This window comes from Spirosoma knui (genome assembly GCF_054780635.1).
This window is the reverse complement of sequence record NZ_BAAGVY010000016.1, coordinates 57,672-115,342: the sequence shown is the minus strand read 5'-3', so window position 1 is coordinate 115,342 and position 57,671 is coordinate 57,672. Positions and strand designations below refer to the sequence as shown.

Annotated in this window: 44 protein-coding genes (2 of these 44 cut by a window edge); 10 read left to right on the top strand and 34 right to left on the bottom strand. The window is 42.8% G+C overall.

Annotated elements, in window-relative coordinates:
* The 7 genes from ACYVIY_RS25520 to ACYVIY_RS25490 form a co-directional block, all read right to left on the bottom strand.
* Window positions 1–318: the 5' portion of an L-lactate permease gene (locus tag ACYVIY_RS25520; RefSeq protein ID WP_460979365.1), read on the bottom strand. Its footprint begins 1,452 nt before the window's first position; only the first 318 of its 1,770 coding nucleotides appear in the window; its start codon is at window positions 316–318; the stop codon falls past the left edge of the window.
* Window positions 319–395: 77 nt separating this feature from the next.
* Window positions 396–2,699 carry a GH92 family glycosyl hydrolase gene (locus ACYVIY_RS25515; protein ID WP_460979364.1) on the bottom strand — a complete coding sequence of 768 codons (2,304 nt, stop codon included), beginning with the start codon at window positions 2,697–2,699 and terminating at the stop codon, window positions 396–398.
* Window positions 2,700–2,831: 132 nt separating this feature from the next.
* Window positions 2,832–5,144, bottom strand: a complete 2,313-nt coding sequence (locus ACYVIY_RS25510) for a GH92 family glycosyl hydrolase (RefSeq protein WP_460979363.1) — start codon at window positions 5,142–5,144, stop codon at window positions 2,832–2,834.
* Between the two features lie 61 nt (window positions 5,145–5,205).
* Entirely contained in the window at window positions 5,206–6,645 is a 1,440-nt protein-coding gene (locus ACYVIY_RS25505; RefSeq protein WP_460979362.1) for a RagB/SusD family nutrient uptake outer membrane protein, read from the bottom strand.
* 28 nt (window positions 6,646–6,673) lie between these two features.
* On the bottom strand, window positions 6,674–10,159 hold the full coding sequence (locus tag ACYVIY_RS25500; RefSeq protein ID WP_460979361.1) for a SusC/RagA family TonB-linked outer membrane protein: 3,486 nt from the start codon (window positions 10,157–10,159) through the stop codon (window positions 6,674–6,676).
* Between the two features lie 27 nt (window positions 10,160–10,186).
* Entirely contained in the window at window positions 10,187–11,200 is a 1,014-nt protein-coding gene (locus ACYVIY_RS25495) for a FecR family protein (RefSeq protein ID WP_460979360.1), read from the bottom strand.
* A gap of 37 nt (window positions 11,201–11,237) precedes the next feature.
* The gene (locus ACYVIY_RS25490; protein ID WP_460979359.1) at window positions 11,238–11,885 is read right to left on the bottom strand and encodes an RNA polymerase sigma-70 factor; all 648 of its coding nucleotides are present in this window, start codon (window positions 11,883–11,885) and stop codon (window positions 11,238–11,240) included.
* A gap of 572 nt (window positions 11,886–12,457) precedes the next feature.
* Between ACYVIY_RS25490 and ACYVIY_RS25485 the strand changes: the two genes are divergently transcribed.
* Window positions 12,458–12,796: a transporter associated domain-containing protein gene (locus ACYVIY_RS25485; protein ID WP_460979358.1), complete on the top strand. Its 339-nt coding sequence runs from the start codon at window positions 12,458–12,460 to the stop codon at window positions 12,794–12,796.
* Between the two features lie 538 nt (window positions 12,797–13,334).
* Here the strand turns inward: ACYVIY_RS25485 and ACYVIY_RS25480 are convergent.
* The 12 genes from ACYVIY_RS25480 to ACYVIY_RS25425 all read right to left on the bottom strand — a co-directional run bounded on the left by ACYVIY_RS25480 (window position 13,335) and on the right by ACYVIY_RS25425 (window position 28,081).
* Entirely contained in the window at window positions 13,335–13,877 is a 543-nt protein-coding gene (locus tag ACYVIY_RS25480; protein WP_460979357.1) for a hypothetical protein, read from the bottom strand.
* Window positions 13,878–13,936: 59 nt separating this feature from the next.
* On the bottom strand, window positions 13,937–16,951 hold the full coding sequence (locus ACYVIY_RS25475) for a DEAD/DEAH box helicase (RefSeq protein ID WP_460979356.1): 3,015 nt from the start codon (window positions 16,949–16,951) through the stop codon (window positions 13,937–13,939).
* Between the two features lie 71 nt (window positions 16,952–17,022).
* The gene (locus ACYVIY_RS25470) at window positions 17,023–18,066 is read right to left on the bottom strand and encodes a PDDEXK nuclease domain-containing protein (RefSeq protein WP_460979355.1); all 1,044 of its coding nucleotides are present in this window, start codon (window positions 18,064–18,066) and stop codon (window positions 17,023–17,025) included.
* 108 nt (window positions 18,067–18,174) lie between these two features.
* Window positions 18,175–19,965, bottom strand: a complete 1,791-nt coding sequence (locus ACYVIY_RS25465; RefSeq protein WP_460979353.1) for an SAVED domain-containing protein — start codon at window positions 19,963–19,965, stop codon at window positions 18,175–18,177.
* A gap of 7 nt (window positions 19,966–19,972) precedes the next feature.
* The gene (locus ACYVIY_RS25460; RefSeq protein WP_460979352.1) at window positions 19,973–20,464 is read right to left on the bottom strand and encodes a Mov34/MPN/PAD-1 family protein; all 492 of its coding nucleotides are present in this window, start codon (window positions 20,462–20,464) and stop codon (window positions 19,973–19,975) included.
* The gene (locus ACYVIY_RS25455; protein WP_460979351.1) at window positions 20,451–22,208 is read right to left on the bottom strand and encodes a ThiF family adenylyltransferase; all 1,758 of its coding nucleotides are present in this window, start codon (window positions 22,206–22,208) and stop codon (window positions 20,451–20,453) included. The genes ACYVIY_RS25460 and ACYVIY_RS25455 overlap by 14 nt, the downstream gene beginning before the upstream one ends.
* 3 nt (window positions 22,209–22,211) lie before the next feature.
* The gene (locus ACYVIY_RS25450) at window positions 22,212–23,267 is read right to left on the bottom strand and encodes a nucleotidyltransferase domain-containing protein (RefSeq protein WP_460979350.1); all 1,056 of its coding nucleotides are present in this window, start codon (window positions 23,265–23,267) and stop codon (window positions 22,212–22,214) included.
* A 457-nt stretch (window positions 23,268–23,724) separates the two neighbouring features.
* Window positions 23,725–24,909: a cyclic GMP-AMP synthase DncV-like nucleotidyltransferase gene (locus ACYVIY_RS25445; protein WP_460979349.1), complete on the bottom strand. Its 1,185-nt coding sequence runs from the start codon at window positions 24,907–24,909 to the stop codon at window positions 23,725–23,727.
* A 13-nt stretch (window positions 24,910–24,922) separates the two neighbouring features.
* Window positions 24,923–26,062, bottom strand: coding sequence for an SAVED domain-containing protein (locus ACYVIY_RS25440; RefSeq protein ID WP_460979348.1), 1,140 nt, complete (start codon window positions 26,060–26,062; stop codon window positions 24,923–24,925).
* 394 nt (window positions 26,063–26,456) lie between these two features.
* A complete protein-coding gene (locus ACYVIY_RS25435) occupies window positions 26,457–26,948 on the bottom strand; it encodes a hypothetical protein (RefSeq protein ID WP_460979347.1) in 492 nt (163 codons plus the stop codon).
* Between the two features lie 22 nt (window positions 26,949–26,970).
* On the bottom strand, window positions 26,971–27,726 hold the full coding sequence (locus tag ACYVIY_RS25430; protein WP_460979345.1) for an ImmA/IrrE family metallo-endopeptidase: 756 nt from the start codon (window positions 27,724–27,726) through the stop codon (window positions 26,971–26,973).
* A gap of 4 nt (window positions 27,727–27,730) precedes the next feature.
* Window positions 27,731–28,081 (bottom strand): helix-turn-helix domain-containing protein, encoded by a 351-nt coding sequence (locus ACYVIY_RS25425; protein ID WP_460979344.1) that lies wholly within the window; start codon window positions 28,079–28,081, stop codon window positions 27,731–27,733.
* A 260-nt stretch (window positions 28,082–28,341) separates the two neighbouring features.
* Between ACYVIY_RS25425 and ACYVIY_RS25420 the strand changes: the two genes are divergently transcribed.
* Window positions 28,342–29,226: a hypothetical protein gene (locus ACYVIY_RS25420; protein WP_460979343.1), complete on the top strand. Its 885-nt coding sequence runs from the start codon at window positions 28,342–28,344 to the stop codon at window positions 29,224–29,226.
* Window positions 29,227–29,298: 72 nt separating this feature from the next.
* Here ACYVIY_RS25420 and ACYVIY_RS25415 read toward each other — a convergent pair whose 3' ends face one another.
* The 3 genes from ACYVIY_RS25415 to ACYVIY_RS25405 form a co-directional block, all read right to left on the bottom strand.
* Window positions 29,299–30,264: a hypothetical protein gene (locus ACYVIY_RS25415; RefSeq protein WP_460979342.1), complete on the bottom strand. Its 966-nt coding sequence runs from the start codon at window positions 30,262–30,264 to the stop codon at window positions 29,299–29,301.
* Window positions 30,251–32,248: an AAA family ATPase gene (locus ACYVIY_RS25410; RefSeq protein WP_460979340.1), complete on the bottom strand. Its 1,998-nt coding sequence runs from the start codon at window positions 32,246–32,248 to the stop codon at window positions 30,251–30,253. The genes ACYVIY_RS25415 and ACYVIY_RS25410 overlap by 14 nt, the downstream gene beginning before the upstream one ends.
* Before the next feature lie 84 nt (window positions 32,249–32,332).
* The gene (locus ACYVIY_RS25405; RefSeq protein WP_460979339.1) at window positions 32,333–33,202 is read right to left on the bottom strand and encodes a DUF2726 domain-containing protein; all 870 of its coding nucleotides are present in this window, start codon (window positions 33,200–33,202) and stop codon (window positions 32,333–32,335) included.
* A 110-nt stretch (window positions 33,203–33,312) separates the two neighbouring features.
* On the opposite strand from ACYVIY_RS25405, the gene ACYVIY_RS25400 reads away from it, so the two are divergent.
* From ACYVIY_RS25400 to ACYVIY_RS25385, 4 genes are all read left to right on the top strand, one after another.
* Window positions 33,313–34,905, top strand: coding sequence for a DUF6035 family protein (locus tag ACYVIY_RS25400; protein WP_460979338.1), 1,593 nt, complete (start codon window positions 33,313–33,315; stop codon window positions 34,903–34,905).
* A gap of 588 nt (window positions 34,906–35,493) precedes the next feature.
* Window positions 35,494–36,027 (top strand): GrpB family protein, encoded by a 534-nt coding sequence (locus tag ACYVIY_RS25395; RefSeq protein ID WP_460979337.1) that lies wholly within the window; start codon window positions 35,494–35,496, stop codon window positions 36,025–36,027.
* A gap of 240 nt (window positions 36,028–36,267) precedes the next feature.
* On the top strand, window positions 36,268–36,603 hold the full coding sequence (locus ACYVIY_RS25390) for a PadR family transcriptional regulator (protein ID WP_460979336.1): 336 nt from the start codon (window positions 36,268–36,270) through the stop codon (window positions 36,601–36,603).
* A gap of 3 nt (window positions 36,604–36,606) precedes the next feature.
* The gene (locus ACYVIY_RS25385; protein WP_460979335.1) at window positions 36,607–39,294 is read left to right on the top strand and encodes a permease prefix domain 2-containing transporter; all 2,688 of its coding nucleotides are present in this window, start codon (window positions 36,607–36,609) and stop codon (window positions 39,292–39,294) included.
* A 662-nt stretch (window positions 39,295–39,956) separates the two neighbouring features.
* On the opposite strand, the gene ACYVIY_RS25380 is transcribed toward ACYVIY_RS25385, so the two are convergent.
* Window positions 39,957–40,322 (bottom strand): winged helix-turn-helix transcriptional regulator, encoded by a 366-nt coding sequence (locus ACYVIY_RS25380; RefSeq protein WP_460979334.1) that lies wholly within the window; start codon window positions 40,320–40,322, stop codon window positions 39,957–39,959.
* Between the two features lie 112 nt (window positions 40,323–40,434).
* Between ACYVIY_RS25380 and ACYVIY_RS25375 the strand changes: the two genes are divergently transcribed.
* Entirely contained in the window at window positions 40,435–41,067 is a 633-nt protein-coding gene (locus tag ACYVIY_RS25375; protein ID WP_460979333.1) for an NAD(P)-dependent oxidoreductase, read from the top strand.
* Between the two features lie 66 nt (window positions 41,068–41,133).
* On the opposite strand, the gene ACYVIY_RS25370 is transcribed toward ACYVIY_RS25375, so the two are convergent.
* From ACYVIY_RS25370 to ACYVIY_RS25340, 7 genes are all read right to left on the bottom strand, one after another.
* The gene (locus tag ACYVIY_RS25370; RefSeq protein ID WP_460979332.1) at window positions 41,134–42,099 is read right to left on the bottom strand and encodes an SDR family oxidoreductase; all 966 of its coding nucleotides are present in this window, start codon (window positions 42,097–42,099) and stop codon (window positions 41,134–41,136) included.
* Window positions 42,100–42,113: 14 nt separating this feature from the next.
* The gene (locus ACYVIY_RS25365; protein WP_460979331.1) at window positions 42,114–43,025 is read right to left on the bottom strand and encodes an oxidoreductase; all 912 of its coding nucleotides are present in this window, start codon (window positions 43,023–43,025) and stop codon (window positions 42,114–42,116) included.
* Window positions 43,026–43,298: 273 nt separating this feature from the next.
* The gene (locus tag ACYVIY_RS25360; RefSeq protein ID WP_460979330.1) at window positions 43,299–43,715 is read right to left on the bottom strand and encodes a hypothetical protein; all 417 of its coding nucleotides are present in this window, start codon (window positions 43,713–43,715) and stop codon (window positions 43,299–43,301) included.
* Window positions 43,716–43,966: 251 nt separating this feature from the next.
* The gene (locus tag ACYVIY_RS25355; RefSeq protein ID WP_460979329.1) at window positions 43,967–44,638 is read right to left on the bottom strand and encodes a succinate dehydrogenase cytochrome b subunit; all 672 of its coding nucleotides are present in this window, start codon (window positions 44,636–44,638) and stop codon (window positions 43,967–43,969) included.
* Between the two features lie 81 nt (window positions 44,639–44,719).
* Window positions 44,720–46,048, bottom strand: a complete 1,329-nt coding sequence (locus ACYVIY_RS25350) for an NAD(P)/FAD-dependent oxidoreductase (RefSeq protein ID WP_460979328.1) — start codon at window positions 46,046–46,048, stop codon at window positions 44,720–44,722.
* Window positions 46,049–46,146: 98 nt separating this feature from the next.
* The gene (locus ACYVIY_RS25345) at window positions 46,147–47,154 is read right to left on the bottom strand and encodes a hypothetical protein (RefSeq protein WP_460979327.1); all 1,008 of its coding nucleotides are present in this window, start codon (window positions 47,152–47,154) and stop codon (window positions 46,147–46,149) included.
* Between the two features lie 111 nt (window positions 47,155–47,265).
* Entirely contained in the window at window positions 47,266–47,454 is a 189-nt protein-coding gene (locus tag ACYVIY_RS25340; RefSeq protein WP_460979326.1) for a hypothetical protein, read from the bottom strand.
* Between the two features lie 614 nt (window positions 47,455–48,068).
* Between ACYVIY_RS25340 and ACYVIY_RS25335 the strand changes: the two genes are divergently transcribed.
* Entirely contained in the window at window positions 48,069–50,270 is a 2,202-nt protein-coding gene (locus ACYVIY_RS25335) for a tetratricopeptide repeat-containing sensor histidine kinase (RefSeq protein ID WP_460979325.1), read from the top strand.
* A 191-nt stretch (window positions 50,271–50,461) separates the two neighbouring features.
* Here the strand turns inward: ACYVIY_RS25335 and ACYVIY_RS25330 are convergent, their stop codons facing one another.
* The 4 genes from ACYVIY_RS25330 to ACYVIY_RS25315 all read right to left on the bottom strand — a co-directional run bounded on the left by ACYVIY_RS25330 (window position 50,462) and on the right by ACYVIY_RS25315 (window position 54,368).
* A complete protein-coding gene (locus ACYVIY_RS25330; protein WP_460979324.1) occupies window positions 50,462–51,235 on the bottom strand; it encodes an SDR family oxidoreductase in 774 nt (257 codons plus the stop codon).
* A 29-nt stretch (window positions 51,236–51,264) separates the two neighbouring features.
* On the bottom strand, window positions 51,265–52,005 hold the full coding sequence (locus tag ACYVIY_RS25325) for an SDR family oxidoreductase (protein WP_460979323.1): 741 nt from the start codon (window positions 52,003–52,005) through the stop codon (window positions 51,265–51,267).
* 484 nt (window positions 52,006–52,489) lie between these two features.
* Window positions 52,490–53,488 (bottom strand): alpha/beta hydrolase, encoded by a 999-nt coding sequence (locus ACYVIY_RS25320; protein WP_460979322.1) that lies wholly within the window; start codon window positions 53,486–53,488, stop codon window positions 52,490–52,492.
* Between the two features lie 349 nt (window positions 53,489–53,837).
* Window positions 53,838–54,368 carry a DsbA family protein gene (locus ACYVIY_RS25315; RefSeq protein WP_460979321.1) on the bottom strand — a complete coding sequence of 177 codons (531 nt, stop codon included), beginning with the start codon at window positions 54,366–54,368 and terminating at the stop codon, window positions 53,838–53,840.
* A 533-nt stretch (window positions 54,369–54,901) separates the two neighbouring features.
* Between ACYVIY_RS25315 and ACYVIY_RS25310 the strand changes: the two genes are divergently transcribed.
* Together ACYVIY_RS25310 and ACYVIY_RS25305 are read left to right on the top strand one after the other, a co-directional pair.
* Window positions 54,902–57,148 carry a histidine kinase dimerization/phosphoacceptor domain -containing protein gene (locus tag ACYVIY_RS25310; protein WP_460979320.1) on the top strand — a complete coding sequence of 749 codons (2,247 nt, stop codon included), beginning with the start codon at window positions 54,902–54,904 and terminating at the stop codon, window positions 57,146–57,148.
* Window positions 57,149–57,210: 62 nt separating this feature from the next.
* Window positions 57,211–57,671, top strand: partial view of a response regulator gene (locus tag ACYVIY_RS25305; protein WP_460979319.1) — the 5' end (the start) only. The gene runs 556 nt beyond the window's last position; the window shows 461 of its 1,017 coding nt (coding positions 1–461); its start codon is at window positions 57,211–57,213; its stop codon lies off the right edge, out of view.

Below are 57,671 nucleotides of genomic sequence, written 5' to 3'. Positions count from 1 at the left end.
CATATAATGCTTAATGATTTCGAACTGGCCGCTTTTGACAGTTAGGTTGAAAAGAAACACCGACATAACCACCAGCCAGCAGATTGGAAAAAGGCCATATAAAGCGCCATGTCCGATTGATAGAACCGCTAATTTCACTGGCATTCCATACACCAGAATGGCAATAATTGTGGCAATGACAATTGCAATCAGGCTGGCTTGGTAGCCCTTCATTTTTTTGATAATCAGGGCCCAGAAAATGAAGATAATGGGCACAGCCGCGACCAGGACGGACAAAATCATATTGTTAAGTGGATCAATAACCTGTATCCATTTCATAGAGTTGACTGCATTAACGTGTATATTAAAACTGATAATCGATAGTCGTATTCACTATGTGTCCTATACGTTATCAATCAATTCTGCACTTCCCATTTTTTGTCGGTTTTCTCGCCCATGTCCAGCACCAGCGTGCCGCCATTCATCAACTCATCGTGCGTAAACGAAAGGGATGTTAAGGGCTTGCCGTTCAAGGTAGCCGACTGGATGTATTTGTTGCGACGCGATGACTTAGGAGCCAGCAAGGTGAATTTCTTCCCCGTAGGCAAGTCGATACTCACTTTAGTGAATAGTGGGCTGGTGATGCTGTAGCGGGGAAGGCCGGGCGTGGTGGGATAAAAACCCATGGCCGAGAAGACCACAAACGAGGACATGGACCCCCCATCTTCATCACCCGGAACCCCGAAGATCGTATCCTGGAACCAGGTGTCCAGCAGGAGCCGGGTGTATTTCTGGGTTTTCCAAGGGGCGTTGGTGTAATTGAAGAGATAGGGAATGAAGAAGGTCACCTGATTGCCCATCGCAAACTGACCGATCATACCCGTTTGGTTTGGCCATTTTTCCCAGAATACCGGCTTGCTGCGGTCGAGGCCTTCCCGAAAAAGCTGGTCGAGTTTCTCTTCCAGTTTCTCAGGCCCACCCATCAATTCAGTGAGTCCTTTGATATCCTGCTGAACATTCCAGCGGTAGCTCCAGCCGTTGTTCTCGTTGTAATAGTCATTACCAGCATGCCCGCCATCGAATTTCGGGTCAATTTCTATGAAGTTTCCCTGCGCATCTTTAGGTAGAAAAAAACCGGTCTTAGCGTGCCATACATTCTTGTAGTTCTGGGCTCGGGGCGCATATTTCTTATATACATCCTGATTGCCCAGTTCCTTACCCAGTTCACTCAACGCCCAGCTATCATACGAATCGCCCAGCGTTATAGCTACCGCCGACCGTTTCTGACCTGACTTCTGGGATGCAATAGCATCCGTTTCTGCCTGGCCGGGGTGGAGTGCTGGATAATAGCCTTTTGTGTAATAAAATTCTTCAAGATCACCCTTTGGACCATTTCTGAAGGGAAGCATGGTTGCCTGCTCGGCATTTTTGAGTATGCCTTCAAAAGCCGTTTTAACATCGAAATTCCGGATGCCTTTCCGATACGCATCCAAAAACATCACCGACGATTTGAAGCCAAACATGCCGGGACGGTCGCCAAAGGGCCTTGGGTACTCAGGCATCCAGCCGTTCTGCTGGTACATGGTCACGTACGATTGCAACATATCGGCTTCCCGTTTGGGATCGAGGATGGCTCGCAAAGGGTGAAGGGCCAGGTAGTTACCCCAGGTATAATCGTCATTGTAAAACGGCCGGGTAGTTTCATGCACTTTCTTGTCGGAACCGCTGAAATAGCTTCCGTTCTCAGACATGTCAATCATACGGACATAGCAACGGTAGAGCGCTGTATAGAAACTGCGCTTCTGGGCGTCAGTGCCTCCTTCTACGTTTACCTGCCCGATAACTTTTTCCCAGGCTGCTTTGCCTTTGTTTTTTAGTTGATCGAATGTGATACCTGTCAGTTCTTTCTCAAAGTTTTTCCTGGCCTGTTCGGGGCTGACAAATGAAACGGCGTAGCGGAATTCAACGACAGACCCATCATTTTCACCGTAACTCGCAAAGGCCCGTTCGCCTGGCATTTTCTTAGGTTTTTCGGGCACTCCACTGACGGTGTATTTTCCCCAGTCTTTTTCGCCATCCTTTTTACCCGTTTGCGGCTTTCCAGTAAAAACGCCGTATAAATAGGCCGTTCCTTTCTGTTCATGGATCGCATCGACAACGAACTCCGTACCAATTAGTTTATTCCCGTCCTGCAGCTCGTATTTTCCGTTTGCGTAGTAATGTGACAGCAGTAGGTTTTTCTTGACACCTGCCGGAAACGTAAATCTGTAGACCCCCGTTTTTTCACCCGCTGTATATTCAGTCAGGATATCACTATCGGTCAGTTTAACAGAATAGTACCAGGGTTGTGTCACTTCCAGATCATGGTCGTAGGTCAATCGGCTATACCAAGCGGTGTCCGCTACGTTTCCAGTAGATGGTTTTATACCAAAAATCATCTGGGGCGTAATGATATTCTGACACAGCATCGGGAAGTCTGTAATCTGCATATCCAGATGATCCTGCCGATGGGGAAAGACACGTACCATCTGATTGGGCAGGTGGACAATAGGCCGATTAGTGTTCAGCAAGGGCGCTACGTTCCCAATAGTCGGATCAATATAATTTATACCTGACTCTGCTGCTTTCTTTGTTTGCGCCAGACTAATCTGGCTCAAGCTGGTGCTGATAACTATACCTGCAAAAACGGCTTTGAGTAGATTATGGTGTAAAAAGGACATACTTCGCTGAGGGTTAAAGGTGTTTATGTACCCACGGCTCGAACCGTGTTCAGCTTTGGGCCGTACTTATACTGGAATAGACCACGGGCTAAAGCCGAACGCGGTTCGGGCCGTGGCGTGGGTACGAACTAACTAATACGTTATTTCCCATTTTTTGTCGGTTTTCTCGCCCATGTCCAGCACCAGCGTGCCGCCATTCATCAACTCATCGTGCGTAAACGAAAGGGATGTTAAGGGCTTGCCGTTCAAGGTAGCCGACTGGATGTATTTGTTGCGACGCGATGACTTAGGAGCCAGCAAGGTGAATTTCTTCCCCGTAGGCAAGTCGATACTCACTTTAGTGAATAGTGGGCTGGTGATGCTGTAGCGGGGAAGGCCGGGCGTGGTGGGATAAAAACCCATGGCCGAGAAGACCACAAACGAGGACATGGACCCCCCATCTTCATCACCCGGAACCCCGAAGATCGTATCCTGGAACCAGGTGTCCAGCAGGAGCCGGGTGTATTTCTGGGTTTTCCAAGGGGCGTTGGTGTAATTGAAGAGATAGGGAATGAAGAAGGTCACCTGATTGCCCATCGCAAACTGACCGATCATACCCGTTTGGTCAGGAAATTTTTCCCAGAATACCGGCTTGCTGCGGTCGAGGCCTTCCCGAAAAAGCTGGTCGAGATTCTCTTCCAGTTTCTCAGGCCCACCCATCAATTCAGTGAGTCCTTTGATATCCTGCTGAACATTCCAGCGGTAGCTCCAGCCGTTGTTCTCGTTGTAATAGTCATTACCAGCATGCCCACCATCGAATTTCGGGTCAATTTCTATGAAGTTTCCCTGCGCATCTTTAGGTAGAAAAAAACCGGTCTTAGCGTGCCATACATTCTTGTAGTTCTGGGCTCGGGGCGCATATTTCTTATATACATCCTGATTGCCCAGTTCCTTACCCAGTTCACTCAACGCCCAACTATCGTAGCTGTTTCCCAACGTAATGGCAACAGCCGATCGACGTTGGCCATTGCCATGTAGTTTAGCAACAGAATCGGTTTCAACTTCGCCGGGACGGAGTGCTGGATAATAGCCTTTTGCGTAGTAAAAATCGTCCAGCGTGCCTTTCGGGTCATTACGGTGCGGGAGCATGGTTCGTTTATCGGCACTTTTTACCATGCCTTCAAGGGCTGTTTTCGCATCGAAATCCCGGATTCCTTTACGGTACGCATCCAGAAATACCACCATTGATTTAAATCCGAACATGCCTGCCCGATCACCAAAGAATTTAGGATATTCTGGTATCCAACCACTTTCCTTGTACATCCGCACATACGATTGCAGCATATCAGCTTCGCCTTTTGGATCAAGAATTGAACGTAAAGGGTGCAGAGCCAGGTAGTTACCCCAAGTATAATCGTCGGTGTAAAACGAGCGGGTATCCTCGTGCACCTTCTTATCGTATCCACTGAAATACTTCCCATCCTCCGACATGTCTACCATACGGGCATAACAGCGGTAAAGGGCCGTGTAAAAACTGCGTTTCTGAGCGTCGGTGCCGCCCTCTACCTTCACCTGTCCAATGGTTTTTGCCCAGGCCGCTTTCCCTTTCTCTTTAAGTTGATCGAACGTAACGTTGGTCAGTTCTTTCTCAAAGTTTTTCCTGGCCTGTTCGGGGCTGATAAACGAAATGGCGTAGCGAAATTCCTGCACAGGTGCATCGGATTCCGCATAACTGAAATAAGCCCGCTCACCATCTACTTTTTTATGCTTTTGAGGAGGCCCCAAAACTGTGTATCGACCCCAATCTTTTTCGCCCTGTTTCTTGCCACTTTCGGGTTTGCCCGACACCTTTCCATACAAATAGGCTATTCCTTTCTGCTGGTGATTGGCATCGTCCACGAACTCTACGCCTGTCAGGGTATTTCCATCCGTTAGGTCATATTTCCCCTTTGTATAGTAGTGCGAAAGCAGTAGGTTTTTTTTAGCCCCAGCTGGAAATGTAAAGCGGTAAATACCCGTTTTTTCGCCAGCGGTGTATTCCGTCAGTACGTCATCATCGGTCAGTTTAACGGAATAGTACCAGGGTTGTGTCACTTCCAGATCATGATCGTAGGTCAATCGTCTGTACCAACCCGTATCTGCCAAAACACCTGCATAAGGCTTGATAGCGAAAATAACCTGTGGCGTAATTATATTCAGGGACGACATTGGAAAGTCGGTGATCTGCATATCCAGATGATCCTGACGTTTCGGAAACATCCGCACCATTTGATTAGGTACCTGAACAATAGGCCGATTGGTGTTATAGAACGGAGCCACATTCCCAATTGTCGGATCAATGTAGTTCAGTCCAGTTGCCGACGTAGTGGGGGAGGAATTCTTTTTTTGCTGACCAAAACCAATTTTTATTCCAGTTAGAGAAAGAAGAAAAGGCAGGACGAATAAGGTATTGATTCGTAGGCTCATAGTAGAATTCTTTTTTACCCATCTCCTGTTTCTAAGAGATGGGAGAGAATGGTGATCAATGTCAATTATACCCTGGATTTTGCGGCAATACGGATGGATTATTGATTATTTGTATCTCGACCAGCGGAATCGGGAAAAGCGCATTAAACGCCTTGTAGCCAAGCGGCCCCAGTACGCTCGCCAACCGATCTGTACGGGCGAGATCAAACCACCGTACGCCTTCCATTGATAACTCGTATATCCGTTCGTCGTAGATTTTAGTACGTAGCTGGTCTTTTGTCAGGCCACTGAACGTGGGCATTTTGGCTCGGGTACGCACTTGATTCAGAAAGGTCAGTGCGAGATCTGTTTTGCCATTTTCGTTCAGGGCTTCGGCATACATCAACAAGACATCGGCATAGCGAATCACCTTCCAGTTCACTTTACTATCGTTCAGCGAATTAGTAATAGCCAGATACTTTTTGCTGAATGTCGCAATCTGTAAAAAGCCCTGGAAAACACCGTTGTTATCCGTATAACCCTTAGCTACTGTAACATCTCGTCGTGGATCGGTTGGATCAAACGAGTCGAACAGCGCGAGAGTTGGCGTATTTTGCTCGCCAGCTCCCCCCTTAATGCCGTAGAAGGTTTCGGCTAACGAATTGGCCGATTTTGGCAAAAACTTATTCGAGAAACCGCTGCCTGCACCAAGGTTACCATCCTGATACTCAATATCAAAGATGTACTCGCTATGGTGTTCATCTTTAGTGTAGTCGAACAGGTCTTTGTAATTAGGGAGCAATAAGTAGCCCAGTGTTGTCACTTCCTGAAATTTGGCCTCCGCTTTTACAAAATCCTTCCGGGTCATATACACCCGTCCTAAAATCGCTTTAGCGGCTCCTTTTGTGGCTCGGCCTACATCTACTCCCGTATATTTTGCGGGTAGCTTTGCTTCGGCTTCCAGTAAATCCTTGATAATGAGCTCATCGTAAATCTTATCCACCTTTTCCCGCACTTTGGTATAGCCTTCCTCAATGGTTGTCGGCTTGAGGTTTAAGGGAACATCTCCATAAATACGTACTAGGTCGAAATACGCCAAAGCCCGCAAAAATTTCGCTTCACCTACATGACGATCTTTATTAGTAACAACGGCAGGATCGGCGACGTCAATTTTCGACAGGATAAGATTCGCACGGTTAATGACGCTGTAATAATTCCGCCAGGTGGAGATCATTAACGCGGCATCGCTATTCATATTGAATTTATCCACCGAAATCAAAAAGGCATCATTCCCAAGGGCGTGCCACGAATCATCGGCCCGTAAATCGCCGAATATCCAGAAATCCTGATACTGGTTGCGCAGCATACTGTACACGCCAACCACCGCATCCTGAAAATCTTTGTCCGTTTTATAAACAGCTTCAACACTTACGGTAGATACCGGATTTAATTCAATAAAGCTTTTCTGACATGACATGGTAAGCATGGAGACGAAGAGAACAAGGCAGGCTATTTTTTTCATGTTCGTAGTTTTTACGGAATGCCTTCGTTTAAAATCCCACATTTAAACCAATGAGTAAGCTCTTGGGCAATGGATAATCATTAGCCTCTACGCCGGGCGTTAATGGATTGTCAGTCGTGCTGACATCCGGATTAAACGCTGTGTTTTTTGTGATAATAAATGGGTTTGATGCATTTGCATAAACTCGAAGCGAGTTAAGTCCGAGTTTCCGTACTATGGTTCCCGGCAACACATACGCTAACGATATGTTATTGACTCTGAGGTAAGTCCCTGTATCCAGGAATAGCTGGCTAGGCAATCGAACACCACCCGTAGGCGTATCGTTAGGTCGGGGTGTTTTTCCGTCGCCGGGGTCCTGCTCCGATTTCCAGTAATTATTGCTGAATGCATAACCTCTTACACGAGCGCGACCGCTATTGCCTCCTCCCCGTGATGTATTGTAAACCTGGCTTCCCTGTGAGCCCTGAATCGTAAAGCTCAGGCTGATATTTTTATAGCTGACGCGATTTGTCATACCATAATAAAAATCAGGATAAGGTGAACCCATGATCGTTTTATCCGCATTCGTAATAACACCATCGCCGTTAATGTCCACAAATCGAATATCGCCAACGCGGGAGCGGTCACTGCCCGTTGGGTTATAAAATGGTCCTTTATCCAACTCTGCCTGGGTTTTGAAAATGCCATTGGTCAACCAGCCAAAAAACATCCCGATGGGCTGACCAATCTGAGTGACGTTATTTCCCGAATAAATAGGATCGCCCTGTGGCCCCAATCTCACCACTTTGTTTCGATAGGTCGACAGGTTGAAATCCGTTGACCATTTAATTTGCCGGTCAACATTTACGGTGCTTAGCACAAATTCCCAACCCGTATTTCTCACTTCACCAATATTCTGTAAAGCCGTACTAAAACCGGTATTATTTGGAATATTTACGTTCAGTAACAGGTCCGTATTTTTCGATTGAAAATGGTCGATAGATGTGCTGATTCGGTTATTGATGAAGCTGGCATCAACCCCAAAGTTTATGGACGTTTGCTTCTCCCAAGTTAAGGACGGATTAGCGATACGTCCGGGTGCAATAGCTGTTGCGACCGAATTACCCAGGCCATAGTTTTCATAGGCAATTGTTCCGTACTGGTCATAGTTACCGATGTTATTATTTCCTGTTTCCCCGTAGCTGGTCCGAAGTTTCAACTCATTGAGGGCACGTATATTCTTCAGGAAATTTTCGTCAGAAACACGCCAGGCCAGGGCTACAGAAGGAAAAAGACCGTATTTATTTTCGGTTCCAAAGCGAGACGATCCATCAGTACGAATGGATGTAGTTAGGTAGTACTTACTATTGTAATTGTAATTAACTCGTGCCAGATACGACAACAACGACCACTCATAAATATTTGATGTCCCGTTCGTGATCAGGCCACCAACTGCACTTAACGTAGGCACTAAATTATTTGGAAACTTATTGCTACTGATCAGGTTGGACTCGCCACGTTCTTTCTGAACCGTGTAACCCGCCAATGCAGAAATGGAATGTTTATCAAAGGTTTTGGTATAATTCAGTGTATACTCGGTAAGCCAGTTCATTATCAGTGATGCGTTGTCAGTACCTAGCGCCAGTTCATTGGCAAAATAAACGCGTTGCGGTCTGAAATACATACCCTTTCCACTTATAAGGCTTCCCCCTATCAACACGTTGAATTTCAACCCATCCATGATTTGATAGTCGAGGTTGATATTCCCCAGCAAACGAAGGCCCTTTTGAGAAATAATGGTTTCATTAGCCACGGCCAATGGGTTATAGATATCAGCCATATCAGCCAGACCCGCGTAGTTGAAGTAGTTGCCATTCGCATTCAACAACGGCCGAAAATTATGAATCTGCAATGTAGAGGCTACGATACCTAGCGTACTGGCCGTGCCGCCACTAACACCAGTTGAGGGCAGCGAACGTTGATCTATATACGATGGATTGAAATTCAGCTTTAGGGATAGCCGTTTCGAAAGCTGGGCGTCAATATTGGTTCGTAGCGAATACCGCTTGAAACCACTGTTGATAATAATTCCATCCTGGTTGAAGTATTCGCCACTTACCGCATAGCGAATGCTTTCCGAACCTCCCGTAGCGGCTAATTGAATCTGGCGCTGGGGTGCTGTAATCAAGACTTTATCCAGCGAGTTTTCATCAATCGTATTGCGGCCTTCAATAACGTCCATAATAATAGCGGGAACCGGTGTGAACCAGGCAGTTGGTGGTCCCGTCACGTCTTTACCCGCATCCAGGTTTTTATTCCGCATGCCATCATAGTAGAACTGAGCCTGTTGGAGCGAATTCTTCATGATAGGCACTTTGGATACTTTCTGCCAGCCGTAATACGTATCCAGCGTAATGTTTGCTTTACCCGATTTGCCACGTTTGGTATTTATGATCACGACACCATTCGATCCACGCGAACCATAGATAGCCGTTGCGGAGGCATCCTTCAAAATATCCAGCGTTTCAATATCATTTGGGTTCAAGGTCTGGATATTATCAGTTGGAAAGCCATCGACAACATACAGCGGACCAGCGCCTGCCGAAATACTACCGATACCACGAACCCGAATTTGCGGGGCAGCCCCGGGTTCGCCCGAAACGGCCTTCACCTGAACACCCGCCACCCGTCCAGCCAATCCCTGTTCGATACGGGTTACGCCTAAATCTTTTACTTCTTTGCTGCTTATCACGCCCACCGAACCAGTCAAATCCTTTTTCTTGACAGTTCCGTATCCGACAACGACAATTTCATCGAGTGTTTTGTCATCTGTTTTAAGTGTAACATCCACAACGGCCCGATTTCCAATAACCACTTCCTGAGGTAGATAACCCACAAAACTAAAGATCAGGGTAGCTGCTGCAGAGGGGACATCCAGTTTATACATCCCCTCTGCATCAGTGGTTGCTCCTTTCTGAGTGCCTTTTACCACAATACTTACACCAGGTAATCCCTCGCCTTTTTCGTCGATGACTTTCCCCTGAACCGGTATATCGGCCGGTACAGGAACATGCATTTCAGGCGAATTGTAGGCTTGTAAAGAAGCCCGGTTTAGCGGAGTCGTCGACAGGATTCCCGTACTTTCGGAATCATTTGGTGCACCCTGATTAATCGCGTTTTGATTCTTTCGGTTTTTCACGATCACGTAAACACCTTCCCGCACTTTTTTGAAGCGAAGGTCGTGCGGATGAAGGACCTTCATTAAATTCTCTTCAAGTGTTGCCGATGTTTCAATGACAGACGAATTCACGGATTGATTCACCAGCCGATCTTCGAATAAAATATCGACATGATAACGAGCTTTAAACTGAATCAGGACATTGCGCAGAGAAAGAGTCGTTGTAGCGGGTACAGTTTGCGTACTCGCTGCTACAATTCTTGTGCTGGCTAATAATTGGGCGGGAGCCTTATAGCACACAGATAGCAAAATACTGTGAAACAATACTTTACGAGTTACCCGTAAAAAGTATCTCATGGTTTAACGGGATTTAGAGAGTAGGAATTAATCTTTAAAAACGATTTTATTATTCTGGCGTGTGAAGTTTATGTCGAACAGTTCGGTGATCATTTCCAGAACCTCATCGGCATTATGAGCGCGAAAAGAACCCGTGGCCGTTCGTTGGGCTAGTTCAGGGTCTTTTATTTCGACCTGAAACCCATAAGTTTCCTGTAGTATGGAGGCAATCTCGTTTAAAGAGGTTCTTTCTAATGTAAACCGTTGGTGTTTCCAGGCCGACTGGACTTCCGGATTGGCCGTATGGGCCCGGGTTAATTTGCCAGCGTTATCCATAGTCACTAGATCACCGGGTTTCATAATAATAGACGACGCTTTGGGTGTCTGGCTCATTTGCAAGGCAACTTTGCCAGTGCGAAGGGTAATCTGAGATCGTCGCTTGCGGGCAAAAACCGTAAACTGAGTCCCTAATACGGTTACCTGTAATCCTTTGGGTGTTACAACCACAAAGCGCTGGTTCAGAGGAGAATGCTGCACTTGAAAGTCAGCTTCGCCGGTTAGTTCAACAGTACGTACTCCATCGCCGAAACCAAAACGAGGAAACCGGATCGAGGAATTCGCATTTAGCGTAACCAGCGATCCATCAGTTAACTTAACCTGCCTTGTTTGACCGTATCCAACCTGAATTGTTTTATAAAAAATACTATCCTTTAGGCCAAACATGGAGGCTCCGAGTAGTGTAATTAGAGCAATAGATGCCACCAGTTTATGCGGATAACTCGACCACCAATTGTTATTCGTAGATATTGCTATAAACGGCTGACTTTCGGGCGTTTCCTGATTCACTCGGGCCTGCGTTAGTTCAAAGGCATCCTGCCAGGAAGTGGATGCCTGCAAATGGGTTAATTCCCATTCATGCAGCCATTGATAGTAGTGCTCCTGATTATCCTTATTCTGTAGCCAGACCTCAATTGCTTTTTTCTGAAGCGGTGTAGTATGACCGGAGAAATAGTCGAATAATAGATTTTTTATGATAATATCTTCCATGCGATAAGCAATCATTTATTAGGTTGACATTGAAGGTGTGTTTTACCCTTAGTTAACTAACCAGAAAAAGAAGACCTATCACGAAAACGACTTTACGGAGATCGCTTAATGCACGGGCTATATGAGCCTCAATCGTCTTCAGCGCCAGACCAAGCTCTGTAGCGATTTCGTGGTTCTTCTTTCCTTCGAACCGACTAAGTAGAAAAACGCGCTGGCATTGAGGAGGCAGATTATGTATACTCTGCTCGATTCGTTGCAATAGCTCATCATACTCAACAAGTTGCTGCGGGCTTTCAGAGCCGGGCATATGTTCCGAATATTCAGAAGAAGTCATACTCCGTTCCTCTCTGAGCTCGTATCGGATATAGGTATAGGCCCGGTTACGAACGGCCGCATATAAATAAGCCCGATAGGTTCCTTCAATGGAATTGAAACTCTTACTTTTCCAGAAATCATGAAAGACCTCGCAGACAATATCTTCAGCCTTCTCCTTTGTATAGACAAAGCGAATCGCATGGCTATAAAGAGCCTGATAATAGATACGAAAGAGGGCTTCAAAACCTTTGTTTGTCGACTCCGCAAAGGCTACTCGGACCAGATGTTCGTTATCTACCACTACTGATTGTCTATCATCGTGCCGGAGAAAACTCCCTTTGTTAAAAGAAGTCTCTGAAATAGATTGATTTTCTACTGAGCGCATTGGCTAAAGGGAGTATTTAGTAGGGTGACATAGTTTCACGAGTTTACCCTTAGTCAAAGGCAATAAATATTTAAAAAAAAACTTTGTGAAGTTATATTCTAACGTCGCGCAGTGGAGATGTTTGATGGAAGACTCGTCTATCCAATAGCCTGGCTTCTACTAAAGTATTTTGGATAGCTTTGAGGTAAAGTTGACTTGCGCGGGTAAATTGATTCCTATGAGTTGGTCCTATCCGGACATGAAACTTTTTAACTTCGTATCAAATGGCCAAACATTCATTTCCGCAGTTCACCTGATCTACACTCGCGAAGATGGCATGACTTATGGACTCTATGTTCGGTATATACTGTTACGTATCGGGCAGCGTTAGACGTCAATAAAAATCTGATCGGGTTCTAAAGGGGGTTACACCTGAGCATGTGATCCATGTCAACCGCTTCCCAGCTGGAGCAACGATTTGGATCACATGCTGGGCATCATCCACCCGCACGACCTGCTAATCACCCTGCGACAGCATCCATCTGTCGTCTGTGTGCCCTAACTAAACCGTTGCTAGTGGTTCCATTCGCCTTTTGCTGCGCGATTTGCAGCGGCAGCGTAACGTCATGGCGTTAGTGAGCAATGAATATGGTGGCTCCGAGGGCTTGGTAACTATGAAAGATATTCCGGAGGAACTAGTTGACGAAATACAGGATGACTCCGACGAGGAACGCCCGATGGTGGAACAGATCAATGAGACAACTTATTTTGTCCTAGCCACCCAGTCGCTCGAAGATCTTAACGCACTTTTGCCTCACCCTTTACACCAACAGGGCGATTACGAATCGCTGGCTGGTATCCTGCTGGGTCGATTTGGCCGGTTGCCCAGCGAAGGAGAAAAACCAGAGTCGATAACTACGAAGCGACCATAACGGCCCGGATCGGCAACTCCATTGAACGGGTACAATTGCGTGACTTGACCGTCGATCAGGCGGCCGAATAAGCGTTTACTAACAATAATGTCGGAACATCTTTCAGCTTACTGGCCATGGCTTCTTCTAATTCCGACGGGTGTGTTGTCCTGATTTTATTCGGAGGTTTTTCTGAACGGTGGTCGGGTAGGAAGGAAGAGACTGAAAACATGCTTTTTCACGTTCAAAAAATCCGTTCAGTTTTATAGTTCAGCGTTTTCAGTCATGCTGAGGTTTTATTGAACTCTTTATTATGCAGCGTGCTTTATAAGCTTATAAATTTATAGTTATCTAACCAGTTCTTAATTCAACTGGATACTCTTTTATCTTTTTTCCTTACCTGGCTCTGGCCATCTTTCAGGAGGTTCAAGCGCTCTTTCTCGTTCTTTTCCTCTATCTGGACCAGGTATATCCCTACGCTCTGGTTCGCGGGGGCGTGGAGGGTTGCTGGGGTTAGGTCTCTGGCGATCAGGGCTTTGTTGGTTCAACATACTAAAAGTTAATTATTTTCGGTCTTAGGCATCCACAACGTTTCAGGCGGAATTTGCTTATTAACAGTTTCAAAGCATTTCTTTGCCAGCTTGGCGTTCTGGTTTGCATCGTCATCAGCTGCAAGCGTATTCCGTCGGTTCAATGTCCTTTCGTAAGATTCTTTTAGCCTATCTAAAAAACTCTGCTGCTGCTCAATCTCACTAACAATATACTTAAGATCATAATATATATCTCCATGCCCGACAAAGAGTTTGCTATACCTTTCAATTTCTTTTGGTAGATCTAAAATGGGTTTAGCAATAGCAACTACTGCTACAATTGCAGTTATAATGCCCCAGACAGTAGCTCCAATTTCATTTCTCCAGATAAGCCAACCACCTATAACTGATGATGAGCCAACTGCCAAAAAGATGTCTAGAATTCTGTTCCAACGTCTGTACTTGTTGAGTTTACAGCCATAGTATTGACGATTATATAATGCCGTTCGATAGCAATCATAAATGTCTCTGAGTTGACGACGAAGAATCTCGTTATTAACCTGTGTATTCATTTTAAGATATATCGTGTAAACGCCTATGGGAGTATAAGTGGTTTGCTCAAATTGATTGGTTAGGTTCGGAATTTCGCAAGTTCAATCGCACGGTTTATTCCAATCAGCTCACCTAACTGAGTTTCGTCTAGTGCCCATAAATTCGCAGGGTCACGTATCCCATTCTGAATGAGTATCAAGATTTCTCCACGAGTCAAAGTTGATATCTTTATCAAAGGTAATGCTGTAACCGGTAAGCCAGTTTCTAAGCGGGTAGTCAACGTATCCAATTCCTCATCGTTTAAGTCAAGAATCGGATATAGTGCTTGCACGATGGGAACAACAGAACGTAAGTGAAATCGTGTGGCATCAGCTATACGTCGCACATCGCCATAACTCATTGGTAAAAATGAGTTGTTGGTATAGGTACTTTCAATGGTTTCCATTGAGGTCCCCCTTATCCAATCATTTACGACTAAAGTTCGTTTTGATCGGCGATAGTAATCCAGTGGATCGGTTAACGAACGTCCATAAAGATGAACAATGTCCTCTCCAAAATGTATGGCTACGTGGCGAGGCCACGTCTTTTCAAGGCTACCATTCTTAAATAGTGGCGTATATGTATCGTCAAGTTCAGGTAAGACCTGAGTAAGAGCCAACAGACGTTCCAGACTTACCGTTGCGGAACCTATTTGTTGCAGAACTTGCAGCAAACGAACGATGGAAGGAAACGCCAGCGACGAGTTAGCAGAAGCAAATCCCAACAGTGTTAATTGTACATGCTTGTCTTCTTGTTCTACCAAACCGTATCGAATAAGGTCTACCATAATCCGCTCGACATGCACTTCAGTTCGCTGTCTCCAATCCGGATCAGCACGACCGGCTATATATCCTCCGTATGTATTAGCCAGCAGTGAGGATACATCATTACGTAGCAAACGCGGTATCTGCGCCAGTAATCGCAGTACCCACGTGGCCAAGTGACTGTTTGAGAAAGAGGAACGCAGCGGTTCAGGTCGACCTAAAACGTACTTTTGAAAAAGATGCCGACGTTCCAAAGACGTGTTGGCAATTATGAAAGACTGGCCGCGTTCGTTGTAGCCTAGACGACCGGCGCGGCCAACCATATTCTTATACTCGGCAATTGTAAATGGACGTCCATCCTCCCCTACGAATTCCGTTTCTCCTAAAATTACTGCGGATGCCGGTGTATTAATTCCGGCTGCAAGTGTGCTTGTCGCTCCCAGAACATGTACGCTTCCATTCTTTATCCGAAAACTTCGTTCCACTGCTTCGCGCTCTTCACGTGATAGATTGCTATTATGAAAGGCGGTACCTCCCAGTAAGCAATCATGTAAACGGGCGGAAGTCTTTGAAAGATCATTCGCAGGTAATAACGCCAGCACATCATGGGCAGGTGGTAGATTTAGATCCTTCGCCAAATAACCGGCTACTCCCTCTGCTTTGCCACGCATATTGCGGAAGACAATAAGTTTAGCTCCAACTTGTTGCTTCAGAAGCACGTTGGCAAGCGGAACAATAACATCTTGGGCACCAGCCTCCTTGCGACGTTGTACAACGGCTCCTGGTGGCAGCAATTGACGGGTTTGTACAGTTAGCGTATCAGTATCGATGTACTCAAATATGCCCGAGCGGTCGATGACTCCTTCTTCGAGAGGCACTGGCCGACGGGTGCTTATGAGAGCATTACACTTTATCCAATGCTCGAATCCATTCGTATCACCAATTACAGCAGAAAGTGCCACTACTTGAGGAGAAATGCCCCGTTCTCGGGAGGCTAATAGGTATGTAAGTAGAAGTTCTACTATAATGCCACGGTTAGGCTCGGTTATAAACTGGGCTTCGTCGATAACGACGACACCAATGCGGTTGAGTGTCCCTTGGTTTTTTACAACCAGATTAAGAAACATTTCATACGTGAGCAAGGCTATATCGTATTTGCCCCGTATAAAAGCGTTGGTTGAATCTTGAAAATCGCCCGTACAACGAATAACACGTAGACCTAGCTTTGTATTATACAGTGCAGTGAAGTCTTCATATTTCTCATTAGTCAAGGCTTTGTACGGTAATAGGAACACAGCCCGTTGATTGGCTGTTGCGGCCCTGACAGCGGCCATTTCTCCAATGAATGTTTTACCACTGCTGGTTGGAGCCACTACGAGGAGAGATTGCCCGTCCAATAACCGGTGTTCGTTGACAGCAGATAGTTGAAGCTCGTTTAAACCATCCGGGTAGGCCGCTGCCCAAGATGAAAGAATCGTCTGGGGCAGATTGAAACCCGCTAATTCATTAATATCAGTAGATACGTGAAGGCCGGTCTTCTCAGGAAATTCTTTATAGTAATTAGTCCCGGGTCGTAAGGTTGGTAGGGTGAAACCACCCTCAAAGTCTCCCACCCATTTAGGGGTTTGTGTCAGACCGAAACGATTGGCTTCGGCACGTACTCGGCCCGATACATCAGCCATCATGTGAGCAACCTCCAAGGGGCCATCTGATGTTTGTAAAGCGTCTATTAGTGCGTAAGTAAGCAATCCGTGTCCATCAACTTCCCAAGCTTCCTCGTCTACGTTAGCTGCAGCCAGCAGGACACGTCCCCTACCCGTGAATGATTCTTCAAGAGAAAAACCGCTGCCTCGTGATTGTAAGCCGTCTTCAATCACTTTAGCTGACGCGCCACCGCTAAAGCAGCAATCCAATACCAGCAGAATATGACGGGCTTTGCTTCTACGGAACCGCTCAGCTAAAGCTGCCATTGAAATGGTCGTTTCTGCCAAATTCTCTTTATCCGTATCGTGGGCCACCAACCGATGGTTGTGAGTACCGTGTCCAGAGAAAGCCAAGAGAACAATATCCTGTTCATTGGCCGCATCAAGTGTTTGAGCGAACACTTCATCCATTCTGGCAACCGTTGCTTGCTCATCGACCAACAAAACCGGGGACGTTTCAGGAAGTGTATCCTGCCAGAGTGCCCACAGGGCCGTGGCATCCCGCCGAGCGCAGCTTAAGTCAGGTATATTTTGATCTGCGTGTCGGTTTATACCGATAAATCCAGCAAGCAATCGGGTCGAACTCATAGAATTTGATTAAAAAATTAATTGTAATAGTCTATCCTCCGTCCCAAGTCAGTAATTTCTATTGCTTGGCTTTACTCCTCATTCGCCGGGTAGTCTAATCGTTGACGAGCTTGCTCAATAGCTAAGTGTAGTTTTTGCTCCAATATGGTGGTTGGCAACTGATGGGTTAGATATTCAGCGACTCGTATGTCGCCTTTGTCCAATTGCATCAGTTCAATATGCTCCCGTGTTTTCTCGGCGCACAGAATTAGGCCAATCGGCGAAGCTTCGCCTTCTAGCATTTCATACTGTTTCAACCACCCCAGATAGAGTTCCATTTGACCTTTATATGCCGCCTTGAAGCGACCTAGCTTTAGGTCAATAGCAACGAGTCTCCGTAATCGTCGATGATAGAACAATAAGTCAATTCGGTGATCTTCTCCGTCAATAACAATGCGCTTTTGCCTGGCCATAAAGGCAAAGTCACTTCCTAACTCTATGATAAATTTTTGTAGCTCTGACAAAATAGCATCTTCCAGTTCCTGTTCAGAGTAGTTATTCTCTAGTCCTAAAAAGTCTAGTACATAGGGATCTCGAAAAACTAAGTCTGCTGAGAGTTGATTATCGTTCTGCAACTGGGCTAACTCTTGCCTTATTGTTTCTTCAGGTAACCGCGAAATCGCTGTACGTTCATAAAGCATACCGTCCAACTTCTTCTGGAGCGTTCGTACGCTCCACCGCTCCAATCGAGCCATCTGCATGTAAAAGTCACGTTTTAACTCATCTTTGATGGTTACAAACGTGACGAAATGAGACCAACTGAATTGTTCAGACACTGTCTGAACAATCTGGGGATCGTGATATAATCGGGCTAGTTCAACAGCATTAGTCAAATTGGCCACGCTAAACCCTCGACCGAATTCGGCAATCAACTGCTCACTAAGCCGGCGAATCGTCTGTTTCCCGTATTCAGCTCGACCCTGATTTAATATGTCCTCATTGATTCGTTTCCCGATAGCCCAGTAGAGCGTAGTAATTTCCGAATTAATAACCGAGGCTATTTGATGGCGCGATTGGGCAATGAGACTACGTAAATCATTAAGTAGGGGATCAGAACCAAGTATGACTGGACTCATGTAGTTTTGAAAAGCTGATCGGAAAAGTCGAAAAGGGAAATAAGTTTTCGTTACTCTTTATACAATACGATGGCTAAGTATATAAAAGTAAACTCCTTTTCGTGATAATCACTTTGATAAAGCCCCACCTAATTGACTTGCGCCTTCAAAAATAGCCTCGAAAAATAACTTGATTGCTTCATGGTCCCGATTGTAAAAGGCTTCTAGGAGTTTTCTCAAGTTCGTATTAACGGCATCCTCTCGACGATAGAATTTGGCATTCTCTAAAACGACTCCGAGTGCTAACTCAACTTGTGACTCTACCTCATCCATTTGCATAAATATACGACCAGGACTAATGGCGATTTTCGGACCAACTAATTCAATAGCCGGTGCCTTTGCTAACGTTTGCAAGGCAACATTCAAACTTTCTGCTCGCTCAACCTGAATGTGCCGCCAATACCAATTTAATAATCGACGGACAGAACGAACTTGTAGACGGGGAACAACTTTACCAGGAATAAATGCCCAAGTAGAGCGTAAAATCAAATCAAGCTGCTCGGCTAAAAAATCATCTTCTCGGTTCTTTACTGTATTTACCGAATTCATTTTAACATAATCCAGCTGATGAATGAGCGCATACAAATCGGCCATATAGTCTAACTCTTCTAAGCAATTTTCAAACCGACCGATATCCTTAACCGTAAACTTATTCAACGAATGATGTCCATGTACATATTCGTGAAAGAAAAATAATCGGATTAATTGCTCTAATTCCTCTTCGTCTTTACAGGCTTTATCTAATCCAATTAACAATGAATCGCTTAACTTCCATTGATTTCTTAGATTGGTGTACTCATTACCCGGATAAGGTAATGGGTCTATGGTATCTTTTTGAATTACGACTTCCCAGATCGGTGGCAATTGCGGAAAAGGATGGGCCTTAGATAAGTTTGTATGATAGTCTAAGTGTTCATACCATTTTCGAGTCTTCCCACGCGCAGCATCCTGTTTGTTTATGGCATATTGTTGAATTTGGGCAAGTACTTTGGTAAATATATTCTCACGAATATGTCGGGCACGATCTTGTTCATCACTCGTAAGTACTACCGATGCCGCATTTGCTCCTTCTGCGGTTAGAAGAATTGCTTTGCGTTGCCCCTCTGGTTGCCGAAAGCGATACGTTTGAACGGGAACATTATTACGCAGATGCAACTCTTGACCAATTACAAAACAGACCGGAGCCGGGGCGGCAACAAACAAATGAATTAGCTCAACACTTGGGCGTTGATGGATCAGTGCGGCTAAAGCCTGCCTGAACTCTTCCCTAATTTTTTGTACATCGTCAGCCGAGCGTACTATACTAGCAACTGAGGGAGAACGTTCACCATCTACTTGAATTCGCACATCAGCTAACCGGTCTTTACCGATAACGGCTTCAATGCTTTCGTCGCTAATCAAGGCTGAAATCTCAACCCTCATCACGGCTGCACCACTATACGTAACAGCTTCAGTCGGCAAACCCAAGGTTTTTACTTTCAAGTTCGATTTTGAAGCTGGCCAAGTCCATGGATTTTCGCTGGCATCCCGATGGAAATCGTAAACTTCGAATCGACGTTGGTCACTGATATAGGCTCCCAGAGCGATCACATGTGGAATCTCCGCCAGACCAAAATATAACAGTTTACCCCCCCCTTGTTCATCCGCCTTCTGCTTAATTTCTCTAGCCTTTTGAAGTATATACTGTTGTGAATCATCCCAGATACCTCCTTCAATAGAAAATGGACGCATGTCAACATCAACAATTTCACGAGGGAGTTTATGTTCATCCTCAGCTAATACAGAAAGAATTTCGGTGTTGTCAATAGCGCGCAACGTAGATTGCTGTTTTATCAGTAATATGTTGGTATAGGTTGCCATAAGAAGGTTAGATTTTTTTCAGTTGTTGGTACGAAAATGGAGAGTGCTTGGCTTCCCATACAGTAATTTGTTGCGTGCCAACGATAACAAAAAATAAGGTCTTGTTAATTTGGTGGCCTTTAATTAGCTGTTCCTTCCAGCTTTTCAAATCTCGACCAGATGGACTAGGAATTGGTTCTGGATGCGTGTGCCACTCTCCAAGGTAGTTGCAAGTGCCGTCAGAACTAGACCATGAATCATTCAAGATTTTCTGATGAGGTTTGTTGGATCGGCGGAATCCAGTCCGATGACGCCAATCGCTCAATACAGGTACCGTTACTTCGTCAACGACAACGTCTTCAGTTTCCAAGATAAAACGGCCTAATAATATGCCACCAGCCTCTGACTGATGTGGTCGTAATTGAGCATACGTATTCATAAGATGAATGACTGCTGAAGTTATTTTAAACTTACCATTACCTGTAGTTCGAAGAAATGATTGTGCTTCAAGCTCTATCATGATTATGCCCACATACTGGGCAATCAGCCCGTTGAAATTGAGTTTGTTGTTCCTGCAAGGCAGATTCATCAACCAAATAGCGATTTGCTAATTGATAACCAGCAGTTAAAAAAGCTTGACTATCACCTTTCCATGAAACAAGTAAGTTATCCGATTCACCAAGTAGTGCATTGATTAGTAGTTGCGAAGCTGTTGTAGCGGTACGAGCCACGTCAAGTGAACCAAAAGGGGTGAATAAGCTACCACATCCTGCTATGTCTTTTAAAAAAGATTGTCCTGGGTTGGCAAAAGAGGCTCTGTTTTCAATATTTCCTTCGTCTGTTAGTTGATAAAGGCATTGTAAACACCCTGGTTTACTGGGGTCGTTTCGCAGGAGACAGTGTCCGCCGATGCCATATGGTTCTAACCAGGAATACAGGACAGGTACATTCGTTTTTTGCTGGAGAAGCCATTCGTTCATATACAAGTTGATCGTAGGTTCACCCGTAGCCATAACAATAGCGTCATAGTGGGATGGATCAAATTTTTTCGCAGTTAGTAATGATTCGATTCTTTTGGGAATTGTCTGAATGTCAACATAGGGAACACGTCTTTCAATATCATTTTTTAACGCAGTTACCTTTGGTAGACCAACGGCATATTGTCCAACAGCGTGGCGGTAGACGTTGTCAAACGTAAGGATATCTGAATCTATAAACGTGAATTTCCCGATACCAGCTCTTGCCAATTCTACTGCTATGTAACTCCCTATAGCTCCACACCCTACTAGGGCAATATGCTTATTATTTAGTGATAATACTCCTCCACTACGAGGTGTTACATAAGCCCGATCTAGCCGTTCAATATCAATCGGAAGAATTTGTTTAACTTTTGATCCCCTGATAAGTGGGTGTGCATTTTGGATACCCGTAAATCGCATACCAAAAAGTGCGAATCCACCTTTTGGGCGTGGTAATGCAAAAACAACCAACTCGGCTGACTTAAATTTGCGTATTGCCTTTTTAACAAATTGTTGAGTTTCCTGCGTTGTATTTTGCTCAAAAACCTCTCTAATGTCGTCTAATGTCCAACATTCGTCGAACCAGGGGGGAATTAGCAGGGTGCCTTCCTTTAAAGGTATAAATAAGGCCGTTAGAAAGGTAAACGATTGCTTCCGCACTTGTGGAATAAACTGGCGAAGGCTTGCTTCATCATCGGCAACATAACTAAATGCTTTTTTATCACTTGGCGGAATAAGGGCATAGAAAACTTCCTTTGCCCTATCGTCGGCTTGAATAACACTTCTTAATTCAGTTGCTTTATCAAGACGTCCCCAGTATTCGGCAAAACCATCGGTAAAGTCAATGGCATTACTTTTACGATAACCCTTCTCAAATGTGTCAATAGCCCTTTCCAGAGCAGACTTAATTACGGCAATCGGATCTTGGTAGTTAAGGTACTGACCATCACCTTTAATGTAACAGACGTACCCATCATTTTCTAAATGGGGAATTCTACCCAATACCCTGACAGGATCCAAAAAAATAAGCGGCAAGTTGAGCGGAAACGAAAGCATCAATCCAATATGAATACCGATTGACATTTCATCCGCAATTAAAACATTCCCTGAAAGTACTGCTTCAACTCCTCGTTTCTTATAAGCCTGTGGCACCGGGGTTAAACGGTGCCACAGGCCGTTTGTGGGAAGCGATTTGATAACTTCTTCAAGTAAAGTAGTTAGTTGTTCAGCTGATGAATAAATCATTAATTATGCCGATTCGTGAGTGCCAATAATTCCTGGAGCAGCGTTACGCTGAGCGGTTAGATTTTTTACGGGCACTGGGAAATCAGAACCAAATGATTTGTCACGAAGTAATTCACAGGCGCTTACCGGATCGGCATCATTTTCTGCTTTCGTTAAATAATCGCGTAAATCTTTCAGCTCCTGCTCAAATGTTTCCATTTGCTTGTCGGTCATTTTTTCAAACAAATCATTGTTCGGCTCCACAGGTAAGGGTAGTTTAATTCGCCGTACGGACGGAGACCAGCTAATCGTATAAAAGTTGTTTAATATGCTGTTAGCCAGTGCCTTTAAAGCTGCCAAATCGTTAAATTTCTGAGCTATCCGATCTGTATAGATAGGATAAAACCACGTATAGGCGGCTATTGTGAGCGCTATTCCACGAGGAGCACCATATCCGTTCGAATTAAAATGAACGTCCTTCCAGCGTTTCAAATACCGTATTATCCGATAAAACTGAGCACGTTCGCCAGCATCCTTATATTTTCCGATCAACAAATCCGCAAGACGTTTAGGGTTAGAAACAATCCATTGTCGAAGGTCAGCCGTTGAATTTTCTCGCCCTGTAGCCAGATAATCCTTTTGGTCAGCATTGCTGACGCAAGATGAATAAACGGCTATATCAACGTGGTAGATTGACTCTCCGTTTTGCTGGTAGAATACGGTTACACAAGGTCGACGTATTCTGACTTCTTTCGTATGCCCGTTTAAAGCTTCATGAACTCGTTTTTTGAGAACAACGGGATCAGAATAATCAGCTGTACTAATTTCAAAGTATAATCCCTGGTCAATGTCGAAATCGCCAGTAATCGGGATTGTCCCTGTTCCAAGTTCATAAGACCCCTGGTCTCTGAACCAGAATGCAGGGCACTCTTCGCCATACTTTTCGAAAACTTTCGGAAGGTTGGTCTTTAACTTATTGCGAATGATATCGCGCTTTTCACGGAGCTTTGCTTCTTCCTCGAAGCGCCCTAGGCAAATTGTTTTATTAAACTGCTCAAACTGATTTTGTATTGTTGCCATTGCATTAAATAATTGATTGTATAAATTTTACCTCTTGCCTTTCAGCTAGTTATACCTGGTTCGGTACGATCAATGAATTCCCCCACCGTTCCATTTTTTGGTAACTAGCCAGATCTCGTAATGAAATAGCCACTCAGAAATCCAGGGAAGCACCCGATAAGCTAGTAGCATTCCGTCATGCCATTCCTTTCCATCCGGAAAATAAAGACATAGTTCAGCTCCGTCATAAGTATGGGGCAGACTCGTATCTGGCAAAGTAGACAGCACTGGATTTATGACCTTTACGGCTGGCCGGCGCCCTATCCGGTAGATCAACTTAATTTTATAGGTCAGACTAATGAGACTTGGCGTGACCCATCCCCACCAGCATAGTTCATCCCGTTGCAGAGTAAATTTACTGCCAGGCATCACCCGGCAGAGCAATTCACCCTGCGTTGGTAAGGGCACTCGCTGGCTATTATCGTGACCCATAGAAATTGTGATTCACTACTTTAACCCCACCAGCTACACTTGATAATAAACCAGTTCCGCGCTCCATAGATAAATTCCCCGATTCCCGTATCTGGCGTGTTTCATCGCCTAGAGTATTTAAAGCCCGGACCACTAAATCGTCGCCAAATTGCGCTTTCAGCTGAAGGGCAACAGTGGGAAGGCCACGTAATTGTTCCAGCTTATTAAAATCTTGCTTAGCCTGATTCAACCAAGTGAAAAATTTTTCTGCTTTTCCTGGATTACCTTCCCATTTGTCAGCAAAATTCTCCAGCGGGTTAACTGGATTTGCTATAACAAAAACACCTCGCTCGAAACGGATTAAGCCAGGAACAGCTGCTAACGTGGTTTTCAATGCGGAAAGTAAATCTGACTCATTTTGATAAGCCTGAGCAGCTAACGTCGTGATAATAATTGAAATAGGTTTGTCCTCATCATCACCTAACATTATATCCCGGTGTCGTTTCAATAGCTGCACGACCTGCTGAAGCACTGTTTTTACGCGATAGGCCGGTACATCTTCTACTTTCATCCGTAGCTCACGGGCAACTGTTTGTTGAGCTAGAGCAAATGCAATACGCATCCGAGAATAAAACCAGCGGGCATATCCTTCCGGATTGGACTTTGGCCAGTCAATATCCGTATCCCACGTTTCGCGATCGGTTATGCAAAGGGCATGCTGTGCAAATTCGATAGGTACTCCTGCTTGCATCAGCCAGTCATACGTGTCTGGAATAGCCGGAAGTATATCCATATGAAACCGCTCTGCTTCATTATAATTTAGTCGCCAACATCGTCGGCCTTCTTCATCCAGCATGCGCAAATAATCCTTATGAGCTTTCAGTCGGTCACCCACCAGCTTTTTTAGGCTCTTTTGGGATATAGTGTGTCGGTTAATTAGAAGTCTACACACTATGTCTATATCATACTCATCCCTGTTGGAGAGGGGCTTAATGACTGTTCCGTACCGAAACGACCCCTGGGGATGAATTGCAGGTTTAAAGATGGCCAGTGGTGAGTCGGCTGCGTCGAGCCAACTTCCAACGGCTTGGTAATGAGCAACGGCTTTTTCATACTGACTGGGGGTTATGTCCAGCGTTTGAGCAATTTTCAGTAGAATACTACTGAAATTAGTAGGTGGTGTTACGACCATGTTCGGTAGGTATTTAGTTAATAATGAATGCTTGAGAAAACCCGTTCGTTAGATGATTCTGATCATATATCACAAATGGTGGGTCAGCCTTCGGCATGCGAACACGACCGAGTTCGATGGCAGTTGCTACAGGCATGGCAGGAAAAATATGCAAAGGGGTCCCCTGACCATGTGTACTTTTTATCCGATTTAGAAGAGCACGTATGTGTCTTCGAAAGTCGGCCAGTTGTTCCTCAGTACGTAAATAGTCGTTGTCAGGCTGATAGATCGTCAACGTCCAGATTGCACAATCTGGGCCCAGAACGTCGTAGATTCTATTTGAAGCAATAGTACCGCTCAGGGATACATTCAGTACGGCGATCCCATTCGACTGAATGGGTTCAATTACTTGGTAGTTGATGGGCAAATTCGGCTCGCGCCATTGCCATGTCGAGGGTTCCCGGCTACGTTGGTATACTACGGACGGATGAATATCACCTAGAAGAGTCCCAAGTTGAATCAATAAAGGTTGTGGCGCTAAGCCAAAAATGGATAAATGTCTGATTTCACCGGCTTGACGGCGAGCTTGTACCTTTTGGACGAACTGATTTTCCAGATTGGTTCGCTCAAATTGCCAGTAAATTGCCTCATTATCTCGTATGCTGCTGTTTGATAGACTGAGAACAATTGGCGAGGCATTCGCTGGATAAAACGCAGGGGTTATTGCTCGACTGCACTCACTAAAACTCAAGGGTGAGTTATGTTCACCTATATTGGCTCCAAATAACAGTACATCGCTGGCTTTGTCTTCCTGAATATCAGTTAGGCGCTCGATTCGGTCTTCATGCCGTTGTTTCATCTGCCGTAATCGTTCGACAGAATAATCATTACGGGTAAGTGGGTTATCCACGCGGGCATGACAATCGCCACATAACAACATGAGATTGTCGTAATTCTGACAAAGTTGTTCAGAAAGTACAATATGTCCTCTGGCACCACCCACCTCAGCAGCTATTATATGAGCAATAAAGGCATGGTTAAATGACTGTTGTGTATAGATGTCCCGCCAAAGCGGTTTGTTACATCCCTCAAACTCACACCGACCTGCAGAACGGGTCCACAACTCACGAACAATGCGGTCAGGAATGGGTTTTCGATTCTTAGTTTTTGCCATTGTTACCTGATTAAATAAAACGAATAAGCAGGACTGCTTTGGCTGTCCTTTACTTACTGGAAATTTTGGCGAGAAACTATAGGAAGGAGTGAATGGTATAGGCTAAGGCCCATTCCATCAAAATCACTGGTTTGGAGGATCAGAGCGCAACAACTATGTTTGCAGCTCGTTTACAACGAAAACAGGACTTCCACCACACTGTTTTCAATGTGTGTTTCTCAAAAGGAGGAATCAACTTAGGTAGTCCAAAGGGTAAAGGGTTAGAGAGACTTGGCGGTTGACCTAACCCTTTTTTATTTTAACTATCCTGAGATAATTACCTGGTTACAAGTAAATTCAGTTCATAGGCTCAATTCATTGCATGGAATTTTGTCAATACTTGTGTACTTAACATTTATATGACAATCGGCAGTTGCCGAATGGCAAAATCGGATAACCGTCCACCATTATTTCTAACGTTGCGAATTAGTTCTGCTAAATCTGAATCAGCTAAAACGCTTTCGTAATAAGCAATCAATAACAGCCCAACGGTATCAGTGTGGGCTATTCTGTGCTGAATACAATAGCCTGATAGACAGGGTAAATTTGTAACAACAATATAATCCTTTACGAACCTTGCCACTGCTAAACAGGCAGCCTCCCCGATAGAACGTGTTCTGCTGAGGGCATTGTATTCATGCATAATATCTCGTTCGTTAGGCATTTCCATTCGGATAAACACACCACCTTGTATGGCCTGAATTACCTCTTTACGGTGTGGCGAATTCGGTCGGTTACAGAGTTCATCTTCAACCTCACCCAGAATATACATTTGCCCGTTAAACAGGTATTTTGAATATCCTAAAAAGCGTCCTTTACAAAAATGACTGATGGTATCTGCGTCCATTAACAGTCGCTTACTCACAAGGTCAATTTTCCTCATCCAGCCGGTCATTTTGCTGTTCTTCGCTTACGCCTATATCAAAAAGCGCATTTCGGTAATCCGTTTCACTTATAGTTTGCCTATCGTAAAGCTGTTTTGCCAGCTTTCCATAATCACTGATTATGTAAGATGCTTCCGGGCTATTAGAATCCTGACGTTTATTAAGAAAGTTAGAATATCCGTAAAGCCATTGCTGTTCACGCGCTTCCTGTAGCAAGCGATCATAACCAGCCGATGAAATCAAATTTTCTTCTTTTAAGCTTCGTAGTAAAACAATCCGGGAGCATTTATATAAGTGTTGAAGATCCAGGAAAGTACCTATAGTTAGTTTATCTTTTGAACATTCGGCTGGAGGAATGCTGTCCCATAACCCAGTAGAGGGAACAAGCAGATGAGCTGCGAACCAATCAGCCTCCAACTCTTCACGATCCTTTTCGGGAAAACGTCCTGCATAGCTAACCTTAGCAATCGTACGCTTTTGTATAAATAGATGACAAAGCTCATGACAGATAGAGAAATTTTGTCTACCAATTGATTGACCACTATTTATAAGCATGAATCGGCTCTCGTCACGGAGCATAGCCATGCCAGAGAATTTACCACTTAGTGGTCGAAACACAGACATCACTTTCAACTTGGCTAACAAGCCACGAACCGCAATCGGCTCAGCATCACCGAGGCCCTGTTCCTGACGGAACCGACGTGCTTCTCGTTGCATGTTTAGTTCAAGTTCTGATTTCATGCCTTTATATTTCTTTTTGTTCACTCAATAGTTTGAACCGTAAGTAAGTTCTTGCAATTCGCTGAAAATCAGCAACTATCTGCAAATCATCCAATTCAAATCCATCAGAACGGAAAGCAAATTTGACTACTAGCTCGTTTTGACTGAATTGTTCTTCCCATAAATCCCCTACATTGATTCCAGCTAAATCAGCTAATTTGATTAGCTTAGTATTCGGAACTGACCGTTGGCCATTCTCGAAATAACTTATCTCAACTCGGTTTACTCCCAAATAATCAGCAAGCTGCTGCTGAGACAGCCCCAGGGCACCGCGCAAATAAGCGATATTATTCCCAACGACTTTAAGTTCATTCATACATAGTATTCCTCTCAGCTTGTTACAATAACAACGACATATTTTTTTTATAGTTCACCATTTGTAACATTTACCCTAAATTTTTGATTATCTATCAAAGAGTTCAAAGCATACTGCTATAAAATCAACGCTCAAAAAGCTATTATATTTAACCTAGTAACTCATTTAGTGGTAATTACAGCTATAAATTTATTGAAATGAAATAATCATCATATTTGTAACAGATTAACCCTATAGTATTCGAATCATATAAGATGACAATGTATACCTCATCAATAACCTCACTTGAAAACGTTAAAGATTACTTTCCAGAAATTACCTATAAATACCGCGACTGGAATGATACATACCATAAAACGATCCTAACAGATCAACAGGTCTATTTCGCTCCGCCATCTAGTTTTTGGAAAATGGGGGATCCACATGACTGCCGATTCCCAGTAGATTTTGATTTCAGCTTTGAAGCAAACCGTATCGCTTTAGAAAGAGGGTATCCCTATGATACCAGTGGAATGAGTCGTCGGGATCTTGAATTTGAACTAAGACGTCAGCATCATATAAATGCTGGCACTGAGGAAGCAAGAAGAAAATTCATGGAAAGGTACTATACATCTTCCTCACACCACTTGGGAGTACTTTCGATTACAGGCCGAAACAATAATTTAAGAATTTGGCAATCCAATTATGCCGTTAACTTCCATGGGTTCTGTGTTGGGATCAATTTTCGTGAGTGTATACAAGAGTTAGCTGATAACCATATCGGGGGTGGTAATATTATGTACGTTACCTCTGAAACGCCCCCACTTAACCATATTTCGGTATTTACACATTCACAGGATGAGGTAATAGGACTTCATCTCAGACTAGTACATACCAAATACAAAACGTTTAGTTTTGAAGAAGAATACCGGTTAACTAAACGGTTTTACCAGCATCCGATATTAGGTGCCATAGCCCAATCAGATAGGTTATTTACTGTACCTAAACGTTGCTTCAAATCGGTAACATTCGGTTACAAAATGCCTGAGAACGACAGACAAGAAATTGTTCAAGTTTGTGCAGGTCAAAATTTAGCAGTTGATTTTTTTGTCGCGTCACCAGTTGTTAATGGATCCGAAACAGTCCTTCTGGAGCGGTATTTATAGTTTATACACTACCTAACTATTATTCTGATCATTTGGCTTAGTACGCTAAACAAGTGACTATTTGTATATGTACTACTCATATTTAATTTCCCCCCAATCTTGTTTTTTAACGAAGTCAAAGGTCAATTTGGAGAGAGGACGTTTATCAAAACCATCTGTTTCGTGATAATTTGCGAAAGCGATTCGGTGTAGTTCAGCTTCTGTAAAGCCAGCACTTACAAATGCATCTTTAAGTGATTGCAAATAGGACCCACTTGTGTGATACTGCTTTAAAAGTATTTCACTAGCGTAATCCGCATGTAAATCATAGCGCTCCTCGAGCTTAAACATATTAACCGTATTCTTAATTTTCGTCTTTATATCGTCTGAGGTATCCGGCTTGGGGTATATTTTTATTTTCAAATTTTTACCGTCAAGGCCATAAATGGCTGGCAAAGTTCTTGGCTCATAATCAATAATCATTTTATTAGCGATCAGGTCAAGATAAGGATGCCAATCTTCTTCAAGTGACAAAACTTTATCCTTTTTAATATTAGAATTACAAATACCGCAACAAGGAATTAAATTGTAAAAGGATAGGGAAAGGAGTGGAAATTTTGATTTAGGAAAAAAATGATCGAAATCTGGCCTGGCAATTTTAACATCTCCCTGTTTGACGGTGTGAGTGAAGTTAAGATTACAGTAAGGGCATACGTTTATTCCTAAGGATTCTGATAAATCATAGGCGTCGTATTCATCAACTTTTTTCTTCGTAAAATCTTGATAATTAAAAATACTAACTAATGCAACTGGAAAATCTTCAGTTGGTTCTTTAAAATCATATTCATCAAAGGCTTCTTCTTGAAGTTCTTGTAATCTTTTAGGGTGTGCTGTTAATATTTCATAAAGATTATCTTTTAAGAATTGCTTCTGCGAGTCGTCTGGTGTATCTGTACGTTTACGGCTAATTCTTTTTAACAACGTTTGTTCTAAACAGTCATAGTGTTTTTCCGCTATGTCTTCTATATTAACACCTTGAGGAGCTCTAATTGTTATCATTGGATTGTTGCCGATTTAACTCTTCTAGCCTTTTATTTATTTCTTCACGTTGGGCTTGTAGTCGTTCTATTTCTTCATTTAAATTCATTTTCTTTGCAAATAATTCACGTAGTTTAATTTTCAAAATAGGCTCATCGATTAAGTCAATCAAACTTTTAGCATAGTCGATTCTATCTTTGTATTCCTGAGAGGATTCTATCGTAAGCCATTTGATGAGTGCATTAATTTTAGTTTGCGAAAATTTACCCATAAACCCATTCTGCAAAAAAAACGTATCTTTTAGCAAGTCATGAATATTTGCACCAAACGATCGATTTGGTAGTTCTGATTTTTGATGAATTACTCGACAGGAACCATCTTCACTTTGGCGTTTTAGGTAAACGATATTATAGCGTGGTAAATCAGATAATGAAATTGGAGAATGCGTTGTTAAAATGATTTGGAGGGATGGCTGATATATATTGCCATTTTCATCTTTGAAGGAAAAGAGACTAGGAAATATCTCTAGCAGGTTATAAATATAGTCTTTCTGCCATTGCAAATGAAACCCAAGCTCTCCTTCATCAATAAGCACAAAAATCTGTTTTGGATAGGTTTTTTGCTCTTTGTAAGGTGATTTGTTGCGAGTGATATCAATTCGATCAACTCCAAATTGAAACCTAGCAAATAGATCAAGGTAGGCTAATTGGCCGCTACTAAGCTGATAGCTCCAATCAAATAAAATAAATTGGACTGGTGCATTAGTAAAGCTCTCAATTGTACAATGATTTATATAATTATTATATGTTACTAAAAAATCTTTTACATCTATTTGAGGAATATTCAAAGAAACCTCTCCCGACTCAAAATTTGTACCTGAATATTTAGTTGAAAATAGATTTTCAATAGCTTCAAGGAGCTGTAATATCGGTTTTTTTTGTATTTTATTATCTTCGATTGAATTAATAGCACTTACTAATATTTCATAAAAATTATTAGTTTCCATATCTTTTACTTTTCCTGATTTTACATATATATTGTTTCTAAGCAATAATTCAAATAGACTTTTCCACAAGTAGTATTCTGCTTTGAGCTTATTTTCTTCACTATAGTATAGAGCCATATCTTTTGTCGATCTAACAGATGAGGCTTTACTATCTTTGAGCTCATCTAACTTGAGCTTCCAAGCGGCATTCACCGTGTTATGAATATTAAAAAAAGATGCATCTATATTATATTTATCTTTAATGATAGTGTCAAGATTATCAACCTCAGTGTTATCCAATATTTCATTATTATGAAATGATACTCTAACTTTATCTGGCAAATTGAAAGGTAGTGGGTAAGATAATGTTCTAGCTTTTTCAATGAAATCTAAACGCTTTTTTACATTATAATTATTAATAATATTTAAATTGTCGCTTTCTTTCTTAATATAATTTGATTCTTCTGCTTTATCAATTGTATATATATTATTTGCAGAAACATCAACTACTGAGTTATTAGCGTTATCGGCTTTTATGAAATCTAGTATAGGCGTTGAAAATAAAGTAAGACCTTCAATGGGAGTACTCCAAGTGAATTCAAAGTCTGCTTTAATGTATCTTGTGTTATTTGTTTTAATAAAAACTTTATCATTTTCGGAAAATATGAGAAACGAATAGGCAAAGTCGTCTAATTCTCCTAATGTTCTGTTATAATCATCCTGCAATATTGGACCTCTATTGGATGGATATGTGCTATCTGATGAAGTTATATTGTCTTTTAAAAATCGTATTATGCTTGTTTTACCGGAACCATTTTCGCCAACTAAGGCGGTGACATTACGGATTACTTGTCCTGACGAATTTTCAAATAAATTTTCAATAAATTTAGTATTTTCTTTTCTGGAAATTCGTAAAATTCCATCCGTCCGATCAACATCGTATATATATTTTGACCCAAGATTAAAGCCTTGGTTGAATATATTTGCATAGCTTGTTATATAGCAGAAAACTAGTTCCATGACACTATAAATAACTGTTCTGGAGTAAAATGGTGATTTTCCTATTATTATTGATCCACAGGAGATAAAAATCTCACAAAATGTTTAACTTCCTGATTGTTCGCGTAGTATTTCCCGGATCAAGCGACTTATATCTAAATCAGACATTTTGGCTTTTACCCGAACCCGCAACAACTTTTGACCGGCTTTGGCTATGATTTTGTCCTTCATTCGATCTTTGGCCTGCTGCTCTGCACTATCATGATATTCACTATCTATCTCCAACATTTTAAAAGGCTTGAAAGCATTTTCTGCATCGAAAACAACGCAGTCCACTAATGCTTTAAAGAAGTAGTTGCGTTCATTCTGGTCTAGAAAGTGCTTTATTTGTTCAAAATCCACTAGAGCCGAAATCGCTACATTGGGAAAGACCAAGTAAGTGCTATAAACGTCTCGCACTGCGCGGTAAAATTCATACTCCTGCTTCGATTTGAATAAACTAATCGTACTGTCTATAGACTCAACTTCACGATTTTCCGTAACCTGAATAGTTCGATGCTGGCTATGTTCAACGACTTTTGGTTGTGTTCGCTCAAACTCCTGAAGCAGTTCAATGCTAATGGACAAATTGGGATACTTTCTGGCATAACTTAGAGCAAACTGAGCCTGAGTTGAGCGATAGCCCATAATAATTCGTTCAACCAGTCGATCCACGTCACCAGAAGGAAGTTTAAAACGAAAGTTAGATCCTGTATGAAGCATATGAAACTGCTCTAAGTAAAATATGAAATCAGGATCGTCATTAAAGGTACTACCGTTAATTAACTCCCGGATAAATTGCGATTCGAGAATGCTTCTAGTTATATCATCCTGCTGAATTAGGTCGTAGGTTCTATTATTCTTAAATAACTCTAGAAGAGCCTTCCAATTACGTTGCTGAAGAAGCTTAAATGTGTTTTCGCGATCGTAGGTCATTTGGTAATTCGAATTGAAATGCGAAGTTAATAGTTTGCTTTAGGTGTATACTATTTGAAAAGGTATCACCTTTGAGTAAATCATAATTGGGAATTACACGACACACCTCCATGAAAGGTTTTCAGTTCACTATACCCTCTGTACTGGATTGTGAAACAGGCGAAGAAGTGTTTGCAAACACCTTTTTCAAACAGGAGGAAGCCATCATTTTCGAGATTCGAAGACAGTTAGAGGATGCCATTCGTGGCCGTCGTGAGCCTAAATACAAGTGCTATTATTGTCAGCAGCTTATTAAAATTCGAGGAAAGGCCGAAAACGAAACGAAGCTGAAACGAATGCACTTTGCTCACCAGTGGGATAGTGAGGATTGTCCCATCAAGACGAGTCAAAACTTAACTCGCCAACAAGTGCAGGCGATCAAGTATAATGGTCAGAAGGAAAGTGAATTACACCGGCGTACAAAGGAACTAGTTGCTGCTTCGCTAGAGTCAAATCGGTTGACAAATAAAGGAATCACGGAGGTTGCCACGGAGACAGTTAGAAGGGATTCCTCGGGGCTGATGACTTGGCGTAAGCCTGATGTCAGCTCTGTTTATAAGTCACAAAATCTCGTTTTTGAGATTCAATTATCTACTACATTTTTAAGTGTCATCGCTGACCGCGAACACTTTTATCAGCAAAATCAGACATATATTATCTGGTTGTTTAAGTATTTCTCCGATGAAATGGACAAGCAACGATTTACTGAAAAAGACGTTTTTTATGGTAACAACCAAAATGCGTTTGTTTTTGATGGAGCGGCTATTAGGGAGTCCAGAGATCAAAAAGACTTAATTTTGACGTGTTTGTACAGGGAACCTTACAGGATTGGTCAACAGATCGCGTATAGGTGGCAGGAACAGAAAGTTGGCTTGCATGATTTAACCTTCGATGAAGCTACCTATAAAGTATTCTTTTTTGATGTAGATGGGGCTACCAAAGCGATTCGGCAGGAGATTGCCGAGGAAAAAAGGAAGCAGTGGTTAAAGGAACTTGAACAACAAGAACGTGAACAAGAATATGAGCAGCGCCGTCAAGCCTATGAACTACAATTTGAAGAGGGGTTCTCCCATGCTCGTGCGTCGATTCGTCAGATACTTAATGATATCCAATCTGATTCTAAAAATCCTAGCCCTTTAATAAGAGAGTTTACAATCTTCACAGAGAATACTTATAGTAATTTGCTTGATCTATTCGGGCAAAATTCAGGGTACAAACTCAATGAACAGGATCGATTATTTTTAAAGCTAGCTTTCGAGCGCGAACGAGCTAATCGTTCACATCTAGAGCGTAATGATTTACTGACTTGCCTATGCCTAGCCACCTGCTTAGTAAAGTTGAAAACCCCTCAAAAAGCACATCGATTTAAAAAGGTGTATGGGCCTGCATTTACCATTTTATCAGTCAAACTAGACTGTGTAGTTGGCCAAAAATACTCGAAATTGGTACAGGTGGCCCACTCCGTTTTTCCAGGTAAAGAGGGTTACGCGCACTTATTTCTGAGTGCACTGGAACGTTATCCTAATTCCGAGCTAAACAAACAGGATGCTCAATCCGGTGGTAAACTAGCCAAGAAAATTGATAATTTTTATCATAAGAACATACAGCCTGACCACACCTATGATGACGTTTTCGGAATCTTGTTTCCTGAACTTTTTACTTAATTCTGATTCTGCTAAGCTACAATGTTACTTGATTTAATCTGGCGTCTTGGCTTGTTGTGAAATCGTCCAGTAAAAGGCATGGTAGCAATATTTAATGGCCAGGATAAACAGCTAATAATCAAAACATTACTTCTTATTTTGGTCCTTATTAAAAACGTTCACGAAAACCCTTGGCCAACTGGATGTTAATTGTTGAACAGAGAGATAATTTTACTCTTGTTAGTAGTGCCAGAAAACATTCACGAAAAGGTCGCCTTTTATGGACGCTCCCTATGAAAAGTACAAAATTTTGAAAAGGGGAGGGGCAGAATATCCTTAATTCTATTCACCGGTAAAATACAATTTAAGGGCAGATTTAGATTGGCTATTGGCTCGTAATTAGTACCACTTTTCAGCAATTGAGGTACGTTTATAAGCGTACTTAACCACAACACAAAATGCTTTTCCGGCGTCCAATAAGAAATAAACAAGAGTAGCCTTTTTGAGATACGAATTTTATAACAACACCTATTTGGTTAGTCACCGCCAATAAAAATAGGTTTTATTTTTGCTCAGGTAGCTCATTCAAAAACGAACGAATAGCGACGTATGACGGGCCAAGACAAGGTAGAATTAGTCACCTATAATCCTGGGTGGAGCATGCTGTATAAAGAGGAAGGCAGTTTAGTAGCTGGTGTGTTAGGAGAGCTATTGATCAGGGTCCATCATATTGGATCAACCGCTATCCCAACCATAGCAGCCAAACCAATCCTGGACCTACTTGCCGTAGTGAGTAGTCTGGAAGGGCTTAATCAGCACCGACACAGGATGGAAACGATAGGCTATCAGTGGCGAGGGGAATATGGCTTGCCGGGGCGTCGCTACTGCACCAAGATCAATCCGGCCACGGGGCGCAAATTCATTCACCTGCATTGTTATCAAACAGGTTCCCCGGCGATTGATCGTCATTTGGCGTTTAGAGATTATTTGCTCGCTCGACCTGATTTAGCGCTAGTATACGACCAGCAGAAAGCCCGCTGTCAGGGGCTTCATAGCCAGGACTCGCAGGCCTACAGCCAGTGCAAAAGTGAGTGGATCAAGCGGGTCGAAGCCGAAGCGTTAGCCCAGTATACTAAATCCTAAGTGTTCACCTAAGAAGGGGCTTGGTCTTAAGGGGGAGCCATTTAGGAGAATGTTCCCAGGCGCAAATCGGAGGTCCTATATACGGTCCACGCCTATCTATTATCGGACAGCTTTTGTACGGTTTCGGACATACATAAACTAATTGTCATACTATATTTCTGAGAATTAGCCAGTTATAAAATTGGCACTCTATTTGTTCAACAAGTACCAAAGAAATATTCCTTTTTTAGTTTATTTGGTATGAGTCGAACCTACCTGGGCGAGTTTGAAGAGTTGGTCTTACTCGCTGTGGCCCTCCTGGAGCAACATCCCACGGGAGCCTATGGCGTCACCATTGCCGACGAACTCCAGCAACGAACCCACCGAACCACCTCCGTCACGGGAGTGCATGTGGTTTTGTATCGCCTGGAGGAGAAAGGCCTCGTGGGCTCGGCCTTAGGTGGAGCTACCCTGGCCCGGGGCGGACGGCGCAAACGCTTATTCACCTTGACGGCGGCTGGGCATCAAGTACTGCGGGAGATGCGTCAACTCCGGATGGGATTGTGGGAGGCTTTACCCACCCCTTTCTTTGCCTAACCGATGAACAAGTCGTTCTCCGACCCAACACCTCAGCACCCGCCGGAGCGCCGGCCGCCCCGCTGGGCCGACCGCCTGCTCCGTTGGTTGACGCCCCCTGATCTGCTGGAAGAGTTGCAGGGAGATCTGCACGAGCAATTTGCCCAGCAAGCCCGCCAGGTCGGTCCCTGGCGAGCCCGCTTCAGGTATGGCCTGGAAGCGCTGAAGGTCATTCGCCCCTATTACCTGCGGCGTCGAGTGGCCAGCCTGACTGGCCAGCAACAGGAGCCCTTCCCGAAGCGAGGGGCTACCACCCGTCCTTACTTTACCCCTGAATACCCCTCGCCATCTCTACTTCATCCGGATATGATTCGCAACTATGTTAAAATCGCCTGGCGCACCCTGTGGAAAAACAAACTGTTTTCCCTAGTCAATATCCTGAGCTTGTCGCTGAGTATGGCCGTTGGCGTTATTCTGTTTACCGGCCTGAAAGCCACGTTTGATACCGACCAGTTTCATCCAAAATTAAATCAACTCGTACGCATACTCACCCAGGAAACAACCGAGGGGCAACAAACCAACTGGGCAACCGCTCCCTTGCCCTTGGCAACTCAACTAGACAGCATCTCCTTTATAGAAAAAACGGTAAAACTACGCCTGGCCGGAAAACATAACCTGCAAACCGATAAAGGGGATGTACCGATTGACATAACATTTTCAGAGCCTTCTTTTTTCGATATTTTTGGCTTTAAACTCTTGTCAGGTACTGCACAAAGCCTGGCCAAGAATTCCTCCACCCTTTTTTTAACCCAAAAAACAGCCCAGAAACTATTTGGCAACACCAATGCGGTAGGACAAACGGTTCAATTTGAAAAGTTAGGCTATTATACCGTTGGGGGAATCATCCAGGACCCACCTTTAGCAACCCATCTGCCCATTGAGGCCATATTATCCATTCGTTCGGCTGAACTGCTGGAAAAAAAAGGAGCAATCCCTAGTAGTTCACAAGATTGGGGAGGCTTCAAGAGTTCAGCCATTTATGCCCGTTTACAATCAGCCGGTCATGTAGAGCAACTGAATGCAACGCTCCAGCACTATACTCGGACATTGGCTAAGAGCAGGCTTCAATTTTTGGCACAACCCCTCGAAGAGATTACCCCTGGCAACATCGATCTTAAAAATAACTCCCATGCGGGCGCTAGTTTGGAAGATGTAAAAACGCAGCTAGTCATCATTCTATCGTTAACCCTGTTAGCGGCTTTCAATTATATCAGTTTGGCCTTGGCGCGTGCTTTCTCCCGGGCCCAAGAAGTCGGTGTTCGCAAAACCATAGGCGCAACCAGAGGACAAGTTATCGGTCAATTTTTACTGGAATCAACCCTGGTTGCCCTGTTTGCTTTGCTGTTTACCGTGCCCTGTGTTACTATTTTAGCCCACTATATACCCGATATGAATGATGTGACCTTCTCCTGGGATATAGCCTTAGTAGTAGGCTTGCTCACCTACGCCCTGATCACCGGCTTAGTGGCAGGAGCACTTCCGGCCTGGCTATTGTCCGCGTTTGAGCCAATACAGGTTTTGCGTAAAATGAAGACGATAAAGCTGTTCCGGGGTGTTGCTGTTTACAAAGCGTTGATTGTCGTACAATTTTCTGTGACCATCCTGTTTATGATCTTGGTTGTCATCGTAGCCGATTATGATCGAAAAAACCAGGCCATCATCCGCTCAACCGTGCCGGCCAATGTGCTGACACTGGATTTGAAAGGTGAAAACTATCAAAACCTGCAAAACGAAATAAGTCAGTTAAGTCAGGTAGAAACGACCTTGGCCACCAACTGGTACTATGAGCCCATTAAACTAGGTAAAGATTCAGTAACGCTAAAGGATAAAACGCTGGCAATAAATTACGTTAGTATTGACCCACGCACCATTGAAACAGAAGGTATCCGCTTACTAGCCGGGCAAAATTTCCCTGAACATATGCCCCAACGTACGGAGCAATATGTGTTGGTGAATGAAGCTGCCGCCAACTTATTGGCCTCTAAATCGGTAAGTCTAGTGGGGCAACATCTCTTGCTGGACTCGGCCTCTGTACAAGTCATTGGCATCTTACCCAATGAGCTAATTGGCCAACAACGCCCTTTACTGTATCGGTATTTGCCCAACGAAATAACCAGCTTGACCATCAAAATAAAGCCCTATACAGAAATGGAAGCGACCAGGGCCATTCAATCGGTATGGAAAGACCATTTCCCCCAGAAAACAGCCAATCTTTATAACTTAAAAGCGTATCGTTATTCAGGAGAAATCAATGGAGAAATCAGTGGAGAAATGGAAATTTTCGGAGGCTCTGCCCTGATTGTGATGATCATCGCGGCTTTGGGCATTTTAGGCATCGCCAGTTACTCGGTAGAAACGCGCACGAAAGAACTGGGTATACGAAAAGTAATGGGCGCAACCAATCTAAAATTGGTGTGGCTAGTTACCAGGAATTTTGGCCTTCTTCTCCTACTTGCCGGCTTGATTGGTGTTCCAGGGGGCTTGTTTTGTGGTGATTTACTCAGGAAAGAACTGGGCAGTTATCTTGATTTGGGTTTTCTCAATATAAGCATAGGTTTCATTTCGGTTGCCCTAGTCGGGCTTCTGACTGTCCTATCCCAAACCATTCGAGCGGGGCAAATTGAGCCGGTAAAGGTTTTAAAAGCCGAGTAAAAACGGTAAACCATTCATTAGAAGGTTATGACGATGGCGAGACAATGTGTTCTATATCGCGACACCAGGACGACCGACCCTGTAGCGACCGACTAAGCGTTGCGAGAAGAAGGACAGATGTGGCTAACCAATGTGCCATTCATTGATTATTCATCCTATTAACCAGGACAGTATTAACAATGAAGTAGTTATTGAAGGTAGAGGAAATGTACAATTTCTCAAGACCAGTTGTTCGTGAAAATGATATTAACTTAACCCCTTAATAGTACAAAGGAGCATATTTTTAATTTCGTCCACGAAAACCCTTGGCCAAATGGACGCTATTTGTTTAATGGAGAAATAGACTGACTCTTGCTATTATTGCCTGAAAGCGTTCACGTAATGGTTGGCTTTTATGGACGATTACTACGAAAAGTACAAAACCTTAAAAAGGGTAGGGGAGGATACACTCATTTATTTATTAGTGATAAAATACTATTTTAGGGTAGATGTAAATCAGCTGCTGGCTCATAGTTAGCAACTCTGTTTGCAAGTTGATGGGCGTTTATAGGTGTGCAAAACCAGATAAACAAAATGCCTTTTCGGGCATGTAATTAGTGTAAAATGATAAGAGTTTTTTTTTGGAATCGCCTTTCGAATCAATGTTGAAAACCCAGCTCGAATTAGCCTATAATCGTTTTCCGGTGAAACAGACCCCACTCTTTTAATGAAGTAATAACACTTGCCAGTGATTGGCTATAATCGGTTAATGTGTACTCAACCCTGGGAGGAAAGGTCTCATATACAGTTCGTAGGATCAGGTTATTGGACTCCAGATCCTTTAATTCTTGGGAAAGCTTTTTGTCTGTAATTGGGGTTAACTCTCTTGAAATCTGTTTAAACCGCTTAGAGCCACCGGCTAAGGTAATTAAAATAGGTAGTTTCCACTGACCATTAAGTACTTCTAGGGCATCACGTACTGGAAGTAATGCATCGGTGCAATCCTGTTGAAGTGTAGTTTCTAGGTGGGAGTTTTTGCTGACTTCCATGGGTAACCTTTACTAGCTGAATCGATAGCGCTTTCTAAAAAGATAGTATTGTAATTGTGGTGATAAAGATAAATAGGTTTGCATCTTCATTGATTTAACTGACTCACTTAGCATGAATGTTACCATTTTCGGTGCGACTGGTGCCACGGGGAAAATTGCCATAAAAAAGGCCTTGGAAAAAGGTTATCGTGTAACCGCTTATGTAAGGAATAGATCTAAAATGGATATTGTACATCAACGATTAAGGGTCATTGAAGGCGATTTAAGTAATGAACGAGCAATTGAGCAGGCCCTTGAAAAAGCCGACGCCGTTTTGAGTTTTCTGGGACCAAAAGGTAAAGTTACAGACAATACCCTGAGTGATGGAGTAGGTCACATAGTTAGGCTTATGGAAAAGCAACAGGTCAAACGATTAGTTGCTTTAGGTACCCGCAATATTGAAGTAAAGGAAGATGGTCCCGATTTCAGATTCTGGCTCATGGTCAATCTATTAAAGTTAGTTGCCAGAGGTACTTATCAGGAAGTCATCAATATGGGCCTCCATATCCAGCAGTCTACACTTGATTGGACGATTGTCCGAATACCCTGGCTCACAAATAAGCCCGCAACTAGAAAACTTAATGTTGGCTATTTCGGAGAAAACCAAAGTCTAACACTTAGCCGAGAAGACATGGCCCATTTTTTCATCGATCAGATAAGTGATCGGCACTATATTCAGAAGGCTCCGGCATTGAGTAACGTTTAATAATCGTACATACCCTGAAATAATTTCACAATATCTGTCCAGGGTATAATACGATTCTAGAAGTCATTAAGTTGACTTGACATTGAATAGGCTTTCCACGGTGGCCAAAATAGCCTCTTCCTTGGATCTGGGTTGCCAACCTAATACAGTTTTAGCTTTGTCATTGGAAAGCGTAATATATGACACATTCGGGTTGGTTAAGTTTGATACCGATTGGGCAATTCCACCTTTTTGTGCTTTAAGCAGTTGGGCAATATCGTAGAAAGTCATTACCCCGTCGGAAGTAGCCAAAAACCGTTCACCTTTTGCTTCTGGATTAAGCATGGCCTTGATATGAATATCGGCTACATCGCGCACATCCACTACGCCGAACGAGAATGGAGGGCTTTCTGTTGATGCTCCTGTTAGTATATTCTTAACTAGCTCAACTGAGGCCGAATAGTCTTTCCCAAGAACTGGTCCAAAAATACCGACCGGGTTGATTACCGTTAATTCTAAGCTCCCACCTTGCTTTTCAATAAATTCCCAAGCAGCAAGTTCAGCAATGGTTTTTGATTTGACATACGCTGAAATTTTATCACTTGCCGGGTCGGTCCAATCCTTCTCCGTAAACACATGGCCTTGTGGATTAATAGTGTATCCGATTGCTGCAAAAGAAGAGGTAAGCACAACCCGTTTTACACCGGCCTCTTTAGCGGCTCTCAACACCCGTAAGGCTCCATCGCGGGCAGGAATGATAAGTTCATTCTCTTCTTTTGGTGCCTGAGCAGGAAATGGTGAGGCAATGTGCAGCACATAGTCGCATCGGGCCACTGCCTCTTCCCAGCCTGCGTCTGCAGTTAACTCGGCTTGGTAGAAAGACAGGTTTGTAAAGTCAATTATGCCTGCTTCATTGAGTGCCTGGATGATGGTGTCTTTCTTAGACAAAGAGCGAAGGGTGGTCTTGACGGTATACCCTTGCTGTAGAAGTTGCAGAATGGTGTGGATGCCCACAAACCCGGTTCCACCGGTTACCAGAACGGTTGCATTCATGAATATAATCTCTATTAAACGGGAAAGTTGATTTGGGTTATTGATTCGGCATAATCCCAGAGTTGTTTGGCTAAAGCTTTGTCTTTCATGGCTGGTGTGGAATGGTTCGAGCGTGCCGGATAGCCCGCGTATTCTTTATCCCCATCGGGTCCGTAAAATTCACCGCCTTTGACGGAGGCATCCGTGGCGGCAAAAAGGGTGGGCAGGGCGCCCTGCCAGGGTTCCATCACGTCGTCAAACTGAGCAAACAAACCCGATAATTCCTCGCTGGGAATATGCCTTTGTAAGTCGGTGCGGGTAACGCCAGGATGGGCCGCGACAGAAAGTATAGTACTTTGGACAACCTTTAATCGCCTGTCTAATTCGTAAGTGAATAGAATATCAGCTAGTTTGCTTACAGCATATTCGCGCCAAGCGTCGTAGGGCTGCTCTAATTTCAGGTTATTAAAGTCGATACCGGATGCACGCGTTGCAGCTCCACTGGAAAGGGTTACCACTCTTGCCTTCGGCGTATTTTTCAACATGGGAAACAGATGCCCGGTCAAGGCAAAATGGCCAAGGAAATTTACACCGAATTGTAATTCAAATCCATCGTCGGTTTTTGATGGTGGCGGTATCATAACCCCAGCATTATTCACGAGGATATCCAGTTTTTGATGGTGACGTTTAAACTCATCGGCGAACCTTTTTATCTGATCAAGATTAGCAAGATTAAGTAAGCCCATTTCCAGATTACCCTTTCCAAACGAGTTCTGCCCAATTTGCTCTATAGCAATTTTGGCTTTATGTGCATCCCGAACCGCAATGGTCACAATAGCTCCTGCCTCAAACAATGCTTTGGCCGTCTGATAGCCGATACCAGTATTAGCACCGGTTACAATAGCTGTTTTGCCTGACAAATCAGGTATGTTTTCTGTTCTCCACATAACTATTGGTTGTATTTTCTCTGCAAAAGTCTATCATAACAGCAGATGGAGCTTTGCTATGAGGTTCAATTTTTGTTTGTTGTGAAGGCCAAGCCTGTAAAAAATTTATGAAGATATCCTATCTGAAGTTGCCTATTGATTACTTCCGGCTCACCCTTTAATTACTCTCGGAAAATGGTGAGCCAGCAGGCAATTCCTGATTTGGTTAAAAGGGAAACTAGGGACAACGTATGTTGTTGCTGGGGCTAGCTAGCTTAAACAATATCCTTCAATTTAAAATATTCGGGAAGGTCTTAAAGAGGTCCAGAATAGAATTAAACCGGGTATAAAAGCAACCAGGAATAGGGAAGAAATACCTAAAAATCGATCCAAAGCGGTCGGAAACATATGCATATGGGCCGCATGATAGACAAAGTGGGGCGTGCTAAAAACCAGATTTGAATAAGCCATTAAGCGTACTGTCTTTATGTCACTGTCGAGGATAGCAAAAACAGATAAAGAAGTTAAGCCACAAAAAAAAGCGCCAACATCTCGAATAAGGTGTTCATTATAAGGCCCGTAAATGTCTATCCAATGAAACCCGAAACCGGGGAAGCTAGTATGAAATTCATGGGGGAAGAATAACGCCCATATGCCGGAAACTCCGTTGATTACCAATAAAAAGTAATTCGAACCTTGTACTTTGTTCATAATTGAGGATATAATAAATGGTTAATCTTTACGATACTTTAGTTTTTGACAAAGCCGCCTAACAGAGATTTTAGACTGCATCATCATTTCGTTCTAGCCAAGTAGCTAGGATTCACTACAAATCTGATTGGCTATATACAATAGATGAATTCGAGCTGAATTCAAGGTATTCATGGAGTGAATAGTAAGCGTCAGATTTTACTGAAAATCACTTGGTTTACGTAATAGTAGCTTTCAGGACGCTTCAAAATCTACCGAATTAGGTTTAAGTAAATTGAAACAGGCATCAAAGCAAGTAGGAGTGGGATTGCGACCGAAAAGGCGACTCCTGAGAAGGCGATTACACCGTTATACTTAACATGACTTAAGCCTAGCGACTGGAACGAACTTCTGAAACCATGTAATAGATGCCAGAACAGTGAAAAACAACCAACCAAATAAATAAGTACTTCGACTGGATTATGGAACTTAGATAACATCATCTCATAGAGCGGGAGCTCTTCTCCATATAAAAACTGATTCGTTCGATTGGGAATCCAGAAATTCCGGGTATGGATCACTAGAAATAAGAGGATAAGCGTACCTAAAAGGGTCATACTTCGACTGTACCAGCTACTATTCGCTGCCTGTTTGTTCACATAATACCGGACTGGCCGGGCATTCTTATTTTGCCTCCAAAGTAACAATCCCTGAATTATATGCAGGATAAAAACGGCGACCAAAACAACTTCAATTGTGCGGATTATCAGGTTCGTTGCCATAAAATGAGCCCAATGCGTAAACAGTTTGCCTCCGTCATTGAAAAAGATCATGGCATTAATCGATGTATGGACAATTAAGAAACTAATTAAAAAGAGCCCTGTGGTGGCCATGAGAATTTTCTTCCCAATAGAGCTTGTCAAAAAAGAGGTGAACCAATTCATATTTAGTGGGTAAAATAGAGGTAATAAATAATTCCAGGTTATCTAACGAATAGGTATATACGTATGTAGTAAAAGGCGACATTATATCGTAGAGGAAATGGGCTTATCCAGAGAAACCTTGTTCTCCCGATTTTCAGACCGAAAGATCATTCGAAGCATCTGATCAGACGTTATATAGGCAACGATCCAATTGTAGAGCGTTTTAACCTTGTTATTGTAGTTAACTAGCGAGATAAGGTGAATAAATAACCAGCTTAACAATCCAAGCAGCCCACCAAAGTGCACTTTGTGTTTTAAGAGGTCTGCGAGGGCAGTCTTTCGACCGATAATGGCCATATCGCCACGATCAAAGTAAATAAACGGGGTCGGGGACTGATTCCGCTGAATGCGAATAAGGTTTCGGGCTAGATGCTTTCCCTGTTGCATAGCAGGCTGGGCTAATTGTGGATGCCCATGTGGGTAAGCATTGTCGCCAAACTGAATACTGATATCTCCGATTGCGTAAATATTTGTATACCCCTCTACCCGATTAAAGGAGTCAGTAATGAGACGATTGGTATTTCTGCTGGTGTTTTGATGCAAACCTGGAAATGAATTGGCCGTAACCCCGGCTGCCCAGATCAGGGTTCGGGCTTTTATACTGCTTCCATCTGAAAGTTGTACGGTATCATTCTCAAAACTAACCACCCTTGTGTTCAGTTTGATATGTACCTGTTCCTGGCGTAGGGCGCGAAACGCATCTTTATGCGATTGATCACTCATGGGGGCGAGCAGGTTAGGCGATCCTTCAATTAGATAAATTTCGGCAGCCGCATTTTTTAAGGTAGGATAGTCCTCGCCCAATATATACCTCTTGAATTCGGCGAGCATACCCGCCAGTTCTACTCCCGTAGGCCCACCTCCTGCCAGGACCATCGTTAATAGCACTTTACGTTTATCATAGTCACTCTCCAGAGAAGCCTGCTCAAATGTTTTGATTAATTCATTACGCATAAACAGGGCATCATCAATTCCTTTTAGACTGAATGCATTAGCCTGAATACTCGCATTCCCAAAGTAATTGGTTTTTGACCCTGCAGCCAGCACCAAAATGTCATAGCTAATCTCAGAGCGGTCGCTGAGAACTAGGCTGTTGCTTGCTGGGTTGATCTGCTCTAACGCTGCCATCCGATAGGCAACATTTTTATGGTGAAACAACTTCCGGAATGGGTAACTGATGCTGGATGGTTCGAGGAAACCAGTAGCAACCTGATATAACAAAGGGGTAAAGTAATTATAGTTGTTTTTATCAACTAGGGTAATTGTATACCCTGGATAACCCACCATTTTTTGAATAAAATTTAGCCCCGCAAAACCACCCCCGATAACGACTATATGTTTCTTCACTGCTTGTCTGGTTTCAGCCTTCATTCTTAAAGACAAATTTGTAGTCTAGCCAATACGCCACTTACTTTTCAATTGCATTCAGTAATTGATTCAGGCATATTTCATTGAGGTCGGAGTATCGCTTATTGATACAAGTGAATTGTTTCTGGTTTTTGAAGGTCTTCAATCCACCGGTCAATGTAAACCAGTAAATCCCGACGTGCCGGACTAGAATTCAATTCCCCTGTACTGCCAAAGACAATGAGTCCAAGTGCGATGCAATGCGCCACATCGAGCTGAAAGAGTAGCCCAATGCAATAACCCGCAATAAAGTTTTGACGGGCATCTGGAGCTAATTCAAGCGATTGTGGTACGCGTTGTCTTGCCAAAACAAAATATTCATTTTTACTCAGGACAATTGCTTCATTTGCTGAATAAACTAGCAATCGTGTAATGGACATTGTTCTGTAAAGGGAGATGTATTTCCGTTTAAGATCCAGAAAGGATTCTTCTAATTTGGTAGTATCGCCATGAAAGCCGTTGAATATTTTCCAGAGATTGAGCGCTTCTGCTTCATCTAAGGCTAAGGTAACCTGTCCATAGGTTGAGAAGCTACTGATGATGTCGATCGCTTCATCTACCTGAAAAGTAAGTTTGTGTTGCGGATCGCCTAAGTAGAAAATAAATTCCAGATCATATTTCTGAATTGGTTTAATGACATCAAAAAGTAACCCAGTCCATAAATCAGATGCGCCTACGAGTCTGGACCAGTCGTCAAACGCAATTATTCGGCAATTTTTGAATAAGGCTTGTAGTTCATTGATGAGTGCCTCATTTCGAAAATAGTGCCAATTATATTGCTCACTGGCAATTTGGGATGTGTCAAAATCAAACTTATCCAGTTTCGATAAATCGTGTGGCTTATTTAACGTAATACTCCGGATACCTAGAAACTGGAGGATGTTTGGCAGAACCTGTTCAGTAATGCCAAACATGTCCATCTGAGAGCTTGCCCTAAATGGGGTTGCTGTATGCAGAGCTCGCAGGCGATCCAGATAGATGTTCCCAGAACCATTTAGGGTTTGAATTTTTGATTGTAACTCGGTCAAAATAGGTCTTACGTTGACCACCTCTAAATCAAATATTTCCATAATTGAAAACTCATTTAAATGGTATTATCTCTGCCATAATCCATTCTGATACGACGAATTTTCCTTGAGTAGGGCGTAATCGAAAGTAGATTAGGGTTTAGTAACACGGATTCACAAATTCATGCCATCCAGTAATGAACCTGGTTGATCATTCATGCGTAGGGAATCATCCAGATATTCATCTCCTTCCGATAAACTGTCCTCCGAGTGAGGTAAACCGCGATGCCCTTCGGAGTTTGAGATTGCACGGTCCCCTAGATTATCAGGGTCTGCTTCTAATTCAAAGAAATTGAAGTTCATAATCGTAGTTTTTTAAAATGAAGATTGAAGTACTCACTAATGCAATTAGCAGACGACCTTGACAAGCAATCTACCTGAGTGAAATGAATGGGAAGATTCGGTCCGGCATTTCCTTTGGCTATAGTATTTCCAAAGCGTGTGCCATAGTTGGTATTCTCCAGATAAGGGCTATTTGGGCTTAAATTGGCCTTTTTTGAGGCATAAAATTGGTTTGGATCTTTGTGTATATCCAAAACTGGGCATATATCCAGAATTCTGGAGGAAAGGATAATGAGAGTTAGCAGAACAGGATGAGTGTACCTTTCGACAATGCCTAGTGTCTTCTGAATTCTAGATCTTCGAGAATCGTTTTATCGAATGATTGTTTGAAATGCCCTAATTTTATCCATCGAGTTCTACTCAACCTCAGTAGAAGACTGATTAACCGTCGTTGGTAAACAGGGGAACCATACGATTCAGTAATTCTTTTACCCTATGGTAGAAGGCGTTGTCTTCTCAGCTAGTCTTTAACTATGCAAAGGTTTATCATTCTGGTTATTCTGAGTTTACTAAGTAGACTTCTTTATGCTCAGCATGCCAAACCATCCGGGGTGTCTGCTAAACGGATTGTTCCCATGACTGATACGCAGCATGTGAATAAACTGCTTAAGACAAGTTGGATTTATATTTTTAAACCTCAGGAACTGAACCATGATTTGGACACCGCGCTTGTTATGCTCCGTCAGGCGCAGGAATTGAGTAAACGCTTGTCCTATCTTCGAGGGTTAGGCATGGTAAATTATGGTTTTTTTCTGGTCTTGCTTGAGAAAGGAGACCATATAAGGGCCAATCAATACGCCCAACGTGCCATATCTATTTTTACGACAGCACACTGTTGGCAGGAACTAGGTGACCTTTACCTGGATATGACTCGCTTCTACACCCTGGAACGGGATGAATTACCCGAACGGGTGGCACTTTATCAAAAAGCGCTTAATAATTATAAGTTGGCTGGTAATATATACAAGCAAGGTGATGTGTATAAAGAATTAGCCGATCACCATCAAATTCAGGAGAACTATGCACGTTCATTAGTTGAACTTCATAATGCATTAACCCTTTATCGGCAAGCGAACCGTTCTAATTTAGAGCGGATTTATGATTTACTGGGTTTTGTGTCTGGAAAATTAGGAGATTATAAGGAAGCCCTAAGCTATGGATACTTAGCCATTAAAACAGCTGAAAATCAGCATGATTCTACACTTCAACTTTGTACGATTCATAATCGGTTAGGCTTAGTATACCATGCCTTGGGTCAATATAAAGAGGCAAATATTCAGTACCAGACAGCCTTACAAATTGCCTTAAAGCATAAACAGAACGCTTATATCCTCAATGTTTCAGGGAACATTGCTCAATTACTCCTCCAACAAGGAAAACCTGGTCAGGCGTTACGTTTTTTTACCAGGATGAGTATGCAATACCCTCCGCTATCCACTGAAAGCAGACTTGCCATTGCCCTCCATTTATTGAATATCTATTCCGATCTGAATCAAGTTGACAAAGCGCAATTTTATTGTGATCAACTAGTAGACTTATTGGCTAAAAAGGGAAATGGAAGTGTAGAATTATCGGCGATTTATGAAGCCGCAATTCGTTTTCTGATCAAAAGTAACCAGTATAAAGCAGCCTTAAGCTATTTAAAAATTAACCAGGAGAGAGGTCAACGAACTGGCTCAACAACAGTTTTGAGTAAAAACCATTTTTTATGGTTTAAGCTAGATTCGCTTATGGCCAATTACCCAGCTGCCATCCGACACTACCAGCAGTATGAATCGCTTCAGGACTCCCTGCTGAATCTGACCAAAAGTCGACATATCGCTCAATTGGAAATTCAATTTGAAACCCAAAAAAAAGATCAGGATCTACGACTTAAACAACGTAATATCCAATTGCTCACTAAACAAAGTCAACTTCAACAAAATCAATTAGAACAGACAACCCTGCTGAAAAATGGGACGATTGCGTTTACAGTTCTTTTGGTTCTCCTTTTGGGTGTAGGGTATAGTCGATACCAAATCAAGCAGCGAAGTAATACCTTGCTGGAGGATAAGCAGATCGAGATCAATCGCAAAAATCAAGAACTGGAACACAACTTAATTGAAAAGGAAAAAATTTTGACCGACAAGGAGCAATTAATCCTGGAAAAAGATCATTTGCTGGATGAACGGGAATGGATGCTGCGTGAAATTCACCATCGGGTGAAAAATAACCTTCAGATTATCACTAGCCTATTGAATTCTCAGGCTAGCTATTTAACAGATAAAGCTGCATTAACGGCCATCCTTGAGAGCCAGAATCGAGTACACGCTATGGCATTAATCCATCAGAAGCTGTATCAATCGGACCGGCTGTCCAGTATTTCAATGGGAAATTACATTCAGGAGATTGTTAATTATTTGTTGGTAACCTACAATCGGGGAACTACCATTCAAAAACGTATTGAGATCGATCCAGTAGAATTAGATGTCACATTGGCTATACCCCTTGGATTGATTTTGAATGAAGCGGTCACAAACTCGCTTAAATATGCTTTCCCTGATAGCAGATCAGGTTCTATAGGTGTAAAGTTTAGTCAATTAAGGAGTAGCCACTATCAACTAATTATCTGGGATGATGGTATCGGGTTTCCTGACGATATTGACCCAACCCAAATCAGGACGCTTGGTATGAGTCTGATACGTGGCTTGAGTGAGCAAATAGAAGGCACTTTGACGATTAAGCAAGCGCAAGGTGTTCAACTCTGTTTAACATTTTCAGAAGGACAATTCGTGTAAGAATTGTCTACCAGCAGCCATTCATTATAAATTGCAAAACCCTGCTATATGATCAAGTAGCAGGGTTTTATATAGAATCAGATTTACGAGAATCTAGTCATCCTGATTTCACTTTGCTCAAGTAATTAGGCACTTATAAAGCTGGATTGAAAATCCTAGGAATCACGATTAAGAAGACACAAGGGCTTAATTTAGTGAATAGCGCTCGACTGCTGAGTCTGCGTCGTTGTTCTCAGCCAGTCTTCGTATAGTATGTGACCGATTCGAGAGTTATCACCTGGAGTTAAGGAGGAATCATTGACGATTGTTCCAAAAAAACCGGCAGACTCGTCAGTAATAACTTGGTGAGAATCACCAATTGCGTTTAAATACCGTCTTACAAATTCATCCATTGGTATTTTCTCCGGTCCCGCTACCTCGATGGCTTCATTCAAAGGTTCGCTTACCACCAAATCCGCCAGTGTTGCTACTACATCGTCGGCAGCTATTGGCTGCATTAGAGTAGGAGGTAGTGGGATTGATTGGCCTTCACTACTCGCATATAAGAATGAGCTAGCGAACTCAAAGAATTGCGTAGCATGTAAAATGGTAAATGGAATTGAGCCAGATTTAACAATATTTTCCTGTGCCACCTTGGCCCGATAATATACATTTTCTAGCATTCTCTCAGTACCCACAATAGTGAGCAAAATGTGATGCCGTACACCAGCAGCCGATTCTGCAGCCTGTAAATTTCTACCTGATGTTTCAAAAAAGTTTAGGGCGACATTTTCCTCAAGTGAAGGATTATTTGATACATCGACGACAACTTGAGCCCCTTCTAGAGCAGCAGCAAGACCTTCACCTGTTACAGTATTAACGCCAGTTTCTGGGGCAGCGGCAATGACCTCAAAGCCAAGTGAATGAAGTTTTGCCGTTAACTTCGAACCGATCATTCCAGTACCGCCTATAATTACAATTTTCATGATTTTGAATTGGGAAGTGATAGCTTAACTTATTTATTTATCCAGTCGTCGAACCGGATTACGCCAGGATAAAAATCACCCTGTGGCACCAAAAGGGATTTCGGGATGTCAAAGAACATATACTTATTCTGGTCGTTGGCTTTAACTGACTTGTCACCTCCATTAACTGAGATGTACCGGGTAACGAACTCGTTCATCGGTGCGCGCTCGGGGCCTGCGATTTCCACCGTGTTGTTTTTGGGAGGTTCCAAGGCGAACTGGGTAACTAATGCAGCCACATCTTCTGCTGCAATCGGCTGGTAATCCACAGTAGAAACATGAATGTGTTCTTCATCGGATTGTACGGCTATAATGGTCGTGACATGCTCATGGAACTGCGTAGCGCGTATGATCGTATAAGGAATGCCTGACGCCTTGATAATATCCTCCTGCTCCTTTTTGGCGCGCAGGTAGCCGATGTATTGTGCCCGATCTGTTCCTACGATCGATAGTAGGAGGTGGTGCTTGACACCGGCCGCTTTTTCCGCTGTAGCCAGATTACTGCCAGCGGTGCGGAAGAAATTGATTGCGGTATTTTCCTCGGGAGAGGCTGAGTTAGAAAGATCAATAACCACTTCAGCGCTTTGCAAAGCGTCCGTGAGCCCTTCACCAGTCATTGCATTGATACCGGTTGAAGGAGATGCTATGATTACCTCATGCCCCAACAGCCGCAGTTTTTCGCTCACATTTGATCCGATCAAACCCGTGCCGCCAATAATTACAATTTTCATAATACGCATTAATTAAACATTATTCAGAATTGACATACTACTGATTGAAGTTGCGGATAGAAGTTCCATTTTCAATCATGACTTTATGTATTGCTCATGCCCTTTGAGGTCAATAATCGAAGGTTTGAGTAGGATTGTACTCAAAGGTTGTACCAATACGATTTGGGTTGACAAAACCCTTGAATAATGCGAATTGCTCAGTTTATGCCAGTTACTTACAATCTGCAAAAATGTACATCTCCAGTTTTATGGATAAACCTAAATTTTCGTAGCAGTGACAGATATATTACGGCTACAGTAATGCTAGGAGTACAAAAATTTTCAGACTATGTAATGCTTTAGTAAGTTCTTAAAGGATAAAGAGTGCATCCAAACTCTAAGAGGAAATAATACAATTCGTCTTTTCAGTGCAGACTTTACAAGATTATATATATCCAGACAGTAGATGATTTTACAATCATCTACTGTCTGGGCGTTAAGAATATTAGCCAAGGTATTTTTTTAGCTCAGCAGCAGCGTGGACAAATAGTGATTTTACTGTTGGCAGTTCGGCAAGGCCATCCAGTAGTCCAAAGTCATGAATTACACCATCGTATCGGATTGTGGTTACCTGTACACCAGCTTCATCCAGCTTGCGACCAAACGCTTCGCCTTCATCCCGTAGCACATCATTCTCGGCAACTTGAATAAGCGTAGGAGGGAGACCTGTTAACTGTTCAACGGTTGCCTGCAACGGTGAAGCATAAATCTGTTGTCTTTCATTCGGATCTGGTATGTACATATCGTACATCCACTTCATGAGGGGAGTCGTTAAGAATCGATCCTGACCATATTGCAAATAGGATTCTGTTTCAAAATTAGCGTCTACAATTGGCCACATCATAATTAACAGCTTAATATGTGGACCACCATTCATTTTAGCCTTTAAGGCAGTTACAGCCGTCATGTTCCCACCAACACTATTGCCTACTACGGCTAGGTTTTTACCATCAACACCAATTTCATGGCCGTATTCAGAAACCCATTTCGTAGCCGCAAAGATTTCATTAATAGCCCGTGGAAAAGGCGCATCAGGCGTACGTGTGTAGTTGATAAATACAGCCGCAAAGCCCGATAGAACAACGAGATCACGAACCATGCGCTTGTGGGTTGGAAAATCACCAAGCACCCAGCCACCGCCGTGGATAAAAATAAACACGGGTAATATTCCGGGTACTCCCGTCGGCCGCATGACGTCTAAATCGATTGTATAGCCATCTACCTCAATGGTTTTCTGAGAGAGGTAAATTCCCGATAAATCGACAGGAACAGAAGATTGGGCATTTTCCAGTACTGCTCTGGCCTGTAAAGGAGGTAATTGTTCAAGTGGTGGGCCTCCACTGCTATTGAGGACATTCAAAAAGGTTTTGACGCCAATGGAAAGATTTGGGTCATCGTTGACAGGAACCGGCTGTACATGATTAAACACTTCGGTTGTGTTCATAACTAACGAAATTAAAAAGTGAAACAATTGGTAAAGCAAGGGGAGTCACGACAAGACTGGTAGCATGCCGTTTATTTTTGAGACAGCGAAACGTTCAAACGCAAAGCCATAGACTTATGCCTAACGGAATTGGCTAGCGGCATTTCAGAATATGTGGTTCAATAATTAGTAAGCTCTATGCCTTTGTAGCAAGGTTCGCCATTAACTTGTTGACTTAACAGAATTGCCTCAATCGTTAAAAGAACATAGTTGAGTAATGTCTAAAAAAATAGGTTATCTGTGACGCGCTACCATATACGTAATTCAAGCTTCAAGTTTATATTCAGAAGCTTATTTGGATTCGACTAGGTCAGTTAGTTGTTAAGAAAGGAGATTTTCTAGCCTGTTCAAGATGAAAATTCACAAATGGAGTCAGTCTAGCGCTCGTAATTTTCCCGTGAAATCGGTGCCCATTTACAAATAGAGCTGGTGCCTGGTTGATACAAAGATTTATTCCCTCTATCCAATCGGATTTAATAATTGTATGAATGTGATCACATAGCAGGTCAGGGATGAACTGATGTTGTACAAGTCCGAGTGTTGAAGCAAGTTTTATCAAAGTCAAGGTATTTATTGTCGGTAGGGATAGCAATGCATTATACATCAGTTGAAACTTATGCTGTCTTTTTGCCGCTTCTAGAGCAAGTGCTGCTAATAGAGATTCTGTTTTTTTTAAATCTGGGAAATACCGATATCGATACTCAATATGCTCAGAGAACGGTGCAATACTAGCGCTGATAATTTGCCGGGCTATTCGGCTTTTGGAGGTGGTAATATCACCAAACTCGGTGATGTTCAGCAATTCACAATTAGTGAAATAATCTAGTTGATGTGTGCTCATATTGACGAAGGTAAGGTAGAAAAACAAGGCGTTATTCAAGCAGTTGTGTAATATGCACATTGGTGGCAATTGCTTCTCGGTAAACAGATTCATTACGTGTATTCCGAAAAGCATGCCAAACTGTCGGAGAGATACTAAAGAGCATAAATCGAATAGAAAAGCTATATTTATTGGCCACTTTCAGCTAAATCACTGAATTTTAGTCCAGACGCCCCATTAAGCTCTCCAATTCATTGGAGGGTATTTTTATATAACTCCAATGAATTGGAGCGATTGATTATGCCTTGCAAATGCTTGGTAATATTGATTCACCCGCCCTTCCTACTCTATATTAAGTTTTCCAGTTTTAACTATCAATGGAGATGATATACTTCTCACTACATTTATAGTTGGCCTTTGGCTTCAAGACTTAGTTGTTCGGCAGTTGACAGGTAATTCGAGCTATTTTAGACTATTGTCTTAAAGACTGGAAGAAATTTGGTAGCTAAGTTGTAAAGAGAACCGATATGGGGCGGCTATCTTTTTTTCTCCGAATGCATGGAGTCGTTTTTTTTGTTGGTTGGTCATCTACACTCTGGGCGACACCTCCATCTCCTAAATACTTAGACAGTCTTCGTATTCAACTTCAAAAAAGCGCGAATGATACCAGTCGGGTTGGAATTCTATTGGCCTTAGGGCATGCATTCGTCATGAAATCTGGTGAATTAGCGGGGGATTTGGATACTGCCTATCAACTAAGCATACGTGCCTATGCACTTAGCAACAAGTTAAGGTATCATCGAGGAAAAGGGTTGAGTTACCTGCTCGCGGCAAAAGCACTTCGAGAGCGTAGCTATAAACAGCAAGCATGGCGATTAACGGAGAAAGCTCAACTGGTACTGAACCGATATGGACATGCAGAAGATCTTGCCGATATCTATATGGTTCAGGCTTTGTTTTATTCGGTATCTGATCGGGATCTAACGGTACAAATTCAACTTTATAAACGAGCGATTCCATTACTGAGTCGATCATCAAATACAGCAAAACTAGCGGAAGCCTTAAAATACCGGGGAGACCTTTACCAATTGCAAAGTCATAATTTGCTAGCACTTCAGGATTTGCACTCATCGCTCAAATTGTATCGGTCTATTGGGTATACCAAGCTACAGGAGTTATATGACTTGCTAGGGTTTGTTTACAGCAAAATGGGCGATTATGAAGCTGGACTGAACTATGGCCTTTTAGCCTTACAAACCGTTGAGGCTGCCAGAGATACCATTAAGCTGGCAAAAGTGTATAGTCGCTTAGGGATTACTTATTTCGAACTCAATCAACCTGAAAAAGCGCTATTCTATTTTCACAAATCGTTGCGTGCTGCTCAAAGGCAATACAGGCCGAACACAATCATTCTTTTAGGGACAACCATCAGCGCTATACTTAATAGCTGTGATGCTAAAGCACTAAAGGTGCTTAGTATCCAGGATGCAATTGATCATTTAGAACGAGTCATCCAAAAATTACCGGAAAGCAAGGAAGACATTGATTGCCAGTTGGCTATTGCAACTTGCTATGTAAATTATTATAGTAAACTAAAGCATGATTATCCACGGGCTAAATTCTATAGTAACCAGCTGGAGACAATGCTCAAGGAAAATCTCGGCAAGGATTACCATTCTTACATTTATTCCGTACTGATTCCGTTTTATGTCCAATTTGGTCAGTACGAAAGAGCCAGACAACACCTCATCCAGAACGAACAGTTAAGCCTGACAGCACATTATGCCAAAAAATTAGCGGTTAATCATTTATGGTGGTTTAAACTGGACTCAGCTCAAGCCATTTACAAATCGGCAATCATCCATTATCAACGTTACAAGGCAATTAACGACTCCCTAATCAGTGAAACGACGAAACAACGAACCGCCTTGTTCGAAGTTCAGTATCAAACCAGGGAAAATAAACAGAAAATTATTCAACTAAATCAGCAGGCAAGACTTAAAGAAATAGCCCTACAAAAAGCCCAAACAACGCGCAATTTTATCATTGCCGGAGCAGTCATGTTGATAATCCTCTTAGGATTAGTCTACAATCGGTTTCAACTTAAACAAACGAGTCATCAACAATTAGTAGATCGGCAGAAAGTGATTGATCACAAAAACTCAACCCTACAAATTTTGCTGACTGAAAAAGAATGGTTACTCAAGGAAATCCACCATCGGGTAAAGAACAATCTTCAGATAGTCATGAGTTTGTTAAACTCACAGGCAAGCTACCTGGCGGATAAGGCTGCCTTATCCGCCATTCAGGTCAGTCAACATCGGGTACAGGCAATGGCGTTGATCCATCAGAATCTATATCAATCTGACAACGTCAATCATATTGATATGCGCCAATACATTCAGGAAATTGTGACCTACCTGCGCGATTTTTACGACTTGCCTCAACCAGTTACCTTCTCCTTAGCCGTACAGGAAACTCACCTGACTATTACCGAGGCCATACCAGTTGGTTTATTGATTAACGAAGCGATTACCAATGCCTTAAAGTACGCCTTTCCCAATGCAAGACCCGGTGAAATAAGGGTCTCGTTTCGTTCTATTGAGTCTAATAAATTTGAATTAACCATTGCTGACAACGGTATTGGGCTCCCACTCAATCCAAATACAGCCCATACACCTTCGTTGGGCATGACACTCATGTATGGATTTAGTCTACAACTAGGAGGGGAGTTGACGATAAAGAATGATAATGGTCTACTTGTTCATTTACTTTTTTCAAAAGAGTTGACTGATGGCTAATCAATTGCATGTCTTGCCTAAGAGTGAGTATGTGCAATTGAGTTTCAACATCCCTAAGCAGTATGTCTTTTAATCAGTTGAATGAGCATCCGGTATCACAGACCATCTTAATCGTTGAGGACGAGTTCGCTGTGGCGAACGATTTACGACTCATTTTGGAACGGGCCGGTTATATAGTCAGTGGAATTGCGCTAAGTGTAGCTAAGGCATTGGAATTAACTAAGTTAAAGCGTCCCGATTTCGTACTCGTTGATATTTATTTGAAAGGTCCAGAAACAGGTATTGACTTGGCTCGTTACCTGTGTACCAATCAGATTCCGTTTGTTTTCCTTTCAGCGAACACAAATACCAGTGTATTAGAAGAGGCTAAAATGACGAAACCGTTTGGGTTTTTAGTCAAGCCATTTCGAGAGAAGGATGTTCTGGTGGCATTGGAAATTGCCTACTATCACCATGCGTTAAGCCTTGAATCACAACGCTGCCAAAGACAGGAGCATCAAATCAATTTGCTCAATACATTTGC

What these genes read in the sequence shown, in the direction of transcription:
- ACYVIY_RS25515 (WP_460979364.1), bottom strand. Translation starts at nt 2,699, where the DNA reads ATGTCCTTTTTACACCATAATCTACTCAAAGCCGTTTTTGCAGGTATA.
- ACYVIY_RS25510 (WP_460979363.1), bottom strand. Translation starts at nt 5,144, where the DNA reads ATGAGCCTACGAATCAATACCTTATTCGTCCTGCCTTTTCTTCTTTCT.
- ACYVIY_RS25505 (WP_460979362.1), bottom strand. Translation starts at nt 6,645, where the DNA reads ATGAAAAAAATAGCCTGCCTTGTTCTCTTCGTCTCCATGCTTACCATG.
- ACYVIY_RS25500 (WP_460979361.1), bottom strand. Translation starts at nt 10,159, where the DNA reads ATGAGATACTTTTTACGGGTAACTCGTAAAGTATTGTTTCACAGTATT.
- ACYVIY_RS25495 (WP_460979360.1), bottom strand. Translation starts at nt 11,200, where the DNA reads ATGATTGCTTATCGCATGGAAGATATTATCATAAAAAATCTATTATTC.
- ACYVIY_RS25490 (WP_460979359.1), bottom strand. Translation starts at nt 11,885, where the DNA reads ATGCGCTCAGTAGAAAATCAATCTATTTCAGAGACTTCTTTTAACAAA.
- ACYVIY_RS25480 (WP_460979357.1), bottom strand. Translation starts at nt 13,877, where the DNA reads ATGAATACACAGGTTAATAACGAGATTCTTCGTCGTCAACTCAGAGAC.
- ACYVIY_RS25475 (WP_460979356.1), bottom strand. Translation starts at nt 16,951, where the DNA reads ATGAGTTCGACCCGATTGCTTGCTGGATTTATCGGTATAAACCGACAC.
- ACYVIY_RS25470 (WP_460979355.1), bottom strand. Translation starts at nt 18,066, where the DNA reads ATGAGTCCAGTCATACTTGGTTCTGATCCCCTACTTAATGATTTACGT.
- ACYVIY_RS25465 (WP_460979353.1), bottom strand. Translation starts at nt 19,965, where the DNA reads ATGGCAACCTATACCAACATATTACTGATAAAACAGCAATCTACGTTG.
- ACYVIY_RS25460 (WP_460979352.1), bottom strand. Translation starts at nt 20,464, where the DNA reads ATGATAGAGCTTGAAGCACAATCATTTCTTCGAACTACAGGTAATGGT.
- ACYVIY_RS25455 (WP_460979351.1), bottom strand. Translation starts at nt 22,208, where the DNA reads ATGATTTATTCATCAGCTGAACAACTAACTACTTTACTTGAAGAAGTT.
- ACYVIY_RS25450 (WP_460979350.1), bottom strand. Translation starts at nt 23,267, where the DNA reads ATGGCAACAATACAAAATCAGTTTGAGCAGTTTAATAAAACAATTTGC.
- ACYVIY_RS25445 (WP_460979349.1), bottom strand. Translation starts at nt 24,909, where the DNA reads ATGGTCGTAACACCACCTACTAATTTCAGTAGTATTCTACTGAAAATT.
- ACYVIY_RS25440 (WP_460979348.1), bottom strand. Translation starts at nt 26,062, where the DNA reads ATGGCAAAAACTAAGAATCGAAAACCCATTCCTGACCGCATTGTTCGT.
- ACYVIY_RS25435 (WP_460979347.1), bottom strand. Translation starts at nt 26,948, where the DNA reads ATGGACGCAGATACCATCAGTCATTTTTGTAAAGGACGCTTTTTAGGA.
- ACYVIY_RS25430 (WP_460979345.1), bottom strand. Translation starts at nt 27,726, where the DNA reads ATGAAATCAGAACTTGAACTAAACATGCAACGAGAAGCACGTCGGTTC.
- ACYVIY_RS25425 (WP_460979344.1), bottom strand. Translation starts at nt 28,081, where the DNA reads ATGAATGAACTTAAAGTCGTTGGGAATAATATCGCTTATTTGCGCGGT.
- ACYVIY_RS25420 (WP_460979343.1), top strand. Translation starts at nt 28,342, where the DNA reads ATGTATACCTCATCAATAACCTCACTTGAAAACGTTAAAGATTACTTT.
- ACYVIY_RS25415 (WP_460979342.1), bottom strand. Translation starts at nt 30,264, where the DNA reads ATGATAACAATTAGAGCTCCTCAAGGTGTTAATATAGAAGACATAGCG.
- ACYVIY_RS25410 (WP_460979340.1), bottom strand. Translation starts at nt 32,248, where the DNA reads ATGGAACTAGTTTTCTGCTATATAACAAGCTATGCAAATATATTCAAC.
- ACYVIY_RS25405 (WP_460979339.1), bottom strand. Translation starts at nt 33,202, where the DNA reads ATGACCTACGATCGCGAAAACACATTTAAGCTTCTTCAGCAACGTAAT.
- ACYVIY_RS25400 (WP_460979338.1), top strand. Translation starts at nt 33,313, where the DNA reads ATGAAAGGTTTTCAGTTCACTATACCCTCTGTACTGGATTGTGAAACA.
- ACYVIY_RS25395 (WP_460979337.1), top strand. Translation starts at nt 35,494, where the DNA reads ATGACGGGCCAAGACAAGGTAGAATTAGTCACCTATAATCCTGGGTGG.
- ACYVIY_RS25390 (WP_460979336.1), top strand. Translation starts at nt 36,268, where the DNA reads ATGAGTCGAACCTACCTGGGCGAGTTTGAAGAGTTGGTCTTACTCGCT.
- ACYVIY_RS25385 (WP_460979335.1), top strand. Translation starts at nt 36,607, where the DNA reads ATGAACAAGTCGTTCTCCGACCCAACACCTCAGCACCCGCCGGAGCGC.
- ACYVIY_RS25380 (WP_460979334.1), bottom strand. Translation starts at nt 40,322, where the DNA reads ATGGAAGTCAGCAAAAACTCCCACCTAGAAACTACACTTCAACAGGAT.
- ACYVIY_RS25375 (WP_460979333.1), top strand. Translation starts at nt 40,435, where the DNA reads ATGAATGTTACCATTTTCGGTGCGACTGGTGCCACGGGGAAAATTGCC.
- ACYVIY_RS25370 (WP_460979332.1), bottom strand. Translation starts at nt 42,099, where the DNA reads ATGAATGCAACCGTTCTGGTAACCGGTGGAACCGGGTTTGTGGGCATC.
- ACYVIY_RS25365 (WP_460979331.1), bottom strand. Translation starts at nt 43,025, where the DNA reads ATGTGGAGAACAGAAAACATACCTGATTTGTCAGGCAAAACAGCTATT.
- ACYVIY_RS25360 (WP_460979330.1), bottom strand. Translation starts at nt 43,715, where the DNA reads ATGAACAAAGTACAAGGTTCGAATTACTTTTTATTGGTAATCAACGGA.
- ACYVIY_RS25355 (WP_460979329.1), bottom strand. Translation starts at nt 44,638, where the DNA reads ATGAATTGGTTCACCTCTTTTTTGACAAGCTCTATTGGGAAGAAAATT.
- ACYVIY_RS25350 (WP_460979328.1), bottom strand. Translation starts at nt 46,048, where the DNA reads ATGAAGGCTGAAACCAGACAAGCAGTGAAGAAACATATAGTCGTTATC.
- ACYVIY_RS25345 (WP_460979327.1), bottom strand. Translation starts at nt 47,154, where the DNA reads ATGGAAATATTTGATTTAGAGGTGGTCAACGTAAGACCTATTTTGACC.
- ACYVIY_RS25340 (WP_460979326.1), bottom strand. Translation starts at nt 47,454, where the DNA reads ATGAACTTCAATTTCTTTGAATTAGAAGCAGACCCTGATAATCTAGGG.
- ACYVIY_RS25335 (WP_460979325.1), top strand. Translation starts at nt 48,069, where the DNA reads ATGACTGATACGCAGCATGTGAATAAACTGCTTAAGACAAGTTGGATT.
- ACYVIY_RS25330 (WP_460979324.1), bottom strand. Translation starts at nt 51,235, where the DNA reads ATGAAAATTGTAATTATAGGCGGTACTGGAATGATCGGTTCGAAGTTA.
- ACYVIY_RS25325 (WP_460979323.1), bottom strand. Translation starts at nt 52,005, where the DNA reads ATGAAAATTGTAATTATTGGCGGCACGGGTTTGATCGGATCAAATGTG.
- ACYVIY_RS25320 (WP_460979322.1), bottom strand. Translation starts at nt 53,488, where the DNA reads ATGAACACAACCGAAGTGTTTAATCATGTACAGCCGGTTCCTGTCAAC.
- ACYVIY_RS25315 (WP_460979321.1), bottom strand. Translation starts at nt 54,368, where the DNA reads ATGAGCACACATCAACTAGATTATTTCACTAATTGTGAATTGCTGAAC.
- ACYVIY_RS25310 (WP_460979320.1), top strand. Translation starts at nt 54,902, where the DNA reads ATGCATGGAGTCGTTTTTTTTGTTGGTTGGTCATCTACACTCTGGGCG.